49 protein-coding genes (1 of these 49 cut by a window edge) are annotated in these 56,428 nt (G+C 73.2%); 20 read left to right on the forward strand and 29 right to left on the reverse strand.

Features of this window, described 5'->3' with window-relative positions; all coding sequences use genetic code 11:
* Positions 1–216: 216 nt before the first annotated feature.
* Positions 217–1,410 (reverse strand): M50 family metallopeptidase, encoded by a 1,194-nt coding sequence (locus K1Y72_RS26620; RefSeq protein WP_220169221.1) that lies wholly within the window; start codon positions 1,408–1,410, stop codon positions 217–219.
* Between the two features lie 42 nt (positions 1,411–1,452).
* Positions 1,453–2,688 (reverse strand): 1-deoxy-D-xylulose-5-phosphate reductoisomerase, encoded by a 1,236-nt coding sequence (dxr, locus tag K1Y72_RS26625; RefSeq protein ID WP_220169334.1) that lies wholly within the window; start codon positions 2,686–2,688, stop codon positions 1,453–1,455.
* Between the two features lie 88 nt (positions 2,689–2,776).
* Here dxr and K1Y72_RS26630 point away from each other — a divergent pair, with 88 nt between their 5' ends.
* Entirely contained in the window at positions 2,777–3,679 is a 903-nt protein-coding gene (locus K1Y72_RS26630; RefSeq protein WP_220169222.1) for a trypsin-like serine peptidase, read from the forward strand.
* A 666-nt stretch (positions 3,680–4,345) separates the two neighbouring features.
* On the opposite strand, the gene K1Y72_RS26635 is transcribed toward K1Y72_RS26630, so the two are convergent.
* Both K1Y72_RS26635 and K1Y72_RS26640 read right to left on the reverse strand, forming a co-directional pair.
* Positions 4,346–5,578, reverse strand: coding sequence for an extracellular solute-binding protein (locus K1Y72_RS26635; protein WP_220169223.1), 1,233 nt, complete (start codon positions 5,576–5,578; stop codon positions 4,346–4,348).
* Between the two features lie 433 nt (positions 5,579–6,011).
* Positions 6,012–6,359, reverse strand: coding sequence for a hypothetical protein (locus K1Y72_RS26640; RefSeq protein ID WP_220169224.1), 348 nt, complete (start codon positions 6,357–6,359; stop codon positions 6,012–6,014).
* Positions 6,360–6,644: 285 nt separating this feature from the next.
* Between K1Y72_RS26640 and K1Y72_RS26645 the strand changes: the two genes are divergently transcribed.
* Positions 6,645–8,228, forward strand: coding sequence for a hypothetical protein (locus tag K1Y72_RS26645; RefSeq protein ID WP_220169225.1), 1,584 nt, complete (start codon positions 6,645–6,647; stop codon positions 8,226–8,228).
* Here the strand turns inward: K1Y72_RS26645 and K1Y72_RS26650 are convergent.
* Entirely contained in the window at positions 8,164–9,672 is a 1,509-nt protein-coding gene (locus K1Y72_RS26650; RefSeq protein ID WP_220169226.1) for a CoA-acylating methylmalonate-semialdehyde dehydrogenase, read from the reverse strand. The two genes, K1Y72_RS26645 and K1Y72_RS26650, sit on opposite strands and share 65 nt — an antisense overlap.
* Positions 9,669–10,991 (reverse strand): aspartate aminotransferase family protein, encoded by a 1,323-nt coding sequence (locus K1Y72_RS26655; RefSeq protein WP_220169227.1) that lies wholly within the window; start codon positions 10,989–10,991, stop codon positions 9,669–9,671. The genes K1Y72_RS26650 and K1Y72_RS26655 overlap by 4 nt, the downstream gene beginning before the upstream one ends.
* 109 nt (positions 10,992–11,100) lie before the next feature.
* On the opposite strand from K1Y72_RS26655, the gene K1Y72_RS26660 reads away from it, so the two are divergent.
* Positions 11,101–12,705, forward strand: a complete 1,605-nt coding sequence (locus K1Y72_RS26660; protein ID WP_220169228.1) for a PucR family transcriptional regulator — start codon at positions 11,101–11,103, stop codon at positions 12,703–12,705.
* Positions 12,706–12,711: 6 nt separating this feature from the next.
* On the opposite strand, the gene K1Y72_RS26665 is transcribed toward K1Y72_RS26660, so the two are convergent.
* Complete coding sequence (locus tag K1Y72_RS26665; protein ID WP_220169229.1) at positions 12,712–14,643, reverse strand: FAD-dependent oxidoreductase; 1,932 nt, start codon at positions 14,641–14,643, stop codon at positions 12,712–12,714.
* A 309-nt stretch (positions 14,644–14,952) separates the two neighbouring features.
* On the opposite strand from K1Y72_RS26665, the gene K1Y72_RS26670 reads away from it, so the two are divergent.
* The gene (locus tag K1Y72_RS26670) at positions 14,953–16,080 is read left to right on the forward strand and encodes a carboxylate-amine ligase (protein ID WP_220169230.1); all 1,128 of its coding nucleotides are present in this window, start codon (positions 14,953–14,955) and stop codon (positions 16,078–16,080) included.
* 7 nt (positions 16,081–16,087) lie between these two features.
* On the opposite strand, the gene K1Y72_RS26675 is transcribed toward K1Y72_RS26670, so the two are convergent.
* The gene (locus K1Y72_RS26675) at positions 16,088–16,912 is read right to left on the reverse strand and encodes a TrmB family transcriptional regulator (protein ID WP_220169335.1); all 825 of its coding nucleotides are present in this window, start codon (positions 16,910–16,912) and stop codon (positions 16,088–16,090) included.
* 38 nt (positions 16,913–16,950) lie between these two features.
* Here K1Y72_RS26675 and K1Y72_RS26680 point away from each other — a divergent pair, with 38 nt between their 5' ends.
* Positions 16,951–17,697: an SDR family oxidoreductase gene (locus tag K1Y72_RS26680; RefSeq protein WP_220169231.1), complete on the forward strand. Its 747-nt coding sequence runs from the start codon at positions 16,951–16,953 to the stop codon at positions 17,695–17,697.
* 66 nt (positions 17,698–17,763) lie between these two features.
* Here the strand turns inward: K1Y72_RS26680 and K1Y72_RS26685 are convergent, their stop codons facing one another.
* Positions 17,764–18,252 (reverse strand): helix-turn-helix transcriptional regulator, encoded by a 489-nt coding sequence (locus tag K1Y72_RS26685; protein WP_220169232.1) that lies wholly within the window; start codon positions 18,250–18,252, stop codon positions 17,764–17,766.
* Between the two features lie 144 nt (positions 18,253–18,396).
* Here K1Y72_RS26685 and K1Y72_RS26690 point away from each other — a divergent pair, with 144 nt between their 5' ends.
* The 8 genes from K1Y72_RS26690 to K1Y72_RS26725 all read left to right on the forward strand — a co-directional run bounded on the left by K1Y72_RS26690 (position 18,397) and on the right by K1Y72_RS26725 (position 28,911).
* Entirely contained in the window at positions 18,397–19,638 is a 1,242-nt protein-coding gene (locus K1Y72_RS26690; protein WP_308287245.1) for a hypothetical protein, read from the forward strand.
* The gene (locus K1Y72_RS26695; protein WP_220169233.1) at positions 19,635–22,085 is read left to right on the forward strand and encodes a serine/threonine-protein kinase; all 2,451 of its coding nucleotides are present in this window, start codon (positions 19,635–19,637) and stop codon (positions 22,083–22,085) included. The genes K1Y72_RS26690 and K1Y72_RS26695 overlap by 4 nt, the downstream gene beginning before the upstream one ends.
* Positions 22,082–23,215, forward strand: a complete 1,134-nt coding sequence (locus K1Y72_RS26700) for a PP2C family protein-serine/threonine phosphatase (RefSeq protein ID WP_220169234.1) — start codon at positions 22,082–22,084, stop codon at positions 23,213–23,215. Before K1Y72_RS26695 ends, K1Y72_RS26700 begins: the two co-directional genes overlap by 4 nt.
* Before the next feature lie 2 nt (positions 23,216–23,217).
* Complete coding sequence (locus tag K1Y72_RS26705) at positions 23,218–24,525, forward strand: vWA domain-containing protein (RefSeq protein WP_220169337.1); 1,308 nt, start codon at positions 23,218–23,220, stop codon at positions 24,523–24,525.
* Position 24,526: 1 nt separating this feature from the next.
* Positions 24,527–25,252, forward strand: a complete 726-nt coding sequence (locus tag K1Y72_RS37365) for an FHA domain-containing protein (protein ID WP_220169235.1) — start codon at positions 24,527–24,529, stop codon at positions 25,250–25,252.
* Positions 25,249–26,727 carry a GlnX family signal transduction membrane protein gene (locus K1Y72_RS26715; RefSeq protein ID WP_258573854.1) on the forward strand — a complete coding sequence of 493 codons (1,479 nt, stop codon included), beginning with the start codon at positions 25,249–25,251 and terminating at the stop codon, positions 26,725–26,727. The genes K1Y72_RS37365 and K1Y72_RS26715 overlap by 4 nt, the downstream gene beginning before the upstream one ends.
* Before the next feature lie 29 nt (positions 26,728–26,756).
* Positions 26,757–27,599: a glutamate ABC transporter substrate-binding protein gene (locus K1Y72_RS26720; protein ID WP_220169236.1), complete on the forward strand. Its 843-nt coding sequence runs from the start codon at positions 26,757–26,759 to the stop codon at positions 27,597–27,599.
* Positions 27,600–27,759: 160 nt separating this feature from the next.
* Positions 27,760–28,911 carry a hypothetical protein gene (locus K1Y72_RS26725; RefSeq protein ID WP_220169237.1) on the forward strand — a complete coding sequence of 384 codons (1,152 nt, stop codon included), beginning with the start codon at positions 27,760–27,762 and terminating at the stop codon, positions 28,909–28,911.
* Here the strand turns inward: K1Y72_RS26725 and K1Y72_RS26730 are convergent.
* Positions 28,872–29,453 carry a hypothetical protein gene (locus tag K1Y72_RS26730; RefSeq protein ID WP_258573857.1) on the reverse strand — a complete coding sequence of 194 codons (582 nt, stop codon included), beginning with the start codon at positions 29,451–29,453 and terminating at the stop codon, positions 28,872–28,874. The two genes, K1Y72_RS26725 and K1Y72_RS26730, sit on opposite strands and share 40 nt — an antisense overlap.
* A gap of 129 nt (positions 29,454–29,582) precedes the next feature.
* Here K1Y72_RS26730 and K1Y72_RS26735 point away from each other — a divergent pair, with 129 nt between their 5' ends.
* Complete coding sequence (locus K1Y72_RS26735) at positions 29,583–30,101, forward strand: PH domain-containing protein (RefSeq protein WP_372453008.1); 519 nt, start codon at positions 29,583–29,585, stop codon at positions 30,099–30,101.
* A gap of 32 nt (positions 30,102–30,133) precedes the next feature.
* Here the strand turns inward: K1Y72_RS26735 and K1Y72_RS26740 are convergent, their stop codons facing one another.
* From K1Y72_RS26740 to K1Y72_RS26765, 6 genes are read right to left on the reverse strand one after another with little or no spacing between them, the layout of a single operon-like run.
* Positions 30,134–31,534, reverse strand: a complete 1,401-nt coding sequence (locus K1Y72_RS26740) for an NAD(P)/FAD-dependent oxidoreductase (RefSeq protein ID WP_220169239.1) — start codon at positions 31,532–31,534, stop codon at positions 30,134–30,136.
* A gap of 50 nt (positions 31,535–31,584) precedes the next feature.
* Positions 31,585–32,433: an ABC transporter permease gene (locus K1Y72_RS26745; protein WP_220169240.1), complete on the reverse strand. Its 849-nt coding sequence runs from the start codon at positions 32,431–32,433 to the stop codon at positions 31,585–31,587.
* A complete protein-coding gene (locus tag K1Y72_RS26750; protein WP_220169241.1) occupies positions 32,430–33,293 on the reverse strand; it encodes an ABC transporter permease in 864 nt (287 codons plus the stop codon). The genes K1Y72_RS26745 and K1Y72_RS26750 overlap by 4 nt, the downstream gene beginning before the upstream one ends.
* A 1-nt stretch (position 33,294) precedes the next feature.
* Entirely contained in the window at positions 33,295–34,512 is a 1,218-nt protein-coding gene (locus tag K1Y72_RS26755) for a polyamine ABC transporter substrate-binding protein (protein ID WP_308287246.1), read from the reverse strand.
* A gap of 11 nt (positions 34,513–34,523) precedes the next feature.
* Positions 34,524–35,672, reverse strand: a complete 1,149-nt coding sequence (locus K1Y72_RS26760; protein WP_220169243.1) for an ABC transporter ATP-binding protein — start codon at positions 35,670–35,672, stop codon at positions 34,524–34,526.
* A 42-nt stretch (positions 35,673–35,714) separates the two neighbouring features.
* A complete protein-coding gene (locus tag K1Y72_RS26765; protein ID WP_308287247.1) occupies positions 35,715–37,148 on the reverse strand; it encodes a gamma-aminobutyraldehyde dehydrogenase in 1,434 nt (477 codons plus the stop codon).
* Positions 37,149–37,274: 126 nt separating this feature from the next.
* On the opposite strand from K1Y72_RS26765, the gene K1Y72_RS26770 reads away from it, so the two are divergent.
* Together K1Y72_RS26770 and K1Y72_RS26775 are read left to right on the forward strand one after the other, a co-directional pair.
* Complete coding sequence (locus K1Y72_RS26770) at positions 37,275–37,763, forward strand: Lrp/AsnC family transcriptional regulator (protein ID WP_220169245.1); 489 nt, start codon at positions 37,275–37,277, stop codon at positions 37,761–37,763.
* Positions 37,764–37,861: 98 nt separating this feature from the next.
* Entirely contained in the window at positions 37,862–38,116 is a 255-nt protein-coding gene (locus tag K1Y72_RS26775; RefSeq protein WP_220169246.1) for a type II toxin -antitoxin system TacA 1-like antitoxin, read from the forward strand.
* A gap of 32 nt (positions 38,117–38,148) precedes the next feature.
* On the opposite strand, the gene K1Y72_RS26780 is transcribed toward K1Y72_RS26775, so the two are convergent.
* Positions 38,149–38,523, reverse strand: a complete 375-nt coding sequence (locus tag K1Y72_RS26780; protein WP_220169247.1) for a VOC family protein — start codon at positions 38,521–38,523, stop codon at positions 38,149–38,151.
* Positions 38,524–38,808: 285 nt separating this feature from the next.
* Complete coding sequence (locus K1Y72_RS26785) at positions 38,809–39,231, reverse strand: HIT family protein (RefSeq protein WP_220169248.1); 423 nt, start codon at positions 39,229–39,231, stop codon at positions 38,809–38,811.
* A 68-nt stretch (positions 39,232–39,299) separates the two neighbouring features.
* Between K1Y72_RS26785 and K1Y72_RS26790 the strand changes: the two genes are divergently transcribed.
* Together K1Y72_RS26790 and K1Y72_RS26795 are read left to right on the forward strand one after the other, a co-directional pair.
* A complete protein-coding gene (locus K1Y72_RS26790) occupies positions 39,300–40,196 on the forward strand; it encodes an ATP-binding cassette domain-containing protein (RefSeq protein WP_220169249.1) in 897 nt (298 codons plus the stop codon).
* A complete protein-coding gene (locus K1Y72_RS26795) occupies positions 40,193–40,864 on the forward strand; it encodes a hypothetical protein (protein WP_220169250.1) in 672 nt (223 codons plus the stop codon). The genes K1Y72_RS26790 and K1Y72_RS26795 overlap by 4 nt, the downstream gene beginning before the upstream one ends.
* A 366-nt stretch (positions 40,865–41,230) precedes the next feature.
* On the opposite strand, the gene K1Y72_RS26800 is transcribed toward K1Y72_RS26795, so the two are convergent.
* The 6 genes from K1Y72_RS26800 to rlmN all read right to left on the reverse strand — a co-directional run bounded on the left by K1Y72_RS26800 (position 41,231) and on the right by rlmN (position 49,775).
* Positions 41,231–44,653 (reverse strand): class III lanthionine synthetase LanKC N-terminal domain-containing protein, encoded by a 3,423-nt coding sequence (locus tag K1Y72_RS26800; protein ID WP_220169251.1) that lies wholly within the window; start codon positions 44,651–44,653, stop codon positions 41,231–41,233.
* A gap of 362 nt (positions 44,654–45,015) precedes the next feature.
* Positions 45,016–45,225, reverse strand: coding sequence for a cinnamycin family lantibiotic (locus K1Y72_RS26805; protein ID WP_220169252.1), 210 nt, complete (start codon positions 45,223–45,225; stop codon positions 45,016–45,018).
* A gap of 33 nt (positions 45,226–45,258) precedes the next feature.
* Positions 45,259–47,067, reverse strand: coding sequence for an AfsR/SARP family transcriptional regulator (locus K1Y72_RS26810; protein ID WP_308287250.1), 1,809 nt, complete (start codon positions 47,065–47,067; stop codon positions 45,259–45,261).
* A gap of 117 nt (positions 47,068–47,184) precedes the next feature.
* Complete coding sequence (locus K1Y72_RS26815; protein ID WP_220169254.1) at positions 47,185–48,024, reverse strand: DUF1963 domain-containing protein; 840 nt, start codon at positions 48,022–48,024, stop codon at positions 47,185–47,187.
* A 61-nt stretch (positions 48,025–48,085) separates the two neighbouring features.
* Positions 48,086–48,598: a DivIVA domain-containing protein gene (locus K1Y72_RS26820; protein WP_220169255.1), complete on the reverse strand. Its 513-nt coding sequence runs from the start codon at positions 48,596–48,598 to the stop codon at positions 48,086–48,088.
* Positions 48,599–48,605: 7 nt separating this feature from the next.
* The gene (gene rlmN / locus K1Y72_RS26825) at positions 48,606–49,775 is read right to left on the reverse strand and encodes a dual-specificity RNA methyltransferase RlmN (RefSeq protein WP_258573864.1); all 1,170 of its coding nucleotides are present in this window, start codon (positions 49,773–49,775) and stop codon (positions 48,606–48,608) included.
* A gap of 145 nt (positions 49,776–49,920) precedes the next feature.
* Here rlmN and K1Y72_RS26830 point away from each other — a divergent pair, with 145 nt between their 5' ends.
* Positions 49,921–51,018: a suppressor of fused domain protein gene (locus K1Y72_RS26830; protein WP_220169256.1), complete on the forward strand. Its 1,098-nt coding sequence runs from the start codon at positions 49,921–49,923 to the stop codon at positions 51,016–51,018.
* Between the two features lie 64 nt (positions 51,019–51,082).
* Here the strand turns inward: K1Y72_RS26830 and K1Y72_RS26835 are convergent, their stop codons facing one another.
* From K1Y72_RS26835 to rpsB, 5 genes are all read right to left on the reverse strand, one after another.
* Positions 51,083–51,976 (reverse strand): phosphatidate cytidylyltransferase, encoded by an 894-nt coding sequence (locus K1Y72_RS26835; protein WP_220169257.1) that lies wholly within the window; start codon positions 51,974–51,976, stop codon positions 51,083–51,085.
* Complete coding sequence (frr, locus tag K1Y72_RS26840; protein WP_220169258.1) at positions 51,976–52,533, reverse strand: ribosome recycling factor; 558 nt, start codon at positions 52,531–52,533, stop codon at positions 51,976–51,978. The genes K1Y72_RS26835 and frr overlap by 1 nt, the downstream gene beginning before the upstream one ends.
* Positions 52,534–52,590: 57 nt before the next feature.
* Entirely contained in the window at positions 52,591–53,370 is a 780-nt protein-coding gene (pyrH, locus tag K1Y72_RS26845) for a UMP kinase (RefSeq protein ID WP_220169259.1), read from the reverse strand.
* A gap of 57 nt (positions 53,371–53,427) precedes the next feature.
* Positions 53,428–54,264 carry a translation elongation factor Ts gene (tsf, locus tag K1Y72_RS26850; RefSeq protein ID WP_220169260.1) on the reverse strand — a complete coding sequence of 279 codons (837 nt, stop codon included), beginning with the start codon at positions 54,262–54,264 and terminating at the stop codon, positions 53,428–53,430.
* An 85-nt stretch (positions 54,265–54,349) separates the two neighbouring features.
* The gene (gene rpsB / locus K1Y72_RS26855; RefSeq protein WP_220169261.1) at positions 54,350–55,312 is read right to left on the reverse strand and encodes a 30S ribosomal protein S2; all 963 of its coding nucleotides are present in this window, start codon (positions 55,310–55,312) and stop codon (positions 54,350–54,352) included.
* A gap of 461 nt (positions 55,313–55,773) precedes the next feature.
* Between rpsB and K1Y72_RS26860 the strand changes: the two genes are divergently transcribed.
* Positions 55,774–56,428 carry the 5' portion of a M23 family metallopeptidase gene (locus K1Y72_RS26860; protein ID WP_220169262.1) on the forward strand. Its footprint extends 86 nt past the window's final position, so only the first 655 of its 741 coding nucleotides appear in the window; it begins with the start codon at positions 55,774–55,776; the stop codon falls past the right edge of the window.

Raw genomic sequence — 56,428 nt, forward strand, 5'->3', positions numbered from 1 at the left:
GGGGTCGCCAGCCGTGGGGCTTCCTGTCCGGCCGCCCCCTGACCGCCGCCCGCGCCGCGGACCATCGGAATACCCAGTGAAACGCTCATCCCTCTCCCTCTGTCGCCACTACAACCCTAAGCGCCCCAAGGGCACGACAGGACGCCGACCACCTGGGTAAATGTGTGTCCGCCCGGTTACCAAGGGCGATCCCCGGCGCCTCCCCCGCCGCGCGGGTCAGCCCGGCAGGCTCAGCGGGTTGACGATGTCCGCCAGGATGAGCAGCACGCCCAGGCCGACGAGGGCGACCACGGCCAGGTAGGTCACCGGCAGCAGCTTCGTCATGTCCACGGTACCCGGGTCCGGGCGCCCTCGTCGCCGCGCGGCGAAGGCCCGCAGGCGCTCGTAGGCGAGGACGGCGAGATGGCCCCCGTCCAGGGGCAGCAGCGGCACCACGTTGAGCGCACCGAGGAAGATGTTCACCGAGACGACCAGCGACAGATACAAGGTGGCCTTGTCGCGCCAGGAGTCGTGGGAGGAGAAGATCTGCCCGGAGACCTCGGTGGCGCCGACGACGCTGCCGACCTGGCCGCCGGGGCTGCTCGCCCGGTCCGGGGAGAACAGCTTGGGCAGCGCGCTCGGCAGGTCCACCACGACCTTCCCGATCCCGGCGACGGTCGTGCCGACGCCGCGGCCCGCGAACTCCACCGCGCGGACCGGACCGGCCCGGTCGTAGCGGGCGCCGACGACCCGGGACGACATGCCGAGGAACGGCTCGCCGCCGGCCGAGGCCAGCGTCACCCGCAGGGGGACGCGCCGCCCGCCGCGCTCCACGACCACCGGCACGGCCTGCCCGGGGCGCGCCCTGGTGATCGCGGCGCGCAGCCCGTCCCAGTCCGAGACCGGGGTGCCGGCGAACTCCACGACGCGGTCGCCCTCCTTCAGCCCGGCGGCCGCCGCGGGCGAGCGCGGGTCGCCGGACCGGCAGCCGGCCCGCACGCCGGCGGGCACGCACGGGCTGACGGCGTCGACGGTCGTGGTGGCGGTGCCGGGGTTCGGGATCCCGAGGGTCATCGCCACCGCCGCGAGCAGCAGGAACGCGAACGCGAAGTTCACCGCGACGCCCGCGACGATCACCACCGCGCGGCGCCCCGCGGGCTGCCGGTAGAAGGCGCGCTCGCGGTCGGCGGGCGCGACCTCCTCCAGCGGCGTGTAGCCGACGATCTTCACGAAGCCGCCGAGCGGGACCGCCTTGATCCCGTACTCGGTCTCGCCGCGCCGCCGCGACCAGAGCGTCGGCCCGAACCCGACGAAGTACTGGGTGGCCTTCATGCCGAACCGCTTGGCGGTCAGCAGGTGGCCGCCCTCGTGCAGCATCACCGAGGCCAGCAGCGCGGCCACGAAGGCCAGCGCACCGAGCGCAAAGGCCATGCGGGCCTCCTGGAGGACGCCCGGGGGGCCGCTCCCCTCGGGTCAGCCGAGTCCGGTCAGTTCCCTGGCGCGCGTGCGCGCCCAGGCGTCCGCCGCCAGCACGTCGTCCAGCGTCGGCGCGGCGGCGCCGCCGTCGCGGGCCGCGTGCTCGTCCACTACCCGCGAGATCGTGTCCACTATCCCCAGGAACGGCAGGTTTCCCGCGCGGAAGGCCGCCACGCACTCCTCGTTGGCGGCGTTGTAGACGGCCGGGTGGGTGCCGCCGGCCGTGCCGACCGCGCGGGCCAGCGCGACCGCCGGGAACGCCTCGTCGTCCAGGGGGAAGAACTCCCAGGTGTGCGCGGCGGTCCAGTCGACGCCCGGGGCGGCGTCCGGGACGCGGTCCGGCCAGTCCAGGCCGAGCGCGATCGGCAGCCGCATGTCGGGCGGGCTCGCCTGCGCGAGCGTCGAGCCGTCCACGTACTCCACCATCGAGTGGATCACCGACTGCGGGTGCACCATCACCTCGATGCGGTCCATCGGCACGTCGAACAGCAGGTGCGCCTCGATGACCTCCAGGCCCTTGTTCACCAGCGTCGCCGAGTTGATCGTGACGACCGGGCCCATGTCCCAGGTGGGGTGGTCCAGCGCCTGCTCCACGGTGACGTCCGCGAGCTCGGCGCGGGGACGGCCGCGGAACGGGCCGCCGCTCGCGGTCACCACGAGCCGCCGCACCTCCTCGGGGCGGCCGCCGCGCAGGCACTGGGCGAGCGCGGAGTGCTCGGAGTCGACCGGAACGATCTGGCCGGCCCTGGCGCGCGCCTTGACCAGCGGCCCGCCGATGATCAGCGATTCCTTGTTGGCGAGCGCCAGGGTGCGGCCCGCGTCCAGGGCGGCGAGCGTGGACGCCAGCCCGAGCGCGCCCGTCACCCCGTTCAGCACGGTGTCGCAGGGCCAGGCGGCCGCCTCGGCGACCGCGTCCGGGCCCGCCACGATCTTGGGGATGGCGTACTCGCCCGAGGCGTACCCGCGCTTCTGCGCCTCGGCGTAGAAGGCGAGCTGGAGGTCCTGCGCGGCCGACGCCTTCGCCACCGCGACGACGTCCGGCCGGAACTCCAGGGCCTGCGCGGCCAGCAGGTCCACCCGGCCGCCGCCGGCGGCGAGCGCCGCGACGCGGAACCGGCCGGGGTTGCGGCGGATCACGTCGAGGGCCTGGGTGCCGATGGAACCGGTCGACCCGAGGAGGACAACGTCGCGAGGGGCGTTCGAAGGAGACGTCACCCGACCATTGTCGGCCATGGCCCGCCCGGCGGCCACGCGGGCCGGACCTCCATCGCATTGCCCCAAAGTAGCGGCGGCGTCACGCAAAGTGATGGACACTGCGTGCATGCAGCCGAGCGTCCCCGGTCTCCTGCTCGCGGCGCTCGCCGCCGCCGCGGCCGTCCCCGCCCTGCCGGCGGCCGGGATCCCCGCCCCTGCCGCGAGCGCCGCCGTGTCGGCGTACGCGGTGCCGCTCGCCCCCGCCGACGTCGGCCGGCTGCGCGCGCACTGGACGCCGCAGCGGATGGCGGCCGCCTCCGGCACCGGGCGGCCCGTCCACGGATCGCTCTGGGCGGGCGGCGGCGCCGTCACCGCCACCACCGGCAAGATCTTCTTCAGCGCGCGCGGGCGCGACTACATGTGCTCGGGCAGCACGGTGCGCAGCGCCAACCGGGACGTCGTGATCACCGCCGGGCACTGCGTGCGGCCGGCCGAGGGCGGCTGGGCCGCCGACTGGGTCTTCGTCCCCGGCTACCGGGAGGGCCGCGCCCCCTACGGCGTCTACCCGGCCCGGCGGATGTTCGTTCCGCGCGCCTGGAAGCGCCGCCGCGACGGCGACCACGACGTCGCGCTCGTCGCCGTCGGCACGGCCGTGGACGCCGGGCGCGCCGCGCGGCACGTCGGCGATGTCGTCGGCGCGCAGCGCATCGCCTTCGGCGGGCCCGGCCGCACCCGCACCTACGCGTTCGGGTACCCCTCCACCGGCCGCTACGACGGCGAGCACCTCGCCTACTGCACCGGCCGCCCCGCGCACCCGCGGCGGCACCCGACGAGCGGCCGCGGGATGCGCTGCGACCTCACCCGCGGCTCCAGCGGCGGCCCCTGGCTCGCCGACTTCGATCCCGCCACCGGCACCGGCACCGTCACCACGGTCAGCAGCTTCAAGTTCGCCGACGACGGCACCACCATGTTCGGGCCGCCGCTCGGCCGCGACGTCCGGCGCGCCTACGACCGCGCCCAGCACGCCTGACCTGCGCCCCTACCGGCCGGCGACCCCGGCGGCGGGGCCCGACACGCGCCCGCCGGTGGCCTTTACCGGCCTTTTCACCCAGGGTGACATCGGCAACACCGAGGGCGATTTATAAAGGAAGCACGTGACCGCGACTCACGCACGAGGGGATGGGCAATGGGCCGCACCGGCGAGCTGAGGTTCGACCCCAGCGCGCTGAATCCCGCGCAACGCCACGGCGACGCCTGCGTCGTCTGCGACAAGAGGTGGCCGCGCCCGGGTGTCCGTGTCGGTTCCGTTCCCGACGGCACAGGGGTGTTCGCGTGCGCCGATTGCGCACCCGCCCTGCCGGTGCCCCGGCAGGCCGCATGGCCGGTGGAGCCGCGCACGTCCACCGGGGAACCGGTGGAGAGGGAGCCGGACGCACGGTAGCGCCGGCGAAGGAGAGATCTCTCCTGGAGAGGGTGACCCGGGCACTCGGGGGGAGGCCCGGGACCACCCGAGAAGGTGCGCCCGGCTGGGGGCGGTCGGGCGCACCGGAGAGATCCCCGTCCTTAAAGACGTGCGCCCCCTCACACCAGTAGGCGGCCGGGCGCACCGGAGAGATCCCCATCCTTGAAGACGTGCGCCCTCTCACACCAGTAGGCGGTCGAGCCCACCGGAGAGATCCCTCTCAGCAGCCCCGACTCACTTCTTCGGCAGCTTGGTGGTCTCGATCCACGCCTTGGTCCACTCGCTGTAGTCGGTGCAGTCGCCCTCGCCGTCGCGGGCGCCGGCCGCGGTCGCCGTGCAGGCCTTGGTCGGGGCGTGCGCGAAGATCACCTTGTCGAGGTAGCCGCGGTCCCCGACGTGGTAGGCGCCGCAGAACGCGGCGCGCAGCCGGTCCCCGGCGCACGCCTGCGGGTTGGCGGGGGCCGCCCCGGTCCACTCGGCGACCTGCTGCTGCACGTCCGGCGAGGCCGTCCACTGCATCCACTGGTACATGCAGTTGGGGTGCGCGGCGCGGGCGCCGATCATCCAGGACGTCGTCCAGCCCGTCACGCCCTCGGCGGGCGCGACGCTCTGCACCGCCCGGCCCGCCCGCGACAGCACGTCCACCTGGTAGGGCCAGACGCCGCCGAGGACGGCCTGCCCGCCCGCGAACGCGCCCACCGCGTCGGCGGGCCGCTTCCAGTACGCCTGGACGTAGGGGCGCTGCCTCTGCAGGACGCGGACGGCGGCGGCGAGCTGGCGCGGCGTCAGCGCGTACGGGTCCTTGATCTTGAGCTTGCGGTCCCGGCTCTTCAGGTACAGGGCCGCCTCGGCGATGGTGAGCGGGCTGTCGCGGAGCACGATCTTGCCGGAGTAGCGGGCGGCGGCGGCCGGGTCGAACAGCGCGGCCCAGCCCTGCGGCGCCGGCTGGACCGCGCGGGTGTCGTACATCAGCAGGTTCGAGCCCCAGGTGGCCGGCACCCCGTAGAACTTGCCGCCCTGCTTCAGCAGGTTGCGGAGCCGGGGCTCCAGCCGCTTGTACCCGTCCACGAGGTCGGGGTTGACCGGCGCGACCCGGTCGCCGGCGACGAGCTGCCCGGCGACCTCGGCGGGCGCCGACACGCCGTCGAAACGGCGGTTCGGGTCGCGCAGCATCGTCGCCATGTCGTCGGCGTCGCGGGCGGTGCGCCAGGACACCGTGCAGCCGGTGCGCTCCTGGAAGGGCGTCACCCAGTCGACCCGCGGGTCGTTGGAGCCGTTCTCGATGTAGCCCGGCAGGGCGACGAGGTCGAGCTGCCCCTCGCCGGGGCCGAGGGTGGTCGCCGCCTTCACGGTGCCGACCGGCTCCTGCCCCCCGTCGCAGCCCGCCAGCGCCAGCACCGCGCTCATGAGCGCACCGAGCGCCAGGACGGGTCCCCTGCCCGGCGGCGTGATGCCCCGCAGCCGCATGTCGCTCCCGTTCTCCGTCCTACGGGATCGCCCCCGTGCTCGTCGTCCGGCCCGCCCGCGCAGCGTAGCGCCTCGGCACCGCCGGGACGGCGCCGGGCCATCGGAAAGGGCGGATCACGGCCCGCGGCGGAGGACCGGTCGCGACGTATTCGACGGTGTCCCGCAATTTTCCCACCGGGACGTTGCCGGAGAGCCTTCCCTTACCGTCGAACAGTTCGCCCGGGGCGTGCGGCGCATGCTTTTCCGATAATGGTGCGCCGCCTTTTCCGCGGCCTTTCCCCGGGGCCCGGGAAACCGTAACGGCCCCGGCGGGCAGTGGGTGCCGGCATCCGCGCCATACACGGAGGTTGCTGGAGAGGGATATGGCGCTGCCCTGCCCGGCCCGGGGCCGCGACGGCACCGGCGGTACGTGGCGAGGTTGGGGAACAGCGGATCATCTTGCGGTGCTGCCCGGCCACGCGATCACCGGTACCCGGTGGGACGGCGACGGTGTGACGCCCTCGAGACGGAGGAGATTCGAGGGACGCCGCGCGTCCTGCCGGGGGTCTGCGAGCGGCCGGCGGCCGCTCGGGGTCTCGCTCGTTCGGACGGGTCCGCGCCGGATCACCTCGATCTCGGCGATGAGCCGCTGCGGGGTCTCGGCCTCCACGAACGCGCCGAGGTCGCGCTCGCGCGGCGGCAGCGCCCACCAGCGGCGGGTGAACGGTCCGAACCAGATCGTCCAGCCCCGGTAGCGCCGGCCGAGCGCCTCGACCTCCGCGGCGTGGTCATCAGCAGTCATAGCGCGGCACTCCCGCCCCGGACCCCGTCCCCGATAACGAAGATCGGAGAACTTTTTCTATTCATCCCAATTAATTGGGACATTCAGATTGTGTCCCCCGCCACTGGGGCAGTCAACACTTGTAGCTATTATTTGTCGGGGTGCGAAAGACGAAAATCAACGACGGAAACCTACGGCCGGAGGAAAATCCCGGACGCGGCGGAGCAGCCGGTTCTCACGCGGTGCGACCGGCGGTCACGCCCCGTTCACGCGGGGGCCACCGGCCCGTCCTAGGGTCGTCCTCCCGTGAGTGAGGTCCTTCCCCGCATCCGGGCCGAAAGCCCCGTCCGCCGCGTTCCGCGGTCCTTCCGGCGGGCGGGCGCGGCGCTGCGCCCGCACGCGCCGTTCCTCGTGGCGCTGGCCGGCGCCGCGCTGCTGCGCTGGACCGCCCTGCGCGCCTATCCCGGGGTGCTGTGGTTCACCGGCGACTCCTACTTCTACATCGGCTACGCGATGCGCCTGTCGCCGTCGGCGGGCAAGTCCGTCGGGTACCCGATGCTGCTGCGCCTGCTGGAGCCCTGGCACAGCCTGGTGCTGGTCGCCGCCGTCCAGCACCTGCTCGGCCTCGCCACCGCCGTCCTCGGCTACCTGCTGCTCCGCCGCGCCCGCGTCCCCGGCGCGCTCGCCACCCTCGCCCTGCTGCCGGTCCTCTACGACGCCTACCAGGTGGAGCTGGAGCACCTGCTGATGTCGGAGACCGCTTACACCTTCCTCCTCGCCGCCGGGCTCGCCCTGCTGCTCTGGCGGCCGCTCGGCGAGGGCCGCCCGGCGCCCTGGTGGGCGGCGCTCGCCGCCGGGCTCCTCATCGGGTACGCGGTGCTGGTGCGGACGGCGGGCATCCCGCTCGTCCCGCTCGCGGCGGTGCTGCTGCTCGCCCGCCGGGGCGGATGGCGGCCCGCCCTCGCCTTCGCCGCGGCCGTGGCGGTCCCGGTCGTCGCCTACGCCTCCTGGTTCCACGCGGTGAACGACGGCTACGGCCTCACCCGGTCCGACGGCCTGTTCCTGTGGGGGCGCGTCGCCCCCTTCGCCGACTGCGCGGAGATCGGCCCGCCGGCCTGGGAGGAGCCGCTCTGCCTGCCCGCCGAGCTGCACGTGGACGCCGACGCCCCCGGCCGGCTCATCTGGCGCACCGACATCCCGCCCCGCCAGATCTACGAGAACCCCCAGGCCCCCTTCGCCAACGAGACGCTGCGCGACTTCTCGGTCCGCGCCATCCTCGCCCAGCCCGGCGACTACGCGAGCGTCGTCGGCGAGGGCCTGCGGATGGCGTTCACCACCGCCCGCGAGCCCTACCCGACGGCGCCGACGGAGACGCTCTACCACTTCCCGCGCTCCCCCGCCGCCTTCCCCGGCGGCCGGAGCTGGGGGCCGGACGAGAACAGCACCGTGCTGCTCGACGCCGCCGCCTACGAGCGCGGCCTGAACCTCAGCACCGTCGTCGAGCCCTACGCCGGCCGCATGCGCGCCTACCAGGCCCGCTGGCACCTGCCGGGGCCGTGGCTCGCGGCGCTGTTCGCGACGGGCGCCGTGGGCGTGCTGACGGGCCGCGGCCGCCGCCCCGAGCTGCTGCTCGTATGGGCGGCGGCCGCGACCCTGCTGGTGTTCCCGATCGCCAGCGCCGACTTCGACTACCGGTACGTGCTGCCCGCGGTGCCGTTCGCGTGCGTGGCGGCGGGCCTCGCCTTCCACCGCGGGCTTCCCGGAGCGCGGCCGCTGCCCGTGCTGCTGCCGGCGCGGCGCGCGGTCCCGGCGTGGGCGGGCCGGCTCACCCGTTGGTCGGGAACCCCAGGTTCACCCCGCCGTGGGAGGGGTCCAGCCAGCGCGCCGTGACGGCCTTGGTGCGGGTGTAGAAGTGGACGCCCTCCATGCCGTGGGCGTGGCTGTCGCCGAACAGCGAGTCCTTCCAGCCGCCGAAGGAGTAGTAGGCCATCGGCACCGGGATCGGCACGTTGACGCCGACCATGCCGACCTCCACCTCGTTCTGGAAGCGCCGGGCGGCGCCGCCGTCGTTGGTGAAGATGGCGGTGCCGTTCCCGTAGGGGTTGGCCGCGAGCAGCTCCATCGCCTCGTCGTAGGAGGAGACCCGCACCACCGACAGGACCGGGCCGAAGATCTCGTCCCGGTAGGCGTCCATCCCGGCGGTGACGTGGTCGAGGACGGTCGGGCCGAGCCAGAAGCCGTCGCTGCGGCCGCCGAGCACCGGCGTCTCCCGGCCGTCCACCGCGAGCACCGCGCCCTGCGCGACGCCGCTGTCGAGGTAGGAGGCGACCTTGTCGCGGTGCGCGGCGGTGACGAGCGGCCCCATCTCCGACGCCGGGTCGTCCCCCGGCCCGATCTTCAGGCCGGCGACGCGCTCGGCGACCTTGGCGACCAGCGCGTCGCCGACCGGGTCGACCGCGACGACGACGGAGATCGCCATGCAGCGCTCGCCGGCCGAGCCGAAGCCCGCCGACACCGCCGCGTCCGCGGCGAGGTCCAGGTCGGCGTCCGGCAGCACCACCATGTGGTTCTTGGCGCCGCCGAGGGCCTGCACCCGCTTGCCGTTGGCGGCGGCCGTCGCGTAGATGTAGCGGGCGATCGGGGTGGACCCGACGAAGCTGACGGCCCGCACGTCCGGGTGGTGCAGCAGGCCGTCCACGGCGGCCTTGTCGCCGTGCACGACGTTGAACACGCCCTCGGGCAGGCCCGCCTCGGCCCACAGCTCGGCGATCCGCACCGACGCCGACGGGTCCTTCTCCGACGGCTTCAGCACGAAGGTGTTGCCGCAGGCGATCGCCACCGGGAACATCCACATCGGCACCATCGCCGGGAAGTTGAACGGGGTGATCCCGGCGACGACGCCGAGCGGCTGCAGGATCGAGTAGGCGTCCACCCGGGACGAGACGTTCTCCGAGAAGCCGCCCTTCAGCAGGTGCGGGATGCCGCAGGCGAACTCCACCACCTCCAGGCCGCGGGCGACCTCGCCCGCCGCGTCGGAGACGACCTTGCCGTGCTCGGCGGAGATCAGCCGGGCGAGCTCGCCGGCGTGCGCGGCGACCAGCTCCCGGAACCGGAACAGGATCTTGGTGCGCTGGGTCAGCGAGGTGTCGCGCCAGCCGGGGAACGCGGCCCTGGCGGCGGCGACGGCCGCGTCGACCTCGCCGGGGCCGGCGAAGTCGACCGTCCCGGCGACGCGGCCGGTCGCCGGCTCGAAGATCTCGCCGGTGCGCTCGGCGGTCCCGCCGAACGGCTTGCCGCCGATCCAGTGGGTGACGTGCCTGCTCTCGGTGCTCACGCGTTGCTCCCCTCGCGCGCCGCGGCCGCGTTCACGGCCTCCAGCGCGTCGGTCAGGATCGCCAGGCCCTCGGCGGCCTCGGCGGCGGTCAGGGTGAGGGGCGGCGCCATCCGCACCACGTTGCCGTACAGGCCGCCCTTGCCGCCGAGCAGGCCACGCTCGCGGAGCGCCTCCATGAGGGCGGCGGCGAGCGCCGGAGCGGGCTCGCCGGTGGCCGGGTCGGCCAGCTCGACGGCGAACATCAGGCCCTTGCCGCGCACGTCCGCGACGATCGGCAGCCGCTCGGCGGCCGCCCGCAGCCCGCCGATGATCGTGGCGCCCTGCTCGGCGGCGTTGGCCTGCAGGTCGTGGTCCAGGACGTAGTCCAGGGTGGCGTTCGCGGCGGCCATCGAGATCGGGTTGCCGCCGAAGGTGGACAGGCCGACCGCGTGCAGGCCGTCCATGAGGTCGCCGCGGGCGACGACGCCGCCGACCGCGAAGCCGTTGCCGAGGCCCTTGGCGAAGGTCATCATGTCCGGCACGACGCCGTGCGCCTGGATGCCGAAGAACGTCTCGCCGGTGCGGCCCCAGCCGGTCTGGACCTCGTCGGAGATCAGCAGCACCCCGTACTCGTCCAGCACCTCCTTGTAGGCGGCGAGCAGCCCGTCGGGGGCGGCGGTGAAGCCGCCGACGCCCTGGATCGGCTCGGCGATCAGCGCCGCGACGTCCCCGCCGGTCGCGGCGGCCAGGACGTGCCTGAGGTCCTGCACGCAGACCCGCGTGTACGCCTCGTCGTCCAGGCCCGCGAACTGCGGCAGGTGCCGGTCGGTGCCGTGCAGGAAGTGGGTGTGGACCGGGGAGTAGGACACGTTCGTCCAGGCCCGGTTGCCGGTGACGCCGATCGTCCCGAAGGAGCGGCCGTGGTAGCTCTGCCGCAGCGCCAGGACCTGGTCGGTGCGGCGCGCGTAGGCGGCGATCAGCAGCGCGGTCTCGTTGGCCTCGGTGCCGGAGTTGGTGAAGAACACCTTGGCGTCCGGGATGCCGGACAGCCGGGCGATCTTCTCGGCCAGCTCGATCTGGCCGCGCAGCAGGTAGGCGGTCGAGGTGTGCACGACGCCGGTGGCGAGCTGGCGCTCCACCGCCTCGCGCACCTCGGGCACGTCGTACCCGATCATGTTGGTGAGGATGCCGGAGAAGAAGTCCAGGTAGGTGGTGCCCTCGGCGTCGGTCACGCGGCTGCCCTTGCCGGTGGCGATCTCGATGGGCGCGGCGTAGTTGAGCGCCAGCCAGGACGGCAGGACCGCCTGGTGGCGCCGGAGCAGGTTCGCGTGTTCGGACATGTCCCCAGTCTGGCGGCCGTCCCCCCGCTCCGACACCGCCACAGTGTCAGGACCGGGCCGCCTGACCTGACAGGGTGTCGGGGTGCGCGGGCCGGATATCCTGCGGGAAATGCTTCCCACCCTCGCCGACGTCCTCCGGCTGGACGCCGTCCGCCGCGGCCAGCCGCGCGTCGTCGCGGGCGCGGGGCGGCTCGGCAACCCGGTGCGCTGGGTGCACGTCGCCGAGGTCGCCGACATCGCGCACCTGCTGCACGGCGGCGAGCTGGTCCTCACCACCGGCATCGCGCTGCCCGAGGAGGCGGCCCGGCTGCGCGGCTACATCGCCGAGCTCGCCGACGTCGGCGTCAGCGGCCTCATGGTCGAGCTCGGCCGCCGCTACGCCGCGGCGCTGCCCGCCGCGCTGGTCGCGGCCGCCGAGGAGCACCACCTGCCGGTCGTGGTGTTCGCCCACGAGCCCGCCTTCGTGGACATCACCGAGGCCGTGCACGCCCGCATCGTGCAGGACCAGTTCGCCGAGCTGCGCGCCTCCGACCAGCTCCACCAGATCTTCACCCAGCTGTCGGTGGAGGGCGCCTCCACCGAGGAGGTCGTCCGGCAGGTCGCCTCCCTCGGCGGGCACCCGGTGGTGCTGGAGAACCTGACGCACCAGGTCCTCGCCGCCGACGCCGCCGGCGGCGACCCGGCCGAGCTGCTGTCGGCCTGGGAGACCCGGTCGCGGGCGGTGCGCCCGGCGGGCCGCACCGGCTACGACCCGACGTCGGGCTGGCTCGTCACCGCCGTCGGCGCCCGCGGCGAGGACTGGGGGCGCCTCGTCGTCACGCTCGGCGCGCCGCCGGGCGCCCGCGAGACGGTGCTGATCGAGCGGGCCGCGACGACCCTCGCGCTCGGCCGGCTGCTCGACCGGCACGCCGAGAGCGCCGAGCGGCAGGCGCACGGCACGATCATCGCCCGGATCCTGGCGCAGACCTACGCCGACCCGCAGGAGGCCGCCGCCCGCGCCCGCGCGCTCGGCGTCCCGCTGCTCGGCCGCCGGCTGCTCGGCGCGGTGCTGCGCCGGCGCGGCGCGGCCGCCCCGCCCGTCCGCGAGCTGTCGGAGATCGCCGCGGCCGCCTGCAAGGAGGCCCGCCTCGCCGCCCTCGTCGGCATCCTGGACGAGGGCGGCGCCGCGGCCCGCGTCGGGGTGCTCGCCTCGCTGCCCGCCCGCGCCGACGTCGAGACCGTCCTCACCGACGTCGCCACCCGCGTCCGCAAGCGCGCGGGCGCCGACGGCGTCCTCGCCGCCGGGTCGGTCGTGGACGCCGTCCGCGACGTCCGGCGGTCGTTCCAGGAGGCCGAGCAGGTCGCCGACGTCGCCTGCCGCGGCGCGGGCGGCCGGCTGTTCTACCGGCTGCCCGACCTGCGGCTGCGCGGCCTGCTGCACCTGCTGCGCGACGACGCCCGCCTGCAGACCTTCGTCGAGCGCGAGCTCGGCCCGCTGCTGGAGTACGACGCCGAGCGCGGCACCGACCTCACCCGCATCCTGGAGCTGTACCTGGAGGCCGGCCGCAACAAGGCGGTCGCCGCCCAGCAGGCCCACCTGTCACGGCCGGCCTTCTACGAGCGCCTCCGCCGCATCGAGCGCGTCCTCGGCGCCGACCTGGACGACGTGGAGTCCTGCGCGTCCCTGCACGTGGCCCTCCTCGCCCTCAGCTCCGTCCGCTGGGAGCGCTCCTAGCCCGGATCAGCCGAGCTCGCGGACGGCGCGGATGGCCGCGTCGATGGCGGCGTCGGCGTAGGCGCGGTTCTGCGAGTCGGAGTTCGCGATCGTCACCCGGCCGTAGGGGCGGCGCCCCTGCACCGCCGGGAGCGGCCCGTCCGGCCAGAACGGCGCCCACGGGCGGCCGTACTCCAGCGCGTACCCGTGCCCCCACCGGTTGACGGTGATCGCCTGGATGTCGCGGGCGGGGTCGAAGCCGCCCGCCGACAGCAGCCGGGCGAGCTGGTCGCGCAGCGTCCGCTCGTACCGCGCGAACGGGCGGGTGAACAGCTCGCGGCGGCCGGGGCCGATGCCGCCGCGCGGGTTGTCGTACGCCGGCGACGTCGCCATCCGGATCATGTGCACCAGGACCGGCTGGTCGGGGTCCTTGGAGAACGCGTAGCCGCCCATGCTGACCGGGTAGTCCAGCTCGGCGACGCACCAGTCGCCGCCGGTGAAGCGGGTGTAGAAGATCTTCAGCTGCTCCCAGGCCCGCCAGTTCCGCAGCTGCACCATGGCGTACACGATCGGCAGCTTGGTGCCGTAGAACAGCGCCTGCTTCTGGTCGGGCGGCAGGTCCTGCATCAGGTACGGGACCATCGTGTTGTAGCAGGCCATCACCACCCCGCCCGCGGCCACCTGGTGGACCTTGCCGCCGGCGTAGTAGTCGACCAGCACGGTCTTGGCGCCGACGATCCCGTCCTCGTGCCGCACCCGCACGCACGGCGCGTTGAGGCGGAGCCGCACCTCGTTGCCCTGCACGTCGAGCTTGGAGTAGTCGACGCGGGCGAGCGGCTCCTCCTCCATCGTCGCGGGCGCGCCCGTCCCGGGGATCAGCCTGCCGACGAGCAGCTTGCAGATCCCGTTGTTGCCGTCGGGGAAGTGGTAGATGTACGGGTCGTCCTCGTCCCACTGGATCTGGACGGTCGGCCCGCAGTACTTGTAGGGCTTGGAGCGGTCCAGCTTCAGCCCGTCGAAGCCGGGGTACTCCAGCGCCCAGGCGTCGATGGCCCCGAACGCGTTGGCGCCGAAGCCCCACTCGTCGCTCGTGTAGGTCTGCATGTACTCCAGGACCTCGTTCGGCATCCTCGCCACGTCCCGCATGTACTCGCGGTAGGTGAGGTCGACCAGGCGCGCCTTCTTCTGGGCGTCGCTGAGCCCCGGGAGGTAGTCGCCCGGGTTGTCCTGGAGCTCCAGGAACTTGGCCTGGCCCGCGGGCGACAGCGGCGAGTTCTTCAGCGTGGCGGCCGTCTGGGTGTCGCCGTCCATGACGGCGAGGTGGTCGCGGCCGAACATCTCGGCGGTGAAGAACTCGGCGTTGTTGAGCTTCCAGCGGTCGTTGAACTTCTGGTCGTAGTAGGTCTCGAACTTCTTCGGCTGGATGCCGAGGTCCGCCAGCAGCTTCTTGGCGCCGGGGCTCCACACCGACGGCGCCTCGATCGACTGCGAGCCGCCGTAGCCGATGATCAGCTTGCCGTTCGCCTGGAACTCGTTGCGGCGGGCGTGGCCGCCGAAGTCGTCGTGGTTGTCCAGGATGAGCACCCGGGCGCCCGGGTGCGCCTGCCGGTACAGGTAGGCGGCGCTCAGCCCGCTGATCCCGGCGCCGACGACGACGAGGTCGTAGCGCTCCCCGGTGGCGTGGATGGGCTTGTGCCCCGACCAGAAGATGCCGTCGCGCAGCTCGTGCGGGATGCGCATCGCCGGGTTGACCGAGCCGCGCAGCCCCTGCATCGCCGGCGGGTAGGACGGGTCGCCGGTGCCCCGGTAGTCCCAGCCGTCCGGCGGGTCGGCGGTGGCGTTGTGGTTGCCGCCCCACGAGCCCGCGGAGCAGCCCGCGAGCAGCCCGCCGGCCACCGCCATGCCGGTGGCGACGCCCATCCCGTCCAGGAAGTCCCGCCGGCTGATCTTGCGGTCCATGCCCAGTTCCCGGTCGGAATAGGCAGGTTCGTATGCGTTGTCGTCCTCCGACACTGATCCCCCGATCAACGAGCCCGTCGCAAGATCTTCCCGGTCCGGGGGGACCGGGACAAGCATCGCGGCGGGCCCGTCGCGCGGCGTCGCGCCAGGTCAGCGCGGCAAGTGCCGCCCGGTGGGCACCGGCGGCGCGAACGGCGTGCGCGGGCCGGGCGGCGCCGCCGCCACCGCGTGCACGAGCGATCGCGCCGGAGCGCGCTGAATCCGCTCCGCACCAGTTCCAACGCCGCGCTCCGGGGCAGGACCCCTGCCGTGACGAGCCATGACCCACAAGAACCGCGCAGCTTCGGCGTCGAGGAGGAGCTCCTCCTCGTCGATCCCCGCGGGGGCGCGCCGCAGGCCGCCTCGGGCGCGGTGATCCGGTACGCCGACGAGCACGGCGGCGGCCTGCCGGGCGGCAAGGAGCCGCTGGAGAGCGAGCTGCACCGCCAGCAGGTGGAGACCGGCACCGAGCCCGCCACCTCGCTGGCCGACCTCGCGGACCAGGTCCGCCGGAACCGCAGGGCCGCCGCGCTCGCCGCCGAGGGCGCCGGCGTGGCGGTCGCCGCCCTCGGCACCTCGCCGATGCCGGTGCAGGCCGCCATCACCGAGAAACCGCGCTACCGGCTGATGTCGGCCGCCTACGGGCCGACCGCCGACGAGCAGCTCACCTGCGCCTGCCACGTGCACGTCGGCGTCGCCACCCCCGACGAGGGCGTCGCGGTGCTCGACCGCATCCGCCCCTGGCTGGCGCCGCTGCTCGCCCTCACCGCCAACTCGCCGTTCTGGCAGGGCCACGACACCGGCTACGACAGCTGGCGGCACGAGGCGTGGGGCCGCTGGCCCTCCAGCGGCCCGACCGAGCCGTTCGGCACCGCCAAGCGCTACCGGGCGGCGGTCGACGCGCTGCTGAAGACCGGCGCGCTGGTGGACGAGGGGATGATCTACTTCGACGCCCGGCTGTCGCGGCGCTACCCGACGGTGGAGATCCGGGTCGCCGACATCTGCCTGCACGCCGACGACGCGGTGCTGCTCGCCGCGCTCGTCCGGGCGCTGGTGGACACCGCCGCCACCGCCTGGCGCGAGGGCGAGCCCGCCGACCCGGTCCGCACCGACCTGCTGCGGCTGGCGATGTGGCGCGCGGCCCGGTCGGGGCTCCGCGGCGAGCTGCTGCACCCGGTGACGCACGAGCCCGCGCCCGCCCGCGCCGTCCTCGACGCGCTGACCGGGCACCTGGCGCCCGCGCTGGAGCGCTCGGGCGACCTGCCCGACGCCGAGCGGCTGCTCGCGGCGCTGCTCGCGCGCGGCACGGGCGCCGCGGTGCAGCGCGCCGTCTACGAGCGCGCCGCGGACCTGCGGACGGTCGTGGCCGAGGCGGTGGAGATCACCACCGCGTCCTGACGGCCGCTCAGCGGCGGCCGAGCAGCCGCAGCAGCCCGGGGTCGGTGGCGAACAGCCGGTTCAGCTCGTCGCCGCCGACCCGCTCGGCGAGGATCTGCAGCGCGATGTCCTGCCGCACGTACTCGGCGGCCATGAGCGCGACGGCGGGGTCGGCGGTGTAGATGCCCCAGGCCGAGCCGTCCCCGCCGAACCCGCCGACGACGGCCTCGCGCCGGTCGCCGACGACGACGAGCAGCCGGTACCCGAGGTCCGCCAGGACGGCCTCGGGCGCCGAGTAGCGGTGCTCGTAGATCCGCTCGCCGCCGCGCGGCCCGCCGAGGTCGCCGAGGTCGCCGAACGCCATCACCGAGACCTCGGCGCCGCGCCCGGCGGCCGCCCGCACCGGCCCGTCCAGCCGCGCCATCTCCTGCGGCCAGACCGACAGGACGAGGCCCCGGCGGGCGCCCGCGACGACGTCCTCGGCGCGGTCGAGCAGCGCGCCGCCGTCCTTGAGGTTGTGGATCAGGTGCCCCTCGGGCGCGCCCGCGACCGCCGGCAGCGCGTCCCGCAGCGCGTCCACCGACCCGTCGAACTCGCGCCGCATCCGGTCCAGCAGCGCCTCGGGCGGCAGCGGCCGGTAGTCGGTCGCGTCGGCCGCGCCGCGCACCTCGAACGCCGCGCCGCGCGCGACGAGCTTGCCGAGCGTCTCGTACACGGTGCTGCGCGGCACCCCCGACCGCTTGGCCACCTCGTACCCGTTGACCGGCCGACCCGCCGCCACGAGCGCCACGTACGCCTTCGCCTCGTACCCGGACATGCCGAGCCGCTGGAGGTGCCCCAGGATGTCCTGCATGCTCACCGCGCCATGCTATGCGGGCTAGCGTTCGGGGGATGGACCTTGGACTGCAGGGACGCAGGGCCGCCGTCGCGGCCGCCACGAGCGGGCTCGGGCTCGCCACCGCCAAGGCGCTGCACGCCGAGGGCGCGCGCGTCGCGATCTGCGGGCGCGACCGGGGACGCCTGGACGCGGCCGTCGGCGAGATCGGCGAGGGCGTGCACGGCGTCGTCGCCGATGTCGGGACGCCCGAGGGCGCGGCGGGGTTCGTCGAGGCCGCGCAGGACGCGCTCGGCGGCGTGGACGTCCTGGTCGTCAACGCGGGCGGCCCGCCCGCCGGGGACTTCGCGCAGACGCCCGTGGACGCCTACCGCGCCGCCCTCGACCTCAACCTGATGTCGGTCGTGGCGATGTGCAAGGCCGCCGTCCCGGCGATGCGGGAGCGCGGCTGGGGACGGGTCGTCGCGATCACCTCGCTGTCGGTGCGGCAGCCGATCGGCGGGCTGATCCTGTCCAACACGGCGCGCGCGGGCGCCACCGGCTTCCTGAAGACCCTGGCCCTGGAGGTGGCGGGCGACGGCGTCACCGTCAACTCGCTGTTGCCGGGCTCGCACGACACCGCGCGGCTGCGGTCGCTGTGGGGCGGCTCGCTGGAGGAGGCCGGCGCGTCGATCCCGGCGGGGCGGGTCGGCGACGCCGGCGACTTCGGGGCGTTCGCCGCCTTCCTCTGCTCGGCGCAGGCCGGGTTCGTCACCGGCGGCGCCATCGCCGTGGACGGCGGCGAGTACCGGGCGCTGCTGTAGCCCGCCTGCGCGGAGCGCGAGAGGGCGCGGGACCCGGCCGCCGGCGCGGCGGCCGGGCCCCGGCGGTCAGGCGGGCACGGCCCGCCGCTGGAAGGGCAGGTAGCGCTCGACCCGGCGCGGCCGGGCGGGCAGGCCGGTCGACTCGACCGCGAGCATGCGGTCGAACCGGAAGGCGCGCACGCCGCGCCGCATCCGGCACCAGCCGACCAGGTACCAGTGGTCGCGGTGGACGAGGCAGGTGACCGGCTCGACCTCGCGGATGGTCACGTTGGCGCCGGCGTCGCCGTAGCAGAGCCGCACCACGCGGTGCTCGCTGATCGCCGCCGCGACGACCCGGGCGCGGTCGGCGGTGGAGGCGTCCAGGGGGGCGGTGAGGGTGGCCAGCGTCGCCGCCACCACGTCGTCGTGCACGTCGATGTCGAGCAGGGAGTGCAGGGCCCGGCGCGCGGTGGCGGCCTGGGGCCCCGCGCCGAGGTGGGCCAGCGAGAGCGCCAGGGCGGCGATCTCGGCGGCGGTGAGCGCGCTGTCGTTCCGGTGCGTCGCGGTGTTCGCCATGGTTCGATTATATGTTCGAACACCGACATTCTGCAGGGTCTGGGCCGCCCGCTTGAGAAGCCGTGTCCCGATACGGGAAACTAGCCCCCCGAACATGCGCATACCGGGGGATCAGGGGGCTCGGATGGGCCGAAGGCGGGTGCCGTGCTGACCGGCGCCGGAGCGGGCCGTCCGCCGATGGACCGGGACGAGGTGGACGCCGTGCTGCGCTACCTGCACGACGAGAAGGAGCGGATCTCGGCCACCCTGCTCGACCTGGAGTCCCACCCCGGCCACCGGCTGCTCGCCGGCGCCGAGATCACCGGCGCGACCGCCCGCCTGCGCGACCGCGTCCGGTCCCGCACCGCCGAGCTGTGGGACCTGTTCGACCGCTACGGCCGCACCCTGGACGCCGCCGCGGCGCTGCGCGCCCGGCACGGCCGCCCCGACCGCTCCGGGCTCGCCGAGCTGACCCGCCTCCTCGCCGGCCCGTCGGTCGAGCTCGCCGCCCCGCAGGTGCCGCTGGAGCAGCGCTCCCTCACCGCCGCGCCCGCCGCCGAGCGGCTCACCCTGAAGGCCGCCGTCGAGCGCATGACCGGCCTGTTCGAGGACGCCGCGCGGATGGTCGCGGACGTCGACGCCGCCTGGACGGTCCTGCTGCGGCACCTGGAGCGGGCCGAGGAGGAGCGCCGCGCCGTCACCGCCCTCGCCGCCTCCCTCGGCGGGCCGCCCGCCCCCGCGCTCGCCCGCGCCGCCGCCGAGCTGGACGAGGTCGCCGCGCTCGTCCGCACCGACCCGCTGGCCCTGGACCGCGGCGGCTCCCCCGATCCCGCGCGCCTGGACGCCGCCCGCGCCGCCCTCGCCGCGCTCCGCCCCGAGCTGGCCGAGGCGGTCCGGCTCCGCGACGGCCTCGCCGCCCGGCTCGGCGAGGCCGGCGACCTGCTCGGCCGGGTCCGCGACGCCGAGCGGCGGGCGTCCTGGGCCCGCGACGAGGCCCTCGCCAAGATCGCCGCCCCCGCCCCGCCGGACGTCCCGGCGCGCTGCGGCCCGCTGGACGCCCGGCTCGGCGCCGTCCGCGCCCGCGCCGGTACCGCTCCCTGGCCCGAGCTCGCCGCCGAGGTGGCCGCCCTGGAGGCCGACGCGCGGGACGCGCTCGGCGCCGCCGAGGAGGCCGGCGCCCTCATCACCGGCCTGCTCGACCGCCGTGAGGAACTGCGCGGCCGCCTCGACGCCTACCGCGCGAAGGCCGCCCGGCTCGGCCTCGCCGAGGACGCCGGCCTCGCCGAGATGCACGCGCGGGCCCGCGACCTCCTCTGGACCTCCCCCTGCGACCTGCGGCGGGCCACCATGGCGCTGTCGGGCTACCAGCAGGCCATCTCCTCCCGGTCGAAGGGATCGAAGCGATGACGACCCCCGGAACGACGAACCGCTGCACGCAGCCCGGCTGCCCCGGAACCGTGGAGGACGGCTACTGCGTCGTATGCGGTATGCCCCCCGCCCAGGCGTCCTCACCGGTCCCCTCCCCCCGGCCGCCGTCGCGGCCGGCGGCCGCGCCGGCCGCTCCCCCGGCCGCCGGGCAGTGCGCCCAGCCGGGCTGCGGCGGCGCCATCGAGGACGGCTACTGCAACGTCTGCGGCGCCCCCGGCGCCACCCCGACGACGATCAGCCGCCGCGGCACCGGCGGCACGGGCGGGACGCCCGCCTCGGCGGCGAGCCGCGGCTCCCTCGCCTCCGGCAGCACCCGCACCGGCAGCGTCCGCACGGGCAGCATCCGCACCGGCTCGACCCGCACCTCCGGGCGGCGCGGCATGCTCGGCGCGGGCCTCGTCGAGGTGCCGCGGGTGCCCTACCGCGACCCCTCCGGCGCCGTCCTCGCCAACCCCGAGGTCGCCGAGCGCAAGCGGTACTGCAGCAACTGCGGCGAGCCCGTCGGGCGGAGCCGCGGCGACCGCGAGGGCCGCCCCGAGGGCTTCTGCCCCAAGTGCGGCACCCGGTTCTCCTTCACCCCGAAGCTGACGCCCGGCGACCTGGTCGCCGGCCAGTACGAGGTGCTCGGCTGCCTCGCCCACGGCGGCCTCGGCTGGATCTACCTGGCCCGCGACAAGAACGTCGAGGACCGCTGGGTCGTGCTGAAGGGCCTGCTGGACACCGGCGACGCCGACGCGCTCGCCGCCGCCGCGGCCGAGCGGGCGTTCCTCGCCACCGTCGAGCACCCCAACATCGTCAAGATCTACAACTTCGTGCGGCACGCCGGCGACGAGTACATCATCATGGAGTACGTCGGCGGCCAGTCGCTGAAGGACATCCTCACCGCGCGCCGCAACGCCGGCGAGGACGCGCTGCCGCTCGGCCAGTCCATCGCCTACGCGCTGGAGGTCCTCCAGGCGTTCGGCTACCTGCACTCCCAGGGCCTGGTCTACTGCGACTTCAAGCCCGACAACGTCATCCAGTTCGAGGAGCAGCTCCGCCTCATCGACCTCGGCGGCGTGCGGCGCCTCGACGACACCGAGGGCGCGATCTACGGCACCGTCGGCTACCAGGCGCCCGAGATCGCCGACGTCGGCCCGTCGGTCACCTCCGACCTGTACACCGTCGGCCGCGCCCTCGCGGTGCTGAGCTTCCCGTTCAAGGGCTACACCGGCCGCTGGGCCGCCGACATCCCGCCGCGCGACGAGGTCCCGCTGCTCCGCCGGCACGAGTCGTTCGACCGGTTCCTGCGCCGCGCCACCCACCGCGACCCCGCCTTCCGCTTCCAGGACGCCGCCGAGATGAGCGAGCAGCTCACCGGCGTGCTGCGCGAGGTGCTGAGCACCGACGACGGCCGGCCGCGCCCGGCGGCGTCCGGGCTGTTCGGCCCCGAGCGGTTCGCCGCGGGCACCGCCGCCGACGTCTCCGCCACCGGTGCCCCGGCCGGCGCCGGCGCCGCGGCCGCGCTGCCGCCGCTGCCCCCGCAGGACGCCGCCGACGCGCTCCCGGTCCCGCTGGTCGACGGCACCGACCCGGCGGCCGGGTTCCTCAGCGGCCTCACCTCGCTGGACCCCGAGCAGCTCGCCGCGACGCTCGCGGGCGCCCCGCAGCAGACCCACGAGGTGCGGCTCGCGCTCGTCCGGGTCCGCATCGAGCTCGGCGAGGCCGAGGCCGCCTGGCGGCTGCTCGACGAGCTCGGGGCGCAGCGCCCCGACGACTGGCGCGTCGACTGGTACCGGGCCGTCGCGCTGCTGGCGGGCGGCCACATGGCCGAGGCCCGCGACCGCTTCGACGGCCTGTACGCGCTGCTGCCCGGCGAGGCCGCGCCGAAGCTCGCGCTCGCCTACTGCCTGGAGCAGCCGGCCCCCGCCGAGGCGGCCCGCCTGTACCAGCTGGTGTGGCGCACCGACCAGAGCTACATCAACGCCGCGTTCGGCCTGGCCCGCGTCTACCTCGCGGCGGGCGACCGCGCCTCGGCCGTCGGCGTGCTCGACTCGGTGCCGCGGCTGTCGATCCGGTACGTGCCCGCGCAGGCCGCCGCCGTCGCGACCGTCGTGCGCGGCCGCCCGCCCGGCGAGCTGGACGCCCGCGAGCTGGCCGGCGCCGGCGACCGGCTCGCGCTGCTGGACCTGGACGCCGACCGCCGCGACCGCCTCACCCTGGAGGTGCTGCGCGCCGCCCTCGACTGGGTCGCCGCGGGCCGCGACGGCACGGGGGCGGGCCCGGGGGCGGGCACCGCCCTGATGGGCGTGCCGCTCGCCGAAGGGCCGCTCCGCCTCCGGCTGGAACAGACCTACCGGGGCATGGCCCGGCGCACCCATGATCGTGAGGATCGGCGCGAGCTCATCGACGCCGCCAACGCCGTCCGCCCGAGGACGCTCCTGTGACGGAGGACCCCAGCATCGTGAAGACGGCGGAACTGTCCTGCCCGGCCTGCGACGAGGTCGTGTACGCGGGCGAGGAATTCTGCGAGGCGTGCGGGCACCGGCTGAGCGACGAGCCGCCCGTCGTCGCGTCCCCCGTCGCGCCCGCCGGGGCGTGCGCGGGCTGCGGCGCGTCCGCGATCGACGCCGACGGCTACTGCGAGCACTGCGGGCTCCGCCAGCCCGCCGAGCGCGACCACCTGGAGGTCGAGCTGCCCGGTCCGGGCCGCCCGCTCGCCGCGGGCGCGAGCGACCGGGGCCGCCGCTACAGCCGCAACGAGGACTCGATCGCCCTCACCGCCTACGCGGGCGGCGTCGCGGCGGTCGTCTGCGACGGCGTCGGCTCCTCGCCGAACCCCGACGAGGCGTCCCTCGCCGCCGCGCGCACCGGCGCCGCCGAGCTCGCCGCGGCGCTGGAGGGCGGTGCGGACGCCGAGACCGCCACGCACGAGGCCGTGCTGAAGGCGGCCGCCGCCGTCGCGGCGCTCGCGCCGTCGCCGGACTCCGCGCCCTCGTGCACCTACGTGTCGGCGGTGACGGGACCGGGGACGGTGACCGTCGGCTGGGTCGGCGACAGCCGCGCCTACTGGCTGGCCGCGCCCGCGGCGGGCTCGGCCGGGCAGGACACCGCCGACCTCGACACGGCCGACCTGGACACCGCCGAGCAGAACACCGCCGACCTCGACACCGCCGGGCGCGGCACCGGACCGGTGACGCTCGCCGCGTCCCGGCAGCTCACCGCCGACGACTCGTGGGCGGCGATCATGGTGGCGCGGGGGGCGCTCAGCGAGGCCGAGGCCGAGGCGCACCCGAACGCGCACGTGATCACCGCGTGGCTGGGCGCCGACGCCGAGCAGGTCCGCCCGCACGTGCGGACCTTCGCGATCGACGGCCCGGGGACCGTCCTCGTGTGCAGCGACGGCCTGTGGAACTACTTCCCGCAGGCCGGCCAGATCGAGGCGATCGCCGGCGACCCGGGGGCCGACCCGGCGGGGACGGCGCGGACGCTCGTCGCGCGCGCGCTGGAAGCGGGCGGGCGCGACAACATCACGGTGGCCGTCGTCCCGGTCACCGGACGGGGAAACGGAGCATGACGATGGCCGACGAGCCGCAGTTCACGATCACCATCGACCAGAACAAGTACCTGCCCGAGGGCGGCCGCGAGGTCCACGCCGTCCTGTCCGTCGAGTCGACGGGGGGCGCGGCCGGCGGCGCGCCGCAGGGCAGCGCCGCCGAGGTCGTCATCATCGACACCTCCGGGTCGATGTCCTACCCCGACACCAAGCTGCGGGCGGCGGTCGCGGCCGCGCAGGCCGCCGTGGACGCGCTGCGCGACGGCGTGTTCTTCGCGGTGGTCTCCGGCGCGAACACCGCGTCGATGGTCTACCCGCGGCAGGCGCAGCTCGTGCCGCTGGACGAGCGGACCCGCCGCGAGGCCAAGCAGGCCCTCGGCCGCCTCACCGCGCAGGGCGGCACCGCCATCGGGTCCTGGCTGCGCCTCGCCGACCAGCTCTTCGACCCGTTCCAGAACGGCGTCCGGCACGCCATCCTGCTCACCGACGGCAAGAACCAGCACGAGACCGCCGAGGAGCTCGACGCCGTCCTCTACCGGACGCAGGGCCGGTTCGTCTGCGACTGCCGCGGCGTCGGCACCGACTGGGAGGTGCCCGAGCTCCGCAAGGTGTCCCAGATGCTGCTCGGCAGCGTCGGCCTCGTCGCCGACCCCGCCGACCTCGTCGCCGACTTCCGGGCGATGGCCGAGGCGGCGATGGGCAAGAACGTCGCCGACGTCGCGCTGCGCGTGTGGACGCCGCAGACCGCCCGGGTCCGCTTCCTCAAGCAGATGTCGCCGTCGGTCGCCGACCTCACCGCCAAGCGGGTCGAGTCGGCGCCGCAGGCGGGCGACTACCCGCTCGGCGCGTGGGGCGCCGAGAGCCGCGACTACCACCTCTGCGTGGAGGTGCCGCCCGGCGAGGTCGGCAAGGAGCTGCGGGCCGGCTGGATCAAGCTGGTGGTGCCGGGCGCGCCCGGCGAGGAGCCGCGCGTCCTCGCCACCGCCAACGTCCTCGCCGGCTGGACCGACGACCCCGCCCAGTCCACCCGGATGAACCCGCGCGTCGCGCACTACACCGGGCAGGCCGAGCTCGCCGACGCCATCCAGGAGGGCCTGCAGGCCCGCAAGGACGGCGACCTCGACACCGCGACCGCGCGCCTCGGCCGCGCCGTGCAGCTGGCGGGCGAGGCGGGCAACGACGCCATCACCGCGCTGCTCCGCAAGGTCGTGGACGTCGAGGACGCCGCCACCGGCACCGTCCGGCTGAAGCGCAACGTCGACAAGGTCGACGAGATGTCGCTGGACACCCAGTCCACCAAGACGGTGCGGACCCGCAAGGGCGAGGGCTGACGTGGCGCGCTGCCCCGCCGGCCACGACTCGGCGTCCGCCGACTACTGCGACGTCTGCGGCGAGGTGATCGCCGCGGGCGCCGCGGAGCCCGCGCCGCCGTCGTCCGCGTCGTCGTCCGCCCCGGCGTCCGGCGCCGGGACGCCGTGCCCCGACTGCGGGACGCCCGGCACCGACCGCTTCTGCGAGGTGTGCGGCTACGACTTCGCGACGGGCGGCGGCGCCCCCACCGGCAACGCCCCGGACCCCGATTCCGGCCCGGCGCCCGGCCCCGCGCCCGATCCCGGCCCCGATCCCGGCCCCGGCCCCGTCCGGACGGCGGCGTGGATCGCGGTCGTGAACGCCGACCGCGACTACTACGAGTCGATCGTGGCGGCCGAGGGCCCCGACGCCGCCCTCCCCTTCCCGCCCTACTGCCCCGAACGGCGCATCCCGCTCGCCGGCCCGCAGGTCCGGATCGGGCGGCGCAGCTCGGCGGGCACCGGCATCCCCGAGATCGACCTGCGCGAGCCCCCCGAGGACCCGGGCGTCTCGCACACCCACGCGGTGCTGCTCGCCCGCCCGGACGGCACCTGGTCGCTGGTCGACCCCGGCTCCACGAACCGCACCTGCGTGAACGGGGACCTGCGGCCCATCCCGCTCAACGTGGAGGTGCCGGTCGGCGACGGCGACCGCATCCACGTGGGCGCCTGGACCACCATCGAGCTCCAGCGAAGCGAGGCGCCATGACCGCCGTCCAGCCGGCCCCGGCGGGCCGCGCCCCGGCCCCCGCCGCGGGCACCGTCCCCGACACCGGGAACGGGAGCCGCGACGCCGTGCCCGCACGGCGCCGCAACCCCCTCCCCAAGACGGCCGCGGGGCGGATCCGGGCGCTCACCGCGCTGGTCCTCGTCGCGCTGCTCGCCGCGCTCGGCGTCACCTGGCGGGCGGTCGACGACGCCCGCTCGGGCGTGCGCGTCATCGGCCACGACGCCGGCCCGCAGGTCGTCGCGACCGCCGACCTGTACTTCCAGCTCACCGACATGGACGCCCAGCTCGCCAACGCCCTGCTGCTCAGCGACTCCACGAACCTCGGCACGAACCGGGACCAGGCGATCGCCCGCTACCAGCAGAACCGCGCGAAGGCCGACGACGCGCTCCTGCAGGCCGCCAAGCTCGCCGACGACGCCAGCGAGGAGGCCACCGCCCGCGACCTGCTGAGCGGCCTCGGCGCCTACGAGCAGCTCGCCGGCCAGGCGCTGCTCGCCGACCGGCAGAGCCCGCACGCCCCCGGCCCGCCCTCGCGCACCGTCGTCCAGCTGTACCGGTCCGCCAGCGACCTCATGAAGCTGGACCTGCTGCCGAAGGCCTACAACCTGACCCTGGACAACGGCACCCTCGTCCGGCACACCTACGTCGACAAGCGGGCCGCCGTCCGGAACGGCACCGTCCGGGTGATCGTCACCGGCGGCGTGCTGCTCGCCCTGCTCATCGGCCTCCAGGTGTTCCTCACCGTCCGGTTCCGGCGGGTGCTGAACCCCGCGCTCGCCCTCGCGACCGTCCTCGCGCTCGCCCTGACGGCCGCCGGCGCGCTCGTCCTCACCGCGCAGGCCGACCATCTGAAGAAGGCCAAGGAGCAGGGCTTCGACTCGATCCTGGCGCTGTCGCGGGCCCGCGCCATCGGCAACAGCGCCAACGCCGACGAGACCCGCTACCTGCTGGACCCCGAACGCGCCGACACCTACGAGCAGGTGTTCCTCAGCAAGTCCCAGTCGGTGCTGTACCTGAAGGCCGGCAACCTCTCCGCCTACAACGACGCGGTGCAGCGGCAGCGCACCACCACGGGCTTCCTCGGCTTCCTCGGCGACGAGGCCGGCCACGACGAGCTGCCCGGCCAGCCCGCCGCGATGCGGCAGGTCCTCGCCGACTACCGCCGCTACCAGGCCGACGACCGCGCCATCCGCCGCCTCGTCGGGGCCGGGCAGCGGGAGCAGGCGATCCGGACGCGGCTCGGGCAGGGCGACGGCGCGGCCGCCCGCGACTTCACCGCCTACGACGCCTCGATCGTCAAGCTCGCGCGGATCCACCGCGCCGCGTTCGACGACGCGGTGCGGGCGGGCGACGACGGCACCGCCGGCTGGAACCTCGTCCTGCCGGCCGGCGGGCTCCTCATCGCCGGCCTGGTGCTGCTCGGCGTCCGGCCGCGGCTCGCGGAGTACCGATGACGACGGGGACACCGAGGAAGGGAACGCTGATGCGCGCACGCCGGACGGTCGCGGCCGCCGCCCTGGTCCCCGCGCTCGCCGCGGCGGGCTGCGCCGCGGCGGGCGCCGACGGCGATTCGGTCGCCCGCAAGGACCGCCTCGTCATCGGGGTGAACGCCGACCAGCCCGGCCTCGGGCTGCGCGGCGCGGACGGCTCCTACAGCGGCTTCGACATCGACATCGCCAGGGAGATCGCCAAGCGGCTCGGCGTCGCCGCCGGCCGGGTGCGGTTCGCCAAGGTGACCTCGGCCGTCCGCGAGACGGTCCTGCGGGACCGCGACGTCGACCTCGTCGTCGCCAGCTACTCCATCACCCCCGAGCGCAGGACCAAGGTGGCGTTCGCCGGACCGTACTACGTCGCCCACCAGGACGTGCTGGTCCGCGCGTCCGAGAGCGGCCGCGTCAAGGGCGTCCGCGACCTGGCCGGGCGGCGGCTCTGCGAGGTGCCCGGCTCGGTGTCGTTCCCGCGCGTCACCCAGGAGCGCGGCGTGCGGGCGCTGTCGGTGAAGGCCGACGGCTACGCGCAGTGCCTCCAGGACCTGGTGGCGGGGAAGCTGGACGCGGTCTCCACCGACGACCTCATCCTCGGCGGCCTGTCCCGCCAGAACGACCAGGCGGGCGGCCCCAAGCTCAAGGTGGTCAACGCGCCGATCTCCGACGAGCCCTACGGCGTCGGCCTGCGCCGCGGCGACGTGGACGGCTGCGAGGCGGTCAACAAGGCGATCACGATGATGTACCAGGACGGCACCGCGCAGCGGCTGCTGCGGAACTGGTTCTCCTCCAGCGGGCTCACCGTCACGCCCACGGTCCCCCAGTTCGAGGGGTGCGACTGACCCGCCGGCCGGCCTGCTACTGCCTCCCGGGCGGTACCCGTCCTACCTGCCGGTCACTGAGATCTTCCGGTTACGTAAGTGCCGGTCATGTTCCATGATCGTAGGTTATGGTCCGAGCCAAAACCCTGTCCGGTAACGGTGTCCGGCCCCGAGGAGAGCGATGACGACCGTCATCCTGGTGGTGATGTGCGTTGTGGTCGGCGGTCTGGAGCTGTACGCCGGCAAGCAGAGCAAGGACCAGCAGCGCGCCTTCGTGCGCCGCATCGACGAGCTGAACGACCAGGTCACCAAGCAGAACAACGTGCTGGTGACGGTCGGCGAGCAGCTCACCGCCGAGCTGTCGCGGGTGAAGCGCGACGTGCTGCCCGGCCTCGACTCGCGGCTGCGCGACCACTCCGGGCAGGTGCGGGAGCTCGCCGGCGTCGTGCACCGCGCCGACGAGTTCGTCCGGTCGCAGTCGGCGCGGCTGCACGAGCTGGAGCAGCAGCGCATCACCCTCGCCGCGCTCCGCCGCAAGCTCGCCGAGGTCGAGACGTCGGTGCGGGCGGTCGCGGCGGCCGGCACCGACCAGGTCGAGGGCAAGGTCGAGACCGCCCTCGCCCGCCTCGGCGACCTGGAGCGCGCCGACGCCGAGATCCTGGAGCTGCAGCGCACCCTCACCCGCACCCTGGAGGGCGTCGAGGACGTCGTCACCGAGCTGCTCCAGTACACCGAGGGCGAGCTGGACGGCGCCGTCGCCACCGCCATCACCGGCCGCGAGGACGGCACCGCCGTCACCGCGATCGGGCGCCTGTGGACCCGCGACGGGCAGCTCCGCGACATCCTCACCGAGGTGTACGAGCGGTCGGTGCGCGCGAGCCGGCTGTCCGTCCGGTTCCGCAGCGCCGAGGGCGCCGCCGAGCAGGGCGAGCGGCGCCGCTACTTCCTCGGCGGCTACCGCACCGAGGACCTGGCCGGCTCGTTCACGGCGCTCCTCATCTCCACCGGCGCCGACCTGCCCCACGGCGGCCCCCGCACCGGCCTGGCCCGCGGCGAGCCGCCCCGCGCGAACGGCGGCGTCGCCGAGGACGAGGCGGCGCTGAAATCGCTGCTGCGGACCCTGTACGAGAGCACCGGCTCCGTCGCGCAGATCGGTCCGCTGCTCGCGGTGCGCACCCGCGACGAGCTGCTCTGCGCGGTGCTGACTCCCGACCAGTCGCTGGAGCTGGAGAGCGACGAGGTGTTCTGGGATCCGGCCGCGGCGGCGCTGCGGATGCGGCGGCTGCCCGCCCATCAGCTCTGGGACCTGACCCCCTGGGGGGCCAACGCGTAGGCGCGGACCGTCCGCTCGTGCGGGGCGCCGATCCGCACGAACACCGAGCAGGTGACGCCGGTGTCCTCGGCGACCTCCACGCAGAGCCCGACGCCGCCCGCGCGGTCCAGGAACACCACGTTCCGCACCGACCGCGCGGCGCGCACCGCGTACGGCACCGAGTCGGGGTCGCCGGTCTCGAACAGCTCCTCGAAGGTGACGCGCCGCGCGAAGCGCAGCACGCCCGGCCCGTCGACGACGCGGCTGCCGACCGCCTCGACCGGTCCGGCGATGACGATGCCGAAGCTCGGGTCCTCCCGGCCGCGCACGTAGATCTCCCGGTCGGGCTCCAGGCCCTGGCGGCGCCGCGGCACCTGCAGCCCGAACCCGGCGCCGGTGGTGAACACCAGCGGCCCGGCGCCGGCCGCCGGCATCCGCTGCGCCCGCGTCGGGATCTCCCAGCCCGGCAGGTACACGCCGAGGCCGCGGAGCAGCAGCCGCCACACGGGACGACCCGTCACATCGGGGACGAACTCCCCCTGGCTCCCGCGCGCACCGCCCATACCGCCCATCTTGGGTCGGTGATCTTCCGTCGCACAAGGGCGGACACCGAACCCGTACCGCGCGGGTTCTGCCCGGCGGCGGGTGCGTCGGTTACCGTGGGACGGGGCGGACTGAAAAGGATCGACAGGGTGAATCTGCAGGACATGATGGTGCACCGCGACGCGGGGTCGCGGGCCATCGACCGGTACCTGATGGCCTACGAGGGGCGGGTCATCGCGGTGCGCCGCCACCCCGCCGTGCTCATCCTGCCGGTGACCGTCGTCGTCGGGACGCTCATCGCGTGCGGCGTCATCACCGCGGTGACGGGCCTCGCGCTCGTCTGGTGGCTCTGGCTGGTCGCGCTCGGCTTCCTGGTCTGGCGGGTGATCGCCTGGTCGGTGGAGTTCTTCCTGGTCACCGAGCACCGGGTGATGCTGGTCCGCGGCGTGTTCAACCGGGACGTCGGCATGATGCCGCTCGCCAAGGTCACCGACCTCGCGCTGGAGCGGTCGGTGCTCGGCCGGATGCTCGGCTACGGCGAGTTCGTCATGGAGTCCGCCGGCCAGCGGCAGGCGTTCCGCAACGTCAACTTCATGCCCTACCCCGAGCAGCTCTACCTGGAGGTCTCCTCGGTGGTGTTCGGCGCGGACGAGAGCTCGCCGGACTAGCCCGGCGGCCCCCGCCCGCGCCCGCGTCCCGGCTAGGAGTCGAAGCCGAGGCCGAACCGGTCGAGCGTGCGGAGCCAGAGGCCCCGGCGCCCGGCGTTGCGGTCGGCCCGCGCGATCTCCCGGCGGGTCAGCTCGATCGCGCCGAACCGCAGCGGCTCCGGCGGGAACGGGAGCGGCTTGGAGCGCACCATCCGCAGCCGCGCCCGCGCCTCGTCGGCGCCCGGCACGCCGAGCCGGTCCAGCATGACGTCGGCGCCGAACCGGGTCGCGCCGACGCCGAGGCCGGTGTAGCCGGCGGCGTAGGCGAGCCGCCCGTCGTGGGCGGTGCCGAAGAACGCGCAGAACCGGCTGCAGGTGTCGATGACGCCGCCCCAGGCGTTGCTGAACCGCACCCCCTCCAGCTGCGGGAACGTGGTGAAGAAGTGCTCGGCCAGCAGCGCGAAGGTCGCCGGGCGCCGCTCCAGCTCGCTGCCCATGGCGTTGCCGTAGTGGTAGATCGCGTCGTAGCCGCCCCACAGGATGCGGTCGTCGGCGGTCAGCCGGTAGTAGTGGAACTGGTTGGCCGCGTCGCCGAGCCCCTGCCGGTTCCGCCACCGGACGGCGGCGCGCTGCTCCGCCGTCAGCGGCTCGGTGACGAGCGCGTAGTCGTACACCGGCACGAGGAAGTGCTTCAGCCGCTTCAGCAGCGGCGGGAAGGCCCCCGTCCCGAGCGCGACGCGGCGCGCGGTGACGGTGCCGTACGCGCCGCGCAGCAGCAGCCCGCCGGGCAGCTCGTCCAGCCCGGTCACCCGGGTGTTCTCGTAGATCCGCACGCCGAGCGAGCGGCACGCCCCGGCGAGCCCCCAGGCGAGCTTGGCCGGATGCACCATGGCGGTGCCGTCGCGGTCCCAGAGCGCGCCGAGGTAGGTCGGCGAGTCGACCTCGCCGCGCACCTCGGCGGCGTCCATGAGGACGACGTCGTGGCCGAGGCGCTCGGCCTGCCGGGCCTCCTCGGCCAGGTCGGGCAGCTGCCACTCCTCGGTCGCCAGGTGCAGCTCGCCCGTCCGCTCCCACTCGGCGTCGATGCCGTAGCGGTCCAGGGTCGCGCCGATCGCGTCCAGGTTCTCGGTGCCGAGCCGCTCCAGGACGGCCATCTCGCCCGGCCAGCGGTCCATCCCGTTGCCGATGCCGTGGGTGAGGCTGGCGGCGCAGAACCCGCCGTTGCGGCCCGAGGCGGCGCCGCCGACGCGGTCGGCCTCCAGCACCACCACGTCCAGCGACGGGTCGCGCTCCTTGGCGCGCAGCGCCGTCCACAGGCCCGTGTAGCCGCCGCCGACGACCGCGAGGTCGCAGGTGACGGCGCCGGTGAGGGCGCTGCCCGCCTCCGGCCGCGCCGGGTCGGCGAGCCAGGGCGACGACGGCTCGGCGTCGGCGAGGGTGTTCAGGACGTTCACATTTCCAACTCCCCGGAGGGCTTCTCGTAGTGGTGCGATCGGATGTGCGGTCAGGGCGTGGCGCGGGCGCGGCGCCGCGTCAGCACCACGTTGCCGGCCGCCAGCAGCACGCCGGCCGCGAAGATCAGCGTGCCCATGACGTTGACCTGCGGCGGGGTGCCGGTGCGGGTGGAGGCCCACACCCAGAGCGGGAACGTCTGGGTGGCGCCGCTGGTGAAGTTGGTGATGACGAAGTCGTCCACCGACAGCGCGAACGCCAGCAGCGCGCCGGACGTCACGCCCGGCATGATCATCGGCAGGGTGACCAGCCGGAACGTCGTCCACGGCCCGGCCCCCAGGTCCTTGGCGGCCTCCTCGATGGAGGCGTCCAGGCCGACCGCGCGGGCCCGCACGGTGATCGCCACGAAGGACACCGAGAACATCACGTGCGCGGCGAGGATGGTGAGGTAGCCGCGCGGCGTCTCGGTCGCGACGAACATCGACAGCAGCGAGGCGCCCATGACGACCTCGGGGCAGGAGATCGCCGCGAACATCACGACGTTGGCGAGGCCCTGCCCGCGGAACTTGTAGCGGCCGATCGCGAGGCCGGCCAGGGTGCCGAGGACCGTCGCGATGAGCGTGGTCAGCAGCGCGATGGTGAGCGAGTTGACCAGCGCGGTCGTCAGGTCCTTCTTGTCGAACAGGTGCGCGTACCAGTGGAGGGTGAAGCCCTCCCACTCGAAGTTCTGCTTGCTGTGGGTGTCGTTGAACCCGAACGCGACCATGACGGCGATGGGCAGCAGCAGCCACGCCACCAGCAGCACGGTGTAGGCCTGCAGCCCGCGGCCGCGGCCGATCCGGCGGCGCCGGGGCTTCCGCGCCGGCGCGGGCGCGGCGGTCTCGGGGAGTGTCGTCGTCATCGGCCCGCCGCCTCCAGGACGTCCTTGGTGCCCAGCGCGCGGGCGTAGGCGAAGATGCCGAGCAGCAGCAGCGCCATCAGCGTGAACGACAGCGCCGAGGCGGTGGCGTACTCGCTGTTGGTGAAGTACTCGGTCTGGATCACGTTGCCGATCATGGTGTTGTCGGGGCCGCCGAGCACCGAGGCGTTGACGTAGTCGGAGGTCACCGGCACGAACGTCATGATGACGCCGGCGAACACCCCCGGCAGCGACAGCGGCAGCACCACCCGGCGGAACGCCGCGAACCGGCCCGCGTACAGGTCGTAGGCCGCCTCGACGACCCGGTGGTCCACCCGCTCCAGCGCCACGTAGATCGGCAGCACCATGAACGGCAGGAAGTTGTAGGTGAGGCCGGACACCACGGCGAAGCCGCTGTCCAGGACGTGGAAGTCCTTCGGCAGCAGGTGCCAGCTCTTCAGCGGCCCGAGCACCGGCCCCTGGTCGGTGAGGACCAGCTTCCAGGCGATGGTGCGCAGCACGAACGACACGAAGAACGGCAGCAGCAGCATGAACAGCCACGTCGACTTGTGCCGGCCGGCGCGGAAGGCGATCCAGTAGGCCGCCGGGTAGGCCAGCGCGATGCACGCCACCGTCGCGATCAGCCCGTACCAGAGGGACCGCACGAACTTGTCGCCGTAGACGTCCAGCCCGTCGGTGTAGTTCCGCCAGTGCCAGGTCTGCTCGAACCCGTCGATGAGGTTGCCGGTCATCAGCGAGACCGACGCCATGTAGACGAGCGGGACGGCGAAGAACACCACCAGCCAGAGCCCGCCCGGCAGGATCAGCAGGTAGGGCGCGACCGCCCCTTTCAGCCTGCGCATGTCAGCTCCCCTGCACGATCGGTGTGAAGACCTTCTGGTACTGCGGTTCCTCCTGCTGGCTCAGCACCCGGAAGTTGCGGAGGCGCGCCATGTCGGCCTCGCTCGGGAAGACCAGCGGGCTGCTCGCCAGCCGCTCCAGGTCGGCCTTGTCGTCCCCGGTCGCCTTGGCGGCGTCGGCGAGCACGTACTGGCGGGTCGCCGGGACGGGGGTGATGTAGTTGATGAACTCGGTGAGCGGCGCGTTGTGCGCCGGCTCGTAGAGCCAGTTCATCAGGGTGAGGGCGTCGACCGGGTTGCCGGCCGGCTTGGGGATCATCATCAGGTCCGTCCAGAGGGTGCCGCCCTCCTTCGGCACGACGAACTTCACGTCGTCGTTGGCGAGCGAGTAGACGTCCCCCGACCAGGCCATGGTGAGCCACACGTCGCCCTTGGCGACGGCGTCGATGTAGCCCTGGTCGTAGTACTTGCGGACGATCCTGGAGTCGCGCTGCTCGCGCAGCTTGCGCGCGGCGCTCGCCCAGTCCTTCGGGGTGGACTTCTCCGGGTCGACGCCGATCGCGAACAGGCCGAAGTTGCCGAGCTCCTGGGAGTCGCCCATCATCCCGACCTTGCCCTTGTACTTCGGGTCGAAGAGCTGGGCGATGGAGTCGATCTCCTCCTTCACGTACTTGGTGTTGTACGCGATGCCGGTGATGCCCGACTCGTAGGGGATCGTGTAGGTGTTGCCGGGGTCGAAGGCGGGGTCCTTGTACTTGGCCGCCGCGTACTTGTCGAAGTTCGGCAGCCGGGAGTGGTCGAGCGGCGCCAGGTACCCCAGCTCGATCATCTTGCTGGTCTGGATGCCGTTGGTGACGACCATGAGGTCGAAGCCGATGGACTGCCCGGCGGCGAGCGGCGCCTGCACCTTGCCGAACCAGTCCGACGCCTCCTGGATGACCTCCTTGTAGTTCACCTCGACGCCGGTGTCCTTGGTGAACGCCTTGATGCTGGCGTGGTCGTCCTGCATGTAGCCCGGCCAGTTCGCCCAGTTGAGGCTGCCCTTGCCGGTCCGGCCCTTCCAGAACGCGTCGATCTGCGCCTGGGTGAGGTCGCCGCGGCCGCCCTGCCCGGGGATCGAGCACGCCGACGCGGCGAGCGCCGCCGCCGACGCGCCCATGAGGCGCAGCACGTTCCGGCGGCTCGTCAGGCCGCGCCGCAGCGCGGGGTCGTACCGGTCCACGTTCCCCCGCCTCATGCCGTGCCGATGGCGTAGGAGTGCCGCGGCTCCCACGACAGCCACACCCGGCTCCCGCGCTCGGCGATGTCGTCGGCGTTGGTGGCGTTCTGCACGAACACCGTGACGTCGTCGCCGGCGGCGGTGGTGACGAGGTAGCTGGTCGAGGTGCCGAGGTAGACGACCTCGGCGACCGTCGCGCTCGTGTAGGAGCCCCGGTCGGGCCGCTCGCCGCCGATCACGATCTTCTCGGGGCGGACCGTCAGCTCGACGGTGTCGCCGACCGCGCGGGACGCGCCGTTCAGCGGCACGACGATGCGGCCCTCGCCGTACCCGATCTCGGCGCCGTCCCCGCCGACCGCGGTGATCTGCCCGGTGATCAGGTTGGAGGTGCCGATGAACCCGGCGACGAACCGGGACGCGGGCCGCTCGTAGATGGCGCGCGGGGTGTCGAGCTGCTCGATGCCGCCGTCGTTCATCACCGCGATCCGGTCCGACATCGTGAGCGCCTCCCCCTGGTCGTGGGTGACGTACACGAAGGTGATGCCGACCTCGCGCTGGATGCGCTTCAGCTCGACCTGCATGGCCTGGCGCAGCTTCAGGTCCAGGGCGCCGAGCGGCTCGTCGAGCAGCAGCGCGCGCGGCCGGTTCACCAGGGCGCGGGCGAGCGCGACGCGCTGCTGCTGGCCGCCGGACAGCTCGCTCGGGCGGCGCTTCTCCCGCCCGGTCAGGTCGACGATCTCCAGCATCGCGCCGACGCGCTTCCGCGTCTCGGCCTTGTCGACGCCGCGGCGCCGCAGCCCGAACGCCACGTTGTCGAAGACGCTCATGTGCGGGAACAGCGCGTACGACTGGAACACCATGTTCACGTCGCGCTTGTTCGCCGGGACGCCGGTGACGTCCTCGCCGTGCAGGTAGACCGCGCCCTCGGTGGGGTCCTCGAACCCCGCGATCATCCGCATGGTGGTGGTCTTGCCGCAGCCCGACGGGCCGAGCAGCGAGAAGAACTCGCCCTCGTGCACCGTCAGGTCGATGTCGCGTACGGCGTGCACGGTCTCGCCGTAGGCCTGGAAGCTCTTGCGCACACCGGCGAGCTCGATGGCGGGGACCGCGGCGGGCGTCCCCTCCGGGTCGTCGCGCACGGGCGCGGGACTGGTCTCGGTCATGGCTGGTTCCTTCGCGGGGTCCGAGGAGTGCGGCGCCGGGGGTCAGGCGCCGATGTAGTGCATGACGTGCTTGACGCGCGTGTAGTCCTCGACTCCGTACATCGACAGGTCCTTGCCGTAGCCGGAGTGCTTGAAGCCGCCGTGCGGCATCTCGGACACGAACGGGATGTGGGTGTTGACCCAGACGGCGCCGAAGTCCAGCGCCCGCGTCATCCGCATCGCGCGCCCGTGGTCCTTGGTCCACACGCTGGCGGACAGGCCGTACTTGACGCCGTTGGCCCACTCCAGCGCCTGCTCCTCGGCGGTGAACCGCTGCACGGTGATGACCGGCCCGAACACCTCGTCCTGGACCAGCTCGTCGTCCTGGCGCAGCCCGCCGACGACGGTCGGCGCGAAGAAGTAGCCGCGGTCGCCGACGCGCTCGCCGCCCGCGAGGACCTCGGCGTGGTCCGGGGCGCGGTCGAGGAAGCCCTGCACGCGCGCGAGCTGCCCGGCGCTGTTGACGGGGCCGAAGTCGGCGCCCTCCTGGCTCGGCGGGCCGGTGACGGTCGCCTTCGCGGCCTCGGCGAGCGCGGCGGTGAAGTCGTCGGCAAGGCGGTCGGCGACCAGCACGCGGGTCGCGGCCGTGCAGTCCTGGCCGGCGTTGAAGTAGCCGGCGCCGGCGATCCCCTCGGCGGCCGCGGCGATGTCGGCGTCGTCGAAGACGATGACCGGCGCCTTGCCGCCGAGCTCCAGGTGCACCCGCTTGAGGTCGCGGGCGGCGCTCGCGGCGACCTCCATGCCGGCCCGCACGCTGCCGGTGATCGACACCATCTGCGGCGTCGGGTGCTCCACCAGCGCGCGGCCGGTGTCGCGGTCGCCGCACACCACGTTGAACACGCCGGGCGGGAGGAACTCGGCGGCGATCTCGGCGAGCAGCAGGGTGCTGGCGGGGGTGGTGTCGGACGGCTTCAGCACGACGGTGTTGCCCGCCGCGAGCGCCGGCCCGAACTTCCAGACCGCCATCATCATCGGGTAGTTCCACGGCGTGACCTGCGCGCACACCCCGATCGGCTCGCGCCGGATCGAGGAGGTGTGGTCGGCCATGTACTCCGCGGTGGCCTTGCCCTCCAGGATCCGCCCGGCGCCCGCGAAGAACCGCAGGTTGTCCACCATCGGCGGGATCTCCTCCTCCAGCGTCAGCCGGAGGGGCTTGCCGGTGTCGCGGGACTCCACGGCCACCAGCTCGTCGGCGCGGGCCTCGACGGCGTCGGCGATGCGGAGCAGGGCGAGGCTGCGGTCCTTCGGGGTGGCGTCGCGCCAGCCGGGGAACGCCTCGGCGGCGGCGCGGAAGGCCGCGTCCACGTCCTCGGCGCCCGACAGCGGCGACTCGCCGTACACCTCCCCGGTGCTCGGGTCGACCACCTCCAGGGTCCGGCCGTCTTTGGCGCCGGTGTAGGCACCGCCGATAAAGTTGCTCAGCCTGGTCCTGCTCACGGTCGATCCTCCCATTTGTCCGCTTGGCCACGACTTTGACAGAGGGGCAGGCCGAAGACAAGGGATTCCGTTGTTACGATCCAGTTTCACGACTGATTCCCTTGACACGTGCCTCTATCAGGGCAGATGCCGCAGCAAGGAGACCCCCTACCGATGAGCGAGCGCCGCCCGGTCCAGCTCGACGAGACCGCCAAGCAGATCATCGAGCAGCTCCAGCAGGACGGCCGCCGCTCCTACGCCGCCATCGGCAAGGCCGTCGGCCTGTCGGAGGCCGCCGTCCGCCAGCGCGTGCAGAAGCTCCTCGACACCGGCGTCATGCAGATCGTCGGCGTCACCGACCCGCTGATGCTCGGCTTCTCCCGGCAGATGATGATCGGCGTCAAGGCGCAGGGCGACCTGGAGGAGGTCGCCGGCGAGCTCGCCGCCGTCGACGAGATCGACTACGTGGTCATCACCGCCGGCTCCTACGACATCCTGGTGGAACTCGTCTGCGAGTCCGACGAGCGGCTCCTGGAACTCCTCGGCCGCATCCGCTCGGTGCCCGGGGTGCTCTCCACCGAGAGCTTCGTCTACCTGAAGCTGCGCAAGCAGACCTACTCGTGGGGCACGCGCTGACGGGCACGGGCGGTGGCGCCCGCATTCTCCTTCTTATTGGGGATGCCGTCCCCCCTCCGGCGGGCATAATTTGAGGTGCTGCCAGGAGGGAGACCGACATGCCCGAGTCGGCCCGCCAGGATCTTCCCGCCCCCCGCCCCGATGAGCCCCTCGCCCTCCCCGTGACCGACGAGCAGGACCTCGTCCTCCGCAGGGCCGCCGCCCTGGTCGGCTGGACGGTCCCCCAGTACGTCCTCTGCGCGGCCCTCGACCGCGCCGAACGCGACATCCACGAGCACGCCAGCCAGGACGCCCCGCCGCACACCCACACCACGACGGAACCGTTCCTCGCCTTCGTCCTCCCCGTCGACTGAACCGCCCCACCCCGCGCGCGCCTGCCGGTGGTTCAGCCCAAACGGGTCCGCAGAAGGCAGAACTCGTTGCCCTCGGGATCGCTCAGCACGTGCCAGCTCTCCTCACCGGTCTGCCCGACGTCCGCCGGCCGCGCCCCGGCCGCCAGCAGGCGGGCCAGCTCGGCGTCCTGATCGCGGTCGGTCGGGCTGACGTCGATGTGCAGCGGCAGCTTGCCCGCCTTGGGGTCGTCGGTAGGGCTCAGGACCAGAGCCGGCTGCGACCCGCCGAACCCCTCCGGCGGCCCGATCTCCACCGAACCGTCGTCGTCGACGTCCAGCACGACGTACCCCAGCACCTCGCACCAGAACGCCGCCAGCCGCTCCGGATCCCGGCAGTCGAGCACCAGCTCAGAAATACGACAAGCCATGCAGCAACCCTAAACACCCAGGCCCCCCACCAGACCCCCGCCAGCCGCAGCCCTCCAGCCACTCCCGGCCCCCTCTAGACCCCCACCCCTGCCCCCGTCCTTCCAACCCTTCCGGCTTCGCTCCCTTCCTTGCCTTCCGGCATCCGCCCCTGCTCTTCCTGGCCCCTGCTCAGCCCCGCCCCCTCCAGAGCTCCCGACCCCTGCCCTCCTCCCGACCCGCTCTGATCCTCGCCCCTATCGACCGCCTCAACCCCTGCCCTTCCTCCTGCCTCCTGCCTCCTGCCTCTACGACGCGCCCTCTCCGAGCGCTTTCGCGAGACGATCGGCGTATCCGGCGGCTTCCTCGTCCGAGTCGTACTTGTGCCGTGGCCAGAAGAAACCGCGCAGGCCGTCCTTGGGGTTGCGCGGTACGACGTGCACATGCAGGTGCGGCACGCTCTGGCTGATCCGGTTGTTCTCCGCGATGAACGAGCCCGCCGCACCGAGACCGCGCTCGACCGCCCCGGCGACCGCTCGGACGTGCTGGAAGAACGGCCCCACATCCCCCTCGGGGAGGTCGAGGAGCGTCTCGTGGTGGGCGCGCGGCACGACCAGCGTGTGTCCCTTGAAGAGCGGCCGGGTGTCGAGGAAACCGACCGCGTCGGCGGCCTCGAACACCATGTGAGCGGGCCGCTCGCCGTTGATGATCTCGCAGAAGACGCATCCCATGAGGGGGATTCTCGCTAACGCGGCCCTTACGGGCCAGCCGCTACGCTGCGTCGCTTGTGCGTCCATCCATGTGCCTGGACCGGGTCTCCTACCGTTACCGCCGCGGATCGTCCTGGATCCTGCGCGACCTCGTCCTGGACCTGGCCCCTGGCGAGATCGTCGAGATCACCGGGCGGAACGGCACCGGCAAGTCCACTCTCCTCCGCCTCGCCGCAGGACTCCACCGCCCCCGCTCGGGCACCATCACGGGCCGGCCACCCCGGGTCGGTTACGCACCGGAGCGCTTCCCGACCCATCAGCCCTTCACCGTCCGCGCCTATCTCCACCACATGGCCGCCATGACAAGACCCCTCACCGGCACCGCTGCTCCCGCCCCAGGCAACCTCACCCCCACAGACACCTCCTTCACCACCCCCACTGCCAGCGCATCCGGCGCCACCGCCCCCACTGCCGCTGCATCCGATGCGATGGCATTCCGTGCCCCTGCATCCCGCGCCACTGAATCCAGCTCCACCGCATCCAGCTCCACCGCATCCCGCGCCATCAGCGCCACCGCCGCAATCGAGCATTGGGCGTCCCAGCTACGGTTCGAGCACCTCCTCGACACCCGGCTGTCCGAGCTGTCCAAGGGCAGCGCCCAGAAGGTCGGTCTCGCCCAAGCCTTGCTCCCCTCCCCGGACCTGCTCGTCCTCGACGAACCCTTCGCCGGCCTGGACGCCGAGACCCGCGACGCGTTGCCCGAGCTGCTGGAGTCATGGGCGGCGGACGGCACGACCATCCTCGTCAGCGACCATCAAGGCGCCCTCAGCCAGACCTCGGCCCGTCGCCTCCAACTCCAGGAGGGCGCCCTGCACCCGCTGGACGGCCCGACCTGGACCACCCTGCACGTCCGCGTCCGCACCGACGAAGCCGATGCCCTGACGTCCCGCCTGCGCGAGGAGGGACATCGGGTGACCCGCTCGTGATCGCGCTGGTCCGCTTCCAGATCGAGGGCTACCTGCGATCGCTGCGCGTCCTGTACCCCCTCATCGCCGTTCTCGCCCTGACCACGCTCGTCCTGGCCCAGCCTCCTTCGTCGTCCACGCTGGCCTTCGCCGCCCTCGGCGACACGGTGGCGTTCCTGGTCCCCCTCTGGGCCTGGACCTCCCGCTCCCTCCTGAACACCCAGCCGCCCGTCCAGGAAGCGCTGTCCTCCCTCGCCGTCCGCCGCCACTCCGAGGCCGGCCTGCTGGCCGCCTACCTGGTCAACCTGGTCCTGGGAGCAGTCCTCTTCGCGCTCCCGCTGTCACACGCCCTGACCCTGGCTCTGCCCCCGAGCGCCCTCCTCCTCGTCCTGGCCCTTACCGTCCTGGCCTGTGCCTCCGCCACCCTCCTCGGTGCCTGGACGAGCCGCGCCGTCATCCCCTCTCCCTCGATCTCGGCACTGACGCTCCTGGCCCTCCTGATCGTCGGTCTGGTCCTGGACCTGACACCCGCCGCCTGGCTCTCCCTCCCCGTCATCACCTGGGACTCCGCCGCTCACCGGGGGCCCTCAACCTTCCGCGACGCCTTTCCAGGCCTGGCACTCCACCTGGTCCTCTGGACCATCCCCGTAGCAGCCGCCTACCACCTGAAAACCCGCCGCCCCCGCTGACCACCGGCCCCTCCTGCTCTGCGGACTCCCCTGACCACCGGCCCCTCCCGCCCCGCGAACCCCACTGATCGCCGCCCCTTCCCGGCTGGCGAGCCCCGCTGACCGCCCTCCCGTTGAGCTCTCCGGCCGCCCGCCCCGTCCAGCCCCGCCGACGAGGCGACAGGGAGCCCCGCCCCGCCGAGCCCCGCCCCGCCGAGCCCCGCCCCGCCGAGCCCCGCCGAGCCTGTCCCGCCTTCCCTTCGCTCAGCCACGCAGACGGAGAAAATGAAGGCTCAGTCATTGGCCAGCGCGCATCACGAGCCGTTCAAGGCACTCATCTCCTTCAGTTCCGCCCCTCCATTCCGCCAGGTCCACCCCTCTATGCGCTCACCTCTTCGCCTCCTCCTCTGCGGAAGGCGGTGGGCGCCAGTCGATGGTCCACGGTCTGTGACCGCCCTCGTCCCGGAGGCGGCGGAGAAAAGTGAGCGTGCCCGCGCTGCCGACACCCCATTGGCCGGCTGCAGCGGCCAGCGAATGGTCAGGGAACACGGGTCGCTCGACCGTGCCCCCGCACCTGGCGAGCATCAGCGCCAAGACCTGGTGGGCGCCGTCGAGGTATTCCTGTGAACGCGTCGCCAGTCCAAGGTCGATCATCAGTTCGCCTACGCCGGCCATTCCGCAGCACTGGCTGAGCACGGCCATGGTGGGCGCCACCCGCAGGGCGGCACGTCCCGCCGCGCAAGCCGCCTCCAGGTAGCGGTCGTCATCCAGCCATCGCCAGGCCGCCAGCATGGCCGCCCCGATCCCTGCCAGCCCCTGACACCAGGACCCGGCCATCGGCTTCGCCGCCGCCCCCTCCGACGCAGCGATCAGCCCTGGCACTTCGGCCAGCAGCACCGCTACCCGCCGTTCAGCCTCCGACGGTTCGGCGATCCCCATCCGGGCGCACGTCACCGTGAAGACAGCGATACCTGCCTGCCCGTGCGCCATCCCCAGGTCGGCGCGCACCCCGGATCCCGGCAGCGGGGCAGGCAATTCGTCCGCTGTTCGCAGCTCGTGCCCCACGGACAGAACCTCCGCGCACTCCTCAGCGCGCACCAGCTCCTCAGTGCACGCCCGGCGGCCCTGCCGTTCCCGCAAGACGGCGAGCATCAAGTTCCCCATGCCCGTCCCCGCCACGCCCTGCGCGAGATCGTCCCGCTCCCCAGGACATGCACGCGGCAACTGCGGCACTGTCCCCCACTGCCCGCCGAGTACCTGAGGGGTGCCCTCCGCGCGTGCTCCTCGACCGCTCCCCTCTCGTCTCCCGCTCCCGGTCTCGCTTCCGCTTTCCCCCTGTTCTGCTGCACTTGCCCCTACAGCTGGAACCGTCCCGGCCCCCGGCCCTACCTGCTCGTTCCCTGACCGCCTGTCCCGCGCCCACCGGTGCTCTGACCGCCCGTCCTGCGCCCGGCCTCTTCCCTGATCGAGCACATGATCGGCAGCCGCCAGGAACACGAGCGCGCCGGCGCCCCCGAAGAGCAGGCCGTGTCCCAGGTCCCCGCGCCGGGTCTCACGAGCCGTGCGCTCGGCCAGTTCCGTCGCGAGCTTCCGGGCATCAGGCACGGCCGCATGGTGAAGCAGTTCGAGCCCGATGCCGGCGGTTCCGATGTGCGCGTTGATCGGCACGGGTCTCTCGCCGATCCCGTCAAGTGTCTCGCGCGCCTGCGCAATGACCTGGTCGAGCACGTGCTCGACCATGCCGTGCAGGTCCGGCACCTTTGGCAGCGAAGGCAGCCCTCCGCTGTCTCCTGCCACCTGCCCCAACGCCTTTGACCTTGATGCCTTCGAAGGCGAACGCCACACGCCGACGTTTCCGGCCCGCGCTTTCCTCTCCCCCTTTCGTGCGTCGTCCTCTCCTTCCCAGGTCCGGCCCGCGGCCCTGTCCCTGGTTCCCGTGCCTGTCCCCGGTCTCGTTCCGGCTCCGGTTTCGTGTCCGATTTCGCGTCCCGGAACAGCTCTGTTTCCAGGGTTGCAACTGGATCCGGCCAGAGAAACGATCCCCTTCGCGCCGGGGGGCCGCCGGAGGCTTTCCATCGCTGCCGCTCGGTCGGCGACGTCTTCGCTCAGAAGCTTCGGAATGATGTCCGCGGCGCGGTCGTCGAGGGCGGGCGTCGCACCCAGGGTCATCAGCGTCGCGCGGGCGTTCCGCTCCTGCTCGTCGTGCATGCGTATCGGTTCGATGCCCGTCACCGCGTAGAAGAGGGTCGCGCCGAGCGCATAGTGGTCGTCCGCCGGCGTCGCCGGCGCGTCCCGGCGCTGTTCGGGCGGCGAGTAACCGGGCGTCCATCCGAACGGCTGGCTGCCGGCGTGGCTGCTGATGTCGAAATCGATCAGCAGGCAGCGCCCTGCGGTGTCGATCGCAACGTTCTTCGGAGCCAGGTCTCGATGCACGACGCCCCGCCCGTGCAGGACGTCCAGCAAGGCCGCGAGCCGCCGCGCCAGAGCGCCGAAGTCGCGCGGCTCTCCGATGCCATAGCGCCCGTGGTCGACCACGTCCTGCCGAAGGTCACGACCGCCCGCACTGGTGACCACGAGGTACTCGTCCTCACCGTGGCGGAAGTGGTCCACGGCCTGCGGGAAGCCCGGCGCGCCGTTCATGACATGAAGGATCCGCAGTTCGTTGCGCAGATGAGCGCGGACGTCCCTCCCTTCCTCGTCCTCGCCGATGTACGCCCGTGCCTGCTTGATCACGACTTCGCGCCCGGTGCGCAGATCGGTGGCCCGATAGACGCTGCCCCGAGCGGACCGGGAGATCCCTTCATCGACCCTGTACCGGCCGCCGAGCAGCGGCCCTGGTCGAGAGCCCGCCACGGTCCCTGTCGCTCTTCCCCTTTCGGTTCGCAACACCGCCTTGGCGTCGGCCCCAACCGGCGCCTGGGACATGGCGCCCATTGCCGCATCCCGTGTCCGGGCGGATGCGCCATGGGTGGTTGTGTCGGGCGTGCGCCTTGCCGAAACGCCGGAATCCGATGCGCCGGAGAGGAGCAGCTTCGAGCCTGCCGACTCGGGACACCGATATCCGGAAGGCAGCGATCCAGAATCCGCCGATCCTGAACCCGGCTCTCCGGGGAATGGCCGCCCTGATCTTGCGGGCTCGGAATCAGAGCGCTGACCGCCCGCTTGCTGTTCGGCCGCGCCGGAGGTCGCCGGCGGAGGGGTGTTGGCCGCTGGGGTCGAGTGGCATGCGATGAGGTCGCCCGAGGAACGGGCGGTGAAGGGATCGGTGGCCCAGGCGGGGCATTGGAAGACGAAGCCCGCCGTCCCCGGGAAGACCTCTCCCTCCGGCCCGATGACCACCAGCTCGTAGTCTCCGTTGTCGGTCCTTCGATACTGCGGGCGGAACGGCCCGTAGCGGTAGTAGACGGGGGCGTCGGAAACGACCCTGCGGTCACTGATGATGACCGGGGCCGCCAAGCCCCTGAGGGCATCGGCCAGGGTGGCCCCGATCGCGGCGACGACGCTCTGGTCGGGATAGACGGTGATGGCCTTGCCGATCGATCCGCTGGAGTTGTTGGGCGAGTTGAGCTCGCGCAGGTGTTCCACGCTGCGCACGACCTTGAAGTTGGGCGCGTGCTCCAGCAGAACGGGGAGGGCCCGGTCGAGTGTCCGGCCGAGCGTGGCCGGACGGGCCGCGATGTGCAGTTTCCAGCCCTGGTCGGCCATCGGGACCCGGCGGTCGTGCACATCGATCCACAGATCACCGTGGTGGAGCCGCAGGTCGCGTGATGCGAGTTCGGCGAGCCGCTCGCCGACGTCTACCGAGGTCATCCTCGCCTCCCTCTGATGGATGGATGTCGCGGATGGTCAGGTCTTGCGGACTTCAGGGGCCTGACAGGCCCCAGCGGACTTGCACGACACCGACCAGGCCTCGCGGGTGTCTCGCTGTGGGGGTCCTCCTTCCTGCGGAACTCCGGTTCTTCTGCGGAGCTCCGTCACCGACGAAGGTCAGGCGGGATGGCCGGGTGGTGGCCGGAGCGCCGCCTGTGAAGGCACCGGTCCAGGAAGGCACCGAGCGCACTGCCGCGAAGGGCATCGGGCGGCTGTCCGGCTGGATTCTCCTTTCGGCCGTTCCGGTTTCGGCCTGCCGGCGCCGGTGACGGAGCGTGATGGGAGCTAGGCGTTCGGCGGGGCTAGCCGTCGCACCGCAGAGTGGCGCCCGTGACGCAGGTCTGGCTGAAGGTGCCGCCATCGCAGCGGATGGTGAAGCCCGAGACGCAGGTGCTGACGCATGCCTGCTCGCCGTGCCGGCCCGGAGCCGTGGACGCGTCGAACAGCACGCCGTCGGCCTCGGTCATGTCGACCGTGCCCGCGTCGCGGGGTTCGAGGAGAAGGGAGCTCATGGATCCTCCTGATGGGGGGCTCTTGGAGTTCCATTAGAGCGGCCGTGTCTGCAGTATTCCTGCAGCGTGTCCGGGAGGCGGGAGAGCGAAGCGGTTCATGGCGTGTTCGACCGGATCGCCCTCCAGGTCCGCACGCTCACGGGCATAGATACGCAGGAGGTCGTGGCAGTGGTAGCCGGGGCGGCCCCGGCCGTCCACCGTGGCCTCGACGAGGTGCGCCTCTGCGAGACGCTCGGCGAGTTCTTCCGCGACGTCCTCGGCGACGCCGAGACGCGCGGCGAGCGAGCTCGGACAGAAGGGGCCCGCCAAGCCGCCGAGAGCGCGGAAGGCCCGGCGCTCGGCTCTGTTCAAGCGGCGGTAGCCGGTCTCAAGGCTGGAGCGGACCGCGAGATCACCGGCCGTCAGTTCGTCGAGGCGCCGCTCCTCGCAGCTCAGACGCCGCACCATCGCCGGCAAAGGCCAGCTGGGATGCATGCCGAGCCGTGCGCCGATCACGCGCAATGCCAAGGGCAGGCCGCCGCACAGCTCGACGATCCGCGCCGCTGCGGCGGGGTCGGCGGTGACACGGTCGCGTCCGGCCGTCTCGGCCAGGAGTTCCGTGCCGCTCTGGAGAGGCAGCGGACCGGGAGCGAAGCGGATGGTCCCCTCCAGACCGGCGAGGGCGTACCTGCTGGTGATCAGGACGGTGCTGCCCGCCGTTCCGGGCAGCAGGGAGCGCACCTGCCATTCGCCTGCGGCGTCGTCCAGGACCAGCAACAGGCGCCGTCCGGTCAGGACACTGCGGAAGAGCGCCGCTCGCGCCTCCAGCGACTCGGGAACGGCCGCGTCGGAGACGCCGAGAGCCCTCAGCAGCCGGCGCAGCGTGCGCGATGGATCGGGGGGCCGCTGCGCGTCTGACCCGCGCAGGTCCACGAAAAGCTGTCCATCAGGGAAGGAGTTCCGCACGCTCTGGCCGGCGGCCACGGCCAGGGTCGTCTTGCCGCATCCGGGCATGCCCGAGACGACGCAGAGCCGCACGGACTCGATGCCGTCCAGCAGAGCGCTGCGCAGCGTTGCCAGCTCCCTCGCCCGTCCCACGAAGTCGCCGGGCACCGGGGGGAGCTCGGCGGGCACGGTCGTCAGGCGGACGGGGGCGGCCGGTTCACCGGCGAGGATCTCCGCGTGCAGGCGCTGAAGGTCCCCGCCCGGATCGATCCCGAGTTCCTCGGCGAGGACACGCCGTCCCTCCTGGTACACCTCCAGCGCGTCGGCCTGTCGGCCCGCGTCCGACAAGGCCGTCATGAGGTGGCCGCGCAGCCTCTCGTTGAGCGGGTGCGCGGCCACCAGGCCGGCGAGCTCGGGGATCAGGTCGTCGCCGCGCCCGGTCTGCAGTTCGATGGCGATGCGTTCCTCTTGCACGCTCAGGCGCAGTTCGTTCAGCCGGTCGGCTTCGGCGAGCAGGAACGATTCCCCCACACCGCCGAAGGCCGGTCCGCGCCAGAGACGTTCCGCCTCGCGGAAGACGCTCGCCGCCTCGGACAGATCTCCGTGCCCGACGGCGGCGCGTCCCCGCTCGACCAGCGTGGTGAAGCAGTGCACGTCGACCTGCGCCGTGTCCACGACCATCAGGTAGCCGGGCGAGCGGGTCACGAGGCGCTTCGCGCCGAGGACGCGCCGCAGCGCGCACACGTAGCTGTGCACCAGGGCCGCCGCCGTGGTCGGCGGATGCTCGCCCCACAGCCCGTCGATGAGGCGGTCGATGCTGACCACGGTGCCCGGATCCAGCAGGCAGGCGGCGAGCAACGCCCGATGCTTGGCGGCCGTCAGCGGGAGCGCGCGCGTCCCGTCGGTCGCCTCCACCACTCCGAGCAAGCGGAACTCCACGATTCCCCCGGATCTCGTGCGCGATACGCGACCCATCCATTTGACGTCACCTCAGTGACGCGGGCGCGTGAGATAAATCCGTCCCCACCAGGAGATTCATCTGGCCTGGACGGTCAGCCACGCCTGATCGAGAGGGTCTCCTGCCCGGAGCGAGAAGTAGACGCGGCCGGGATCGCCCCAGAACCAGCCGAGGCGCGGGTCGGAGTCGAGCTGCAGCAGCAGGTCCCATGCTTCGCCGGCGAGCGCCGCCTGTTCGTCGGCGGACAGGGGCTTGTCGTCCAGGTCACGGCCTGCGGCGACGGCCGCGCAATCGGCGGAAACGGGCCGCTCGACGACGGCGGGCCAGCCGCCGAGCTGGTGCATGGGGGCGCGATCCGGCCAGACGTGCTGCTGCCATGCGGCGTGCAGCTGCTCGTACACGTTGAGGAAGCCGCAGTAGGCGGCCTCCAGCGCTCTGATCGCCGGTTCTTCGGGAGCGGGCAGGGAGAGATGGGGGACCGCGCTCAGCGAGGCGTCGCAGAAGGCGACGGTTCCGGCAGGGGCCTCGGTCTCCTGCAGATCTCCGGTGAACACGCGCCACGCGTCCTGCTGGGAGAGGTCGCCGCCCCAGGGACGCGGGGCGCCGGTGGCGTAGTAGAACGCGGCCGTGCCTTTCGAGGGCAGCCCCGGAACCGTGACGGTCCCCTGCAGCGCCGAGAAATCGACGGTGCCGAGGTAATCGAGGGGTCTGCCTTCCCAGTCCGGCCAGGACGCGTCGGCCGGTAGCCGTGGCCGTCCTCCGAGACGGACCGCCTCCGGCCCGCCTCGGCCGGGACCGTCCGCGTCGAGCCGCAGAGCCGGCCGGATCAGGGGGGACAGGGCGGCGGAGACCTCCGGTGCGAGGAAGACGCCGAACAGGGAACGCAGACGCTGACGCTGCGACTCGAAGTGATCCATGTCACAAAGGGTTCCCTGCCGCGCAGGCCCGCGCCAGTCCCCTCCGCATCTGTGGATAACTTCAGCGGCGCTCCAGGGCCGCGACGAGCTGCGCCAGGAAGCGGTCGACCTCCTGCACGTCATAGCCCGGACCGAAACGCACCACCTCGAAGGCCGACTCGCGGATGTCACGCGGCGTCACCGGTGGCCGGGTGCCGCGCAGCCCGTCGATCACGCGGTCCAGGAAGGCGTCCACGTCCTGCACGCCGTAGCCCTCGCGGAGCCGCGAGCTGGAGAACCGGGCGTTCTGGATCCAGCTGATCAGCCAGCCGGTGTGCACCCGCGGCCGCCCCGGACGCTTGGCGATCGGGGCACGGGCCTGCAGTTCGCGGATGCTCTCGAGGAGCAGCGCATCCACCGCCTTGTGCTCGTAGCCGCGGAGCACGGTGTTGAAGCGGCTGGCCCGGACCTCGTCGGCGTCGAGCGGCGGGCCGCCGTTCAGGGCCTCGGAGATGCGCTCCAGCAGCGCGTCCACCTGGGCGCGGTCGTAGCCGCGCATTGCCACCGGAAGGCGTGTCGCCGTCTTCGCGGGCATGCCGCTCCTAGTCCTTTGTGGCGGCGGCCAGCTGGCCGCAGGCGCCGTCGATCTCCCTCCCCCGGGTGTCGCGGACGGTGACGGGCACACCGTGCGCCTCCAGGCGGCGGACGAACTCGCGCTCGTCCTGCGGCCGCGAGGCCGTCCACTTCGACCCCGGAGTCGGGTTCAACGGGATCAGATTGACGTGTACGAGATGTCCGCGCAAGAGCCGCCCGAGAAGATCGGCGCGCCAGGACTGGTCGTTCACGTCCTTGATCAGCGCGTACTCGATCGAGACGCGCCGCCCGCTCCGCTCGGCGTAGGCCCAGGCGGCGTCCAGCACCTCGGCGACCTTCCACCGGTTGTTGATCGGCACGAGCTCGTCGCGCAGCTCGTCGTCGGGGGCGTGCAGCGACAGCGCGAGCCGGACCGACATGTCCTCGGCGGCGAGCTTCTCGATCGCCGGGACGAGGCCCACGGTCGACACGGTGACCGACCGCTGGGAGATGCCGAGGCCCGCCGGGGCCGGGTCGGTGATCCGGCGGACGGCGCCGATCACCGCCTTGTAGTTGGCGAGCGGCTCGCCCATCCCCATGAACACGATGTTGGAGACGCGGCCGGGACCGCCGGGGACGCGGCCCCTGGCGAGGGTGCGGGCGCCCGCGGCGACCTGCTCGACGATCTCGGCGGTGGACAGGTTGCGGGTCAGCCCCGCCTGGCCCGTCGCGCAGAACGGGCAGTTCATGCCGCACCCGGCCTGCGAGGACACGCACATGGTGGCGCGGTCGGGGTAGCGCATCAGCACCGACTCGAACAGCACCCCGTCGAAGGCCTTCCACACCGTCTTCAGCGTGGTGCCGCCGTCGCAGTCCAGCTCGCGCACGGGCGTGAGCAGGGACGGCAGCAGCTCGGCCGCCAGCCGGTCGCGGACCTTGGCCGGCAGGTCGGTCATCTGCGCGGGGTCGTCGGCCAGCCGCGAGAAGTAGTGCCGGGACAGCTGGTCGGCGCGGAAGGGCTTCTCGCCCAGCTCGGCGACGGCCTCGCGGCGCTCGGCGGTCGTGAGGTCGGCCAGGTGCCGCGGCGGCTTGGCGCGGCGCGGGGCCGCGAAGACCAGCTTGGCCGGGGTCTTCCCGGCCGCGGCCTCGGCGGGCGGGACGGCGGCGGACGGCGCGGTGGGCTCGGTGGTGGCAGACATGGTCCTTCCAGTGTCGCAAACCCCGGCGGGTGCCCGGGACGTCCCGCGTGACCACCCACATCCCTGCGCATGACCTTGTCCGGGAGTTAGGGTCTCGATCATGTCGGTACTGCGCAAGGGGTCCGCGCCGGCCCGGGGAGCGGCGATGACGGTGGTGCGAACCGAACTGAACCCCTACGGGAGCCGCCGGCTCGTGGTGGAGAGCGACGGAGCGGTGACCGCCGCCTACCTTCGCGACGCGCGGGACGCCGTCGTCGGCGCCGTATGGGTGGCCAACCACCGCGCCGCCCCCGACGGACCGGATCAGGAGCGGATGCGGGCGGGGCTCGCCCCGCTGATGCCGGCCTCGCACCTGCGCGACCCCGCCGGACGCGCTCTGCTGGATCCCGCGGCGCTGGAGGTGGTGTGGTTCGAGGAGGGCGACGGGGTCGCCGTCCTGGAGTCAGGCCAGATCCTGTTCGTACTGCCCGGCTGGTCCGACATAGCGCGCGGGCTACCCGGTTACAGCCGCGACGCCACCGCGCAGAGCCCGTTCGCCTTCCCCCTCGAAGACGAGATCGACGATTTCGGGCCGCGGGTCGACCGCGCGCGCGAGCACTGGAAGGCCGTCGAGGCGGAAGGGACCTGGGCGGAGTACCAGCAGTCCGTACTGGGGCATCTGCTGCAGCGGCTCGGACCCGGCGGGCACTACTGGCACGACGTCGGGAGTCAGCTCACCGGCGGACGCGGCCCCGCGCCCACGGTGGGCGTGTCCGAGCGTCCCGCACGCGGCGATCGCGCGTTCACGGTGCTCGCGACGGTCGGCATGAGCCGTCAGCGGATGCCCACCGTGGAGCTGTACGAGGACGACGTCGCGCCCCACGCGCGGATCGAACTGGCGGTCGCCACCTCGCTGCCGAGCCAGCGCGCCGGAAGCATCTTCCCCTGGCTGTCGCAGTATCCGTGGCGGTCGGTCACCTGGTTCGCTCCCGGCGACGTCGTGAAGTGGTACCACGAGCCGCGCACGTTCCCGCTCGGCAACGGCGGCCACGCCTGGGAGGGCATCCTGCTGCTGGAGGATCCGGGCCGCCTGCCGGGACCGGTGCCGCCGCCGCTGGACGGCCTGTCCGTGGGCGGGGATCCGGTGCGCTGGCTGTGGCTCGTCCCGATCACGGGCGAGGAGCACCGGTACGCCAAGAACGAGGGATCGGACGCCCTCGTCCGTCGCCTCGCGCAGCAGGGCCGGTCCTGGGTGGTGTCCTGACGGCCGGCACGGCGCGGCCCCGGGAGCAGGGCTTCCGGGGCCGGTGCGCGTCCAGTGGCCCGGGTCAGGCCGGCACGAACAGTTCCAGCAGCAGCCACACGACGGGGGCCGTGGCGACCAGGGAGTCCAGGCGGTCCATGACGCCGCCGTGCTCGGGCAGCAGGGTGCCCATGTCCTTGATGCCGAGGTCGCGCTTGATGACCGACTCGATGAGGTCGCCGACGGTCGCGGTGACCACGGCCGCCAGCCCGATGATCACGCCCTGCCAGGCGTGGCCGCCGTCCAGCAGCGTGGCGACCAGCGCAGCACCGACGATCATGCAGGTGATCGCCGAGCCGGTGACGCCCTCCCAGGTCTTCTTCGGGCTGATCGTGGGCGCCATCAGGTGCCGGCCGAGGAACGACCCGGCGAAGTAGCCGCCGATGTCGCTGGCCACCGTCACCGCGATGAAGATGACGGTGCGGTGGTCGCCGTCGTCGGGCCGCATGTTCAGCGCCACGACGCCGCCCATGAGGACGAGGTACCCGGCGGTGAACACGCCGGCGGTGGCGTCGCGGACGTAGCCGTCGGCGCCCTCCGCCATCCGCAGGCCCATGATCGCCAGGACGGTGAGGGAGACGGCGGCGACCAGGCCGGTGGCCCCCCACACGTAGGCGCAGACGGGCGCGGCGACCATCCCGGCGGCGAGCGGGATGAACGGCACGGCGATGCCGCGCACCTTGAACGCCTCGGTCAGCTCGCGCATGCCGAGGAACAGGAAGATCACCATCACACCGAGGAAGATCTCTTTCACGGTGTAGAGGGAGACCAGCACGAGGGCGCCGAGGGTGGCGCCCACGCCGATGGCGATGGGCAGGTTGCGCCCCGCCCGCTTCTTGGCGGCCGGCGCCTGCGGACCCGGCGAGGCGGCCTGCTCGTCCGGGGAGCCCGAGGGCTCCCCGGCTTCGTCGCGTTCCATCAGACTTCGAGCAGCTCGGCCTTCTTGTGCTCCAGGAGCTCGTCGATCTGCGCCACGTACTTGTGCGTGGCGTCGTCGAGCTCCTTCTCCGCGCGCCGGACCTCGTCCTCGCCCGCGTCGCCGTCCTTGGCGAGCTTGTCGAGGGCGTCCTTGGCGCGGCGGCGGACGTTGCGCACCGACACCTTGGCGTCCTCGGCCTTGCCGCCGGCGACCTTGATGAACTCCTTGCGGCGCTCCTCCGACAGGTCGGGGAACACCACCCGGATGACGTTGCCGTCGTTGGACGGGTTGACGCCGAGGTCGCTGTCGCGGATCGCCTTCTCGACCGCGCCCATCGACGACTTGTCGAAGACCTGGACGATGACCATCCGGGGCTCGGGCAGCGTGAAGGACGCCAGCTGGTTGATCGGCGTCGGGGTGCCGTAGTACTCCGCCACGATCTTGTTGAACATGGCGGGGGTGACGCGGCCGGTGCGGATGGCCTGGAAGTCCTCCTTGGCGACCGCGACCGCCTTCTCCATCTTCTCCTCGGCCTCGAGGAGGGTCTCGTCGATCACTTCGACTCCCGGTTCACCTAGGTCGGCCGTTCTGTCCAGGCCGCTGCGTCGTTCGGTCTAGCCTTCGGCCGGGCTGACCATCGTGCCGATCTTCTCACCGCGGACGGCCCGGACGATGTTGCCCTGCCCCATGAGGTCGAAGACCACGATGGGCAGTTCGTTGTCCATGCAGAGGCTGATGGCCGTGGCGTCCATGACCTTCAGGCCCCGCTGTAGGACTTCACCGTAATCCAAACGGTCGAACTTGACCGCGTCCGGATTCTTGCGGGGGTCGGCGTCGTACACGCCGTCCACCTGGGTGGCCTTCAGCACCGCCTCGGCGCCGATCTCCAGCGCGCGCTGGGCGGCGGTGGTGTCGGTGGAGAAGAACGGCTGGCCGAGGCCCGCCCCGAAGATGACCACGCGGCCCTTCTCCAGGTGGCGGATCGCCCGGCGGGGGATGTAGGGCTCGGCGACCTGGCTCATGGTGATCGCCGTCTGCACGCGGGTGTCCAGGCCGAGCTTCTCCAGGAAGTCCTGCAGCGCCAGGCAGTTGATCACCGTGCCGATCATGCCCATGTAGTCGCCGCGGCCGCGGTCCATGCCGCGCTCGGCGAGCTGCGCGCCGCGGAACATGTTCCCGCCGCCGCACACCACCGCGACCTGCACGCCGTCCTTGACGGCCTCGTTGATCGCTTCGGCGACGTGCTGCACGACCTCGGGGTCGATGCCGAGCGGATCCCCGCCGGCGAACGCCTCGCCCGAGAGCTTCAGCAGCACGCGCCGCCAGCCGGCCCGCGGGGCGTGGCCGGCGGGCGACGAGGCCGCCGCCGTGTCAGTGTTCGTGGGCTCCGGCACGTCGGCGGCCTCCTCGTAATCCGTGAAATCCTGCGGGTGCTCTGTCTCCAGAGTCCCTTACGCCTGGCCGACCTTGAAGCGGGCGAAGCGCACGACCTTGACGCCGGCCTCGTCGAGGAGCTTGGCGATGGTCTTCTTGTTGTCCTTGACGAACGCCTGCTCCAGCAGCACGAAGTCGCGGAAGTAGGCGTTGACCCGACCCTCGACGATCTTGGGGATGGCCTGCTCGGGCTTGCCCTCGTCGCGGGTGAGCTGCTCGGCGAGAGCGCGCTCCTTCTCGATCGCCTCGGCGGGGATGTCCTCGCGGGTGAGGTACTTGGGGGACATGGCCGCGATCTGCTGCGCGATGTCCTTGGCGATCTCGGGGTTCTCCTTGTCCAGCTCGACGAGCACGCCGGTGGTCGGCGGCAGCGACGGGTCGGACTTGTGCAGGTAGCTGGCCACGTAGGCGCCCTGGTAGTGGGCGAAGCGGCCGAGCTCCAGCTTCTCGCCGATCTTGGCGCCGGCCTCCTGGATCAGGGCCTCGACGGTCTTGCCGGGCTCGATCTCGGCGGCGTTGACGCCCGCGCCGTCCGCGGCGCCGCTCTTGCTCGCGAACTCGGTGATCCGGTCGGCGAGCGCGATGAACTCGGCGTTCTTGGCGACGAAGTCGGTCTCGCACTTCAGCTCGAGGAGCGCGCCGTCGGCGGTGCCCTCGAAGTACTGGGCGATGAGGCCGTTGGCGGCGGTGCGCTCGGCGCGCTTGCCGACGTCCTTGGCGCCCTTGAGGCGGAGGATCTCTACGGCCTTCTCGAATTCGCCCTCGGCCTCGGTCAGGGCGTTCTTGCAGGCCATCATGCCGGAGCCGGTCAGCTCGCGGAGCCGCTTGACGTCGGCGGCGGTGAAGTCAGCCATCGCTCTTTCGTCTCTGTCGTGGTGGGAAAGTCTGGCGTGCACGCGCGACGGATCCCCGGGGCCGCGCCCCGGGGATCCGGTCGGGTCAGGCCTGCTCGGCCTCGGCGGGCGCGGTCTCCTCGGCCGGCGCGGCCTCGGCCTGCGCGGCGTCGGCGTCCGGGGCGGCGGTCGCCTCGGACTCGGCGGCGCGGTCGTTCTCGACGCCGGACTGGACCTCGGCGCTGCCGCCGTCCTCGGCGCGGGCGTCGGCGGCGACCTCCTCGGCGGGCTTGTTCTCCAGCAGGTCGCGCTCCCACTCGGCGAGCGGCTCGGTGCCGGCCTCGGCGGGCTTCTCCTCGCCGCCGGTGGCGGCGCCGGCGCGGGCCATCAGGCCGTCGGCGACGGCGTCGGCGACCACGCGGGTCAGCAGGCTGACGCTGCGGATGGCGTCGTCGTTGCCCGGGATCGGGTAGTCGACCTCGTCGGGGTCGCAGTTGGTGTCGAGGATCGCGACGACCGGGATGCCGAGCTTCTTGGCCTCGTTGACCGCGATGTGCTCCTTCTTGGTGTCCACGATCCAGACGGCGCTCGGCACCTTGGCCATGTCGCGGATACCGCCGAGGGTGCGCTCGAGCTTGTCCTTCTCGCGGCGCAGGCCGAGGAGCTCCTTCTTGGTCATGCCGGAGCCGGCCACGTCGTCGTAGTTGATCTCCTCCAGCTCCTTGAGCCGGGTGAGGCGCTTGTGCACGGTGGAGAAGTTGGTGAGCATGCCGCCCAGCCAGCGCTGGTTGACGTAGGGCATGCCGACGCGGCCGGCCTGCTCGGCGATGGCCTCCTGCGCCTGCTTCTTCGTGCCGACCAGCAGGATCGTGCCGCCGTGGGCGACCGTGGCCTTGACGAACTCATAGGCGCGGTCGATGTAGGACAGCGACTGCTGGAGGTCGATGATGTAGATGCCGTTGCGCTCGGTGAGGATGAAGCGCTTCATCTTCGGGTTCCACCGGCGGGTCTGGTGACCGAAGTGGACGCCGCTCTGAAGGAGCTGGCGCATGGTGACGACGGGAGCCATAGCCCGTGTTCTCCTGTCCGGCCCGTTATGGGCCACGTTTGGTTGTCTGCCCGCGCCCGGACCCGTGCCCCGCCGCCGCGTACGGCGGACCGAGGGGCTGTGGCCCCACCTCGTCCTGGAGACAGGTGGCTGGCGAGCGCGTGAATTCGGTCGCCCGGGTGGACCCCCGGCGCGACCGTCTCCCAATTCTATGGGATGACTGGCGTACACGTGGAATCAACGGTGCGGGCGGCGCCGCCCGGGAAGTTATCCACAGTCTCCGGAAAGCCTGGTCCCGGCTTTCCGGCGCAGGCAGGCTACCGGACATGAGCCTGTTCATCATGCTCCTGACCTGCCTGACGACCGTTCCGGCGGGAGGCGCCCCCGACGCTGCCCACAGTCTCGCGTCCAGAACCGCGGCCGCCGCGGCGCCCGGCGTGGCGGCCGGACCTGTCCAGTGGCGGTGGCCCCTGGGACCGCCGGTGCCGGACGTCGTGCGCGTCTTCGCCCCGCCCATCGCCCCGTGGGCGCCCGGGCACCGGGGCGTCGACCTCGCCGGGCGGGCCGGGCAGCCGGTGTACGCGGCCGGGTCCGGTCAGGTCTCGTACGCGGGCCGGCTGGCCGGCCGCGGCGTGGTCGCCATCACGCACGGGCGGTTGCGGACGACGTACCTGCCGGTCCGCCCGGCGGTCGGAGTGGGACGGGAGGTCGCGGCCGGTACGCGGATCGGCGTCCTGGAAGGGGCCGCCCCGCCGCATTGCGGGGCGCCGTGCCTGCATTGGGGGTTGCGGAAGGGCGCTTCCTACCTGGATCCGCTGACGCTGGTCCGGCCGGAGGTCCGGCTGCTGCCCTGGTGGGCCGGGGATCCGGCGGGCGCCCGGTCGCAGGAGGGAGGGGTGAGCGGGTCGACGCCTCGCCTCGTGGCTCCGGGCGCCGACGCGTCGTCCGCCGTCGATCAAGTGACCGATCCGGCGGCCGCGCAGGTCGCCGAGCGGACGGTGCGGAAGGGAGACCCCGCGCGTGAAGGCGACGAGCCGCCGCGGATGGGCCTGCGGGACGCCACCGCCGCGAGCGGCGGCGCCCTGCTGGGGATGGCGGTCGCGTTCGTGGCCGCCTTCCTGTGGCGGCGTCCGGGAG

Origin of the sequence: Actinomadura parmotrematis, from assembly GCF_019458805.1 — a bacterium.
Classification (GTDB): Bacteria; Actinomycetota; Actinomycetes; order Streptosporangiales; family Streptosporangiaceae; genus Spirillospora; species Spirillospora parmotrematis.

Bases quoted from the DNA above. Each gene is read 5' to 3' on its own strand.
- K1Y72_RS26620 (WP_220169221.1), bottom strand. From the start codon at position 1,410: ATGGCCTTTGCGCTCGGTGCGCTGGCCTTCGTGGCCGCGCTGCTGGCC.
- dxr (WP_220169334.1), bottom strand. From the start codon at position 2,688: ATGGCCGACAATGGTCGGGTGACGTCTCCTTCGAACGCCCCTCGCGAC.
- K1Y72_RS26630 (WP_220169222.1), top strand. From the start codon at position 2,777: ATGCAGCCGAGCGTCCCCGGTCTCCTGCTCGCGGCGCTCGCCGCCGCC.
- K1Y72_RS26635 (WP_220169223.1), bottom strand. From the start codon at position 5,578: ATGCGGCTGCGGGGCATCACGCCGCCGGGCAGGGGACCCGTCCTGGCG.
- K1Y72_RS26640 (WP_220169224.1), bottom strand. From the start codon at position 6,359: ATGACTGCTGATGACCACGCCGCGGAGGTCGAGGCGCTCGGCCGGCGC.
- K1Y72_RS26655 (WP_220169227.1), bottom strand. From the start codon at position 10,991: ATGTCCGAACACGCGAACCTGCTCCGGCGCCACCAGGCGGTCCTGCCG.
- K1Y72_RS26660 (WP_220169228.1), top strand. From the start codon at position 11,101: ATGCTTCCCACCCTCGCCGACGTCCTCCGGCTGGACGCCGTCCGCCGC.
- K1Y72_RS26665 (WP_220169229.1), bottom strand. From the start codon at position 14,643: ATGGACCGCAAGATCAGCCGGCGGGACTTCCTGGACGGGATGGGCGTC.
- K1Y72_RS26675 (WP_220169335.1), bottom strand. From the start codon at position 16,912: ATGCAGGACATCCTGGGGCACCTCCAGCGGCTCGGCATGTCCGGGTAC.
- K1Y72_RS26680 (WP_220169231.1), top strand. From the start codon at position 16,951: ATGGACCTTGGACTGCAGGGACGCAGGGCCGCCGTCGCGGCCGCCACG.
- K1Y72_RS26685 (WP_220169232.1), bottom strand. From the start codon at position 18,252: ATGGCGAACACCGCGACGCACCGGAACGACAGCGCGCTCACCGCCGCC.
- K1Y72_RS26695 (WP_220169233.1), top strand. From the start codon at position 19,635: ATGACGACCCCCGGAACGACGAACCGCTGCACGCAGCCCGGCTGCCCC.
- K1Y72_RS26705 (WP_220169337.1), top strand. From the start codon at position 23,218: ATGGCCGACGAGCCGCAGTTCACGATCACCATCGACCAGAACAAGTAC.
- K1Y72_RS26715 (WP_258573854.1), top strand. From the start codon at position 25,249: ATGACCGCCGTCCAGCCGGCCCCGGCGGGCCGCGCCCCGGCCCCCGCC.
- K1Y72_RS26720 (WP_220169236.1), top strand. From the start codon at position 26,757: ATGCGCGCACGCCGGACGGTCGCGGCCGCCGCCCTGGTCCCCGCGCTC.
- K1Y72_RS26725 (WP_220169237.1), top strand. From the start codon at position 27,760: ATGACGACCGTCATCCTGGTGGTGATGTGCGTTGTGGTCGGCGGTCTG.
- K1Y72_RS26730 (WP_258573857.1), bottom strand. From the start codon at position 29,453: ATGGGCGGTGCGCGCGGGAGCCAGGGGGAGTTCGTCCCCGATGTGACG.
- K1Y72_RS26745 (WP_220169240.1), bottom strand. From the start codon at position 32,433: ATGACGACGACACTCCCCGAGACCGCCGCGCCCGCGCCGGCGCGGAAG.
- K1Y72_RS26750 (WP_220169241.1), bottom strand. From the start codon at position 33,293: ATGCGCAGGCTGAAAGGGGCGGTCGCGCCCTACCTGCTGATCCTGCCG.
- K1Y72_RS26760 (WP_220169243.1), bottom strand. From the start codon at position 35,672: ATGACCGAGACCAGTCCCGCGCCCGTGCGCGACGACCCGGAGGGGACG.
- K1Y72_RS26770 (WP_220169245.1), top strand. From the start codon at position 37,275: ATGCCGCAGCAAGGAGACCCCCTACCGATGAGCGAGCGCCGCCCGGTC.
- K1Y72_RS26775 (WP_220169246.1), top strand. From the start codon at position 37,862: ATGCCCGAGTCGGCCCGCCAGGATCTTCCCGCCCCCCGCCCCGATGAG.
- K1Y72_RS26780 (WP_220169247.1), bottom strand. From the start codon at position 38,523: ATGGCTTGTCGTATTTCTGAGCTGGTGCTCGACTGCCGGGATCCGGAG.
- K1Y72_RS26785 (WP_220169248.1), bottom strand. From the start codon at position 39,231: ATGGGATGCGTCTTCTGCGAGATCATCAACGGCGAGCGGCCCGCTCAC.
- K1Y72_RS26790 (WP_220169249.1), top strand. From the start codon at position 39,300: ATGTGCCTGGACCGGGTCTCCTACCGTTACCGCCGCGGATCGTCCTGG.
- K1Y72_RS26800 (WP_220169251.1), bottom strand. From the start codon at position 44,653: ATGACCTCGGTAGACGTCGGCGAGCGGCTCGCCGAACTCGCATCACGC.
- K1Y72_RS26805 (WP_220169252.1), bottom strand. From the start codon at position 45,225: ATGAGCTCCCTTCTCCTCGAACCCCGCGACGCGGGCACGGTCGACATG.
- K1Y72_RS26815 (WP_220169254.1), bottom strand. From the start codon at position 48,024: ATGGATCACTTCGAGTCGCAGCGTCAGCGTCTGCGTTCCCTGTTCGGC.
- K1Y72_RS26820 (WP_220169255.1), bottom strand. From the start codon at position 48,598: ATGCCCGCGAAGACGGCGACACGCCTTCCGGTGGCAATGCGCGGCTAC.
- rlmN (WP_258573864.1), bottom strand. From the start codon at position 49,775: ATGTCTGCCACCACCGAGCCCACCGCGCCGTCCGCCGCCGTCCCGCCC.
- K1Y72_RS26830 (WP_220169256.1), top strand. From the start codon at position 49,921: ATGACGGTGGTGCGAACCGAACTGAACCCCTACGGGAGCCGCCGGCTC.
- K1Y72_RS26835 (WP_220169257.1), bottom strand. From the start codon at position 51,976: ATGGAACGCGACGAAGCCGGGGAGCCCTCGGGCTCCCCGGACGAGCAG.
- tsf (WP_220169260.1), bottom strand. From the start codon at position 54,264: ATGGCTGACTTCACCGCCGCCGACGTCAAGCGGCTCCGCGAGCTGACC.
- rpsB (WP_220169261.1), bottom strand. From the start codon at position 55,312: ATGGCTCCCGTCGTCACCATGCGCCAGCTCCTTCAGAGCGGCGTCCAC.